The sequence below is a fragment of the Paraburkholderia sp. SIMBA_053 genome (assembly GCF_046534895.1).
Taxonomy (GTDB): domain Bacteria; phylum Pseudomonadota; class Gammaproteobacteria; order Burkholderiales; family Burkholderiaceae; genus Paraburkholderia; species Paraburkholderia caledonica.
On record NZ_JAWRXU010000023.1, the window covers coordinates 1 to 53,970 of the forward strand.

44 protein-coding genes and 4 pseudogenes are annotated in these 53,970 nt (G+C 59.0%); 16 read left to right on the plus strand and 32 right to left on the minus strand.

Annotated elements, in window-relative coordinates:
• Window positions 1-405 precede the first annotated feature (405 nt).
• Window positions 406-904: pseudogene (locus SB753_RS33400) on the minus strand (tyrosine-type recombinase/integrase); the annotation flags it as partial.
• Window positions 905-1,087: 183 nt separating this feature from the next.
• Between SB753_RS33400 and SB753_RS33405 the strand changes: the two are divergent.
• A complete protein-coding gene (locus SB753_RS33405) occupies window positions 1,088-2,503 on the plus strand; it encodes an ISKra4 family transposase (protein ID WP_410804217.1) in 1,416 nt (471 codons plus the stop codon).
• A gap of 555 nt (window positions 2,504-3,058) precedes the next feature.
• Here SB753_RS33405 and SB753_RS33410 read toward each other — a convergent pair.
• The 4 genes from SB753_RS33410 to SB753_RS33425 form a co-directional block, all read right to left on the minus strand.
• Entirely contained in the window at window positions 3,059-4,042 is a 984-nt protein-coding gene (locus tag SB753_RS33410; RefSeq protein WP_410804219.1) for an ATP-binding protein, read from the minus strand.
• Window positions 4,043-4,305: 263 nt separating this feature from the next.
• Window positions 4,306-5,355 carry a DNA cytosine methyltransferase gene (locus tag SB753_RS33415; RefSeq protein WP_410804221.1) on the minus strand — a complete coding sequence of 350 codons (1,050 nt, stop codon included), beginning with the start codon at window positions 5,353-5,355 and terminating at the stop codon, window positions 4,306-4,308.
• 2 nt (window positions 5,356-5,357) lie between these two features.
• Entirely contained in the window at window positions 5,358-7,136 is a 1,779-nt protein-coding gene (locus SB753_RS33420) for an ATP-dependent nuclease (RefSeq protein WP_410804223.1), read from the minus strand.
• A gap of 455 nt (window positions 7,137-7,591) precedes the next feature.
• Window positions 7,592-7,876, minus strand: coding sequence for an HU family DNA-binding protein (locus SB753_RS33425; protein ID WP_410804225.1), 285 nt, complete (start codon window positions 7,874-7,876; stop codon window positions 7,592-7,594).
• A 434-nt stretch (window positions 7,877-8,310) separates the two neighbouring features.
• Between SB753_RS33425 and SB753_RS33430 the strand changes: the two genes are divergently transcribed.
• Window positions 8,311-8,484 (plus strand): hypothetical protein, encoded by a 174-nt coding sequence (locus tag SB753_RS33430; RefSeq protein ID WP_410804227.1) that lies wholly within the window; start codon window positions 8,311-8,313, stop codon window positions 8,482-8,484.
• A 260-nt stretch (window positions 8,485-8,744) separates the two neighbouring features.
• Here SB753_RS33430 and SB753_RS33435 read toward each other — a convergent pair whose 3' ends face one another.
• The 5 genes from SB753_RS33435 to SB753_RS33455 all read right to left on the minus strand — a co-directional run bounded on the left by SB753_RS33435 (window position 8,745) and on the right by SB753_RS33455 (window position 12,358).
• Window positions 8,745-9,212 (minus strand): HU family DNA-binding protein, encoded by a 468-nt coding sequence (locus SB753_RS33435; protein ID WP_410804285.1) that lies wholly within the window; start codon window positions 9,210-9,212, stop codon window positions 8,745-8,747.
• A 367-nt stretch (window positions 9,213-9,579) separates the two neighbouring features.
• Window positions 9,580-10,614, minus strand: a complete 1,035-nt coding sequence (locus tag SB753_RS33440; protein ID WP_211617493.1) for a YhcG family protein — start codon at window positions 10,612-10,614, stop codon at window positions 9,580-9,582.
• Window positions 10,615-10,658: 44 nt separating this feature from the next.
• Complete coding sequence (locus tag SB753_RS33445; protein WP_211617494.1) at window positions 10,659-10,937, minus strand: HU family DNA-binding protein; 279 nt, start codon at window positions 10,935-10,937, stop codon at window positions 10,659-10,661.
• A 186-nt stretch (window positions 10,938-11,123) separates the two neighbouring features.
• Window positions 11,124-11,327 (minus strand): hypothetical protein, encoded by a 204-nt coding sequence (locus tag SB753_RS33450; protein WP_211617495.1) that lies wholly within the window; start codon window positions 11,325-11,327, stop codon window positions 11,124-11,126.
• Window positions 11,324-12,358 (minus strand): DNA-binding protein, encoded by a 1,035-nt coding sequence (locus tag SB753_RS33455; RefSeq protein WP_410804230.1) that lies wholly within the window; start codon window positions 12,356-12,358, stop codon window positions 11,324-11,326. The genes SB753_RS33450 and SB753_RS33455 overlap by 4 nt, the downstream gene beginning before the upstream one ends.
• Window positions 12,359-12,527: 169 nt before the next feature.
• Here SB753_RS33455 and SB753_RS33460 point away from each other — a divergent pair, with 169 nt between their 5' ends.
• From SB753_RS33460 to SB753_RS33470, 3 genes and pseudogenes are all read left to right on the plus strand, one after another.
• Window positions 12,528-13,703, plus strand: a complete 1,176-nt coding sequence (locus SB753_RS33460) for a tyrosine-type recombinase/integrase (RefSeq protein ID WP_410804232.1) — start codon at window positions 12,528-12,530, stop codon at window positions 13,701-13,703.
• 478 nt (window positions 13,704-14,181) lie between these two features.
• Window positions 14,182-15,075, plus strand: a pseudogene (locus SB753_RS33465) (NAD(P)H-binding protein).
• 74 nt (window positions 15,076-15,149) lie between these two features.
• Entirely contained in the window at window positions 15,150-15,926 is a 777-nt protein-coding gene (locus SB753_RS33470; protein WP_114200422.1) for an SDR family NAD(P)-dependent oxidoreductase, read from the plus strand.
• A gap of 244 nt (window positions 15,927-16,170) precedes the next feature.
• Here SB753_RS33470 and SB753_RS33475 read toward each other — a convergent pair whose 3' ends face one another.
• Window positions 16,171-17,037 carry a LysR family transcriptional regulator gene (locus SB753_RS33475; RefSeq protein WP_410804234.1) on the minus strand — a complete coding sequence of 289 codons (867 nt, stop codon included), beginning with the start codon at window positions 17,035-17,037 and terminating at the stop codon, window positions 16,171-16,173.
• Window positions 17,038-17,209: 172 nt separating this feature from the next.
• On the opposite strand from SB753_RS33475, the gene SB753_RS33480 reads away from it, so the two are divergent.
• From SB753_RS33480 to SB753_RS33490, 3 genes are all read left to right on the plus strand, one after another.
• A complete protein-coding gene (locus SB753_RS33480; protein WP_410804236.1) occupies window positions 17,210-18,379 on the plus strand; it encodes an MFS transporter in 1,170 nt (389 codons plus the stop codon).
• Window positions 18,380-18,403: 24 nt separating this feature from the next.
• Window positions 18,404-19,402, plus strand: a complete 999-nt coding sequence (locus tag SB753_RS33485; protein WP_114200419.1) for a zinc-binding alcohol dehydrogenase family protein — start codon at window positions 18,404-18,406, stop codon at window positions 19,400-19,402.
• Between the two features lie 93 nt (window positions 19,403-19,495).
• Window positions 19,496-20,035, plus strand: a complete 540-nt coding sequence (locus tag SB753_RS33490; protein WP_410804239.1) for a hypothetical protein — start codon at window positions 19,496-19,498, stop codon at window positions 20,033-20,035.
• Window positions 20,036-20,152: 117 nt separating this feature from the next.
• On the opposite strand, the gene SB753_RS33495 is transcribed toward SB753_RS33490, so the two are convergent.
• The 5 genes from SB753_RS33495 to SB753_RS33515 form a co-directional block, all read right to left on the minus strand.
• Window positions 20,153-20,722 (minus strand): TetR/AcrR family transcriptional regulator, encoded by a 570-nt coding sequence (locus SB753_RS33495; protein WP_410804241.1) that lies wholly within the window; start codon window positions 20,720-20,722, stop codon window positions 20,153-20,155.
• Window positions 20,723-20,881: 159 nt separating this feature from the next.
• Window positions 20,882-21,856 (minus strand): LysR family transcriptional regulator, encoded by a 975-nt coding sequence (locus SB753_RS33500; protein ID WP_410804243.1) that lies wholly within the window; start codon window positions 21,854-21,856, stop codon window positions 20,882-20,884.
• Window positions 21,857-22,031: 175 nt separating this feature from the next.
• Window positions 22,032-23,534, minus strand: a complete 1,503-nt coding sequence (locus SB753_RS33505) for an efflux transporter outer membrane subunit (protein ID WP_410804287.1) — start codon at window positions 23,532-23,534, stop codon at window positions 22,032-22,034.
• 167 nt (window positions 23,535-23,701) lie between these two features.
• Window positions 23,702-26,839: an efflux RND transporter permease subunit gene (locus SB753_RS33510; RefSeq protein WP_410804245.1), complete on the minus strand. Its 3,138-nt coding sequence runs from the start codon at window positions 26,837-26,839 to the stop codon at window positions 23,702-23,704.
• A gap of 14 nt (window positions 26,840-26,853) precedes the next feature.
• Window positions 26,854-28,092: an efflux RND transporter periplasmic adaptor subunit gene (locus SB753_RS33515; protein WP_410804247.1), complete on the minus strand. Its 1,239-nt coding sequence runs from the start codon at window positions 28,090-28,092 to the stop codon at window positions 26,854-26,856.
• A gap of 483 nt (window positions 28,093-28,575) precedes the next feature.
• On the opposite strand from SB753_RS33515, the gene SB753_RS33520 reads away from it, so the two are divergent.
• The gene (locus SB753_RS33520) at window positions 28,576-29,541 is read left to right on the plus strand and encodes an AraC family transcriptional regulator (protein ID WP_410804288.1); all 966 of its coding nucleotides are present in this window, start codon (window positions 28,576-28,578) and stop codon (window positions 29,539-29,541) included.
• A gap of 3 nt (window positions 29,542-29,544) precedes the next feature.
• Here SB753_RS33520 and SB753_RS33525 read toward each other — a convergent pair whose 3' ends face one another.
• The 4 genes from SB753_RS33525 to SB753_RS33540 all read right to left on the minus strand — a co-directional run bounded on the left by SB753_RS33525 (window position 29,545) and on the right by SB753_RS33540 (window position 32,270).
• Window positions 29,545-30,165, minus strand: coding sequence for a glutathione S-transferase family protein (locus tag SB753_RS33525; protein ID WP_410804249.1), 621 nt, complete (start codon window positions 30,163-30,165; stop codon window positions 29,545-29,547).
• Between the two features lie 2 nt (window positions 30,166-30,167).
• A complete protein-coding gene (locus SB753_RS33530) occupies window positions 30,168-31,214 on the minus strand; it encodes an aldo/keto reductase (RefSeq protein WP_410804251.1) in 1,047 nt (348 codons plus the stop codon).
• Window positions 31,215-31,216: 2 nt separating this feature from the next.
• Window positions 31,217-31,765, minus strand: coding sequence for a nuclear transport factor 2 family protein (locus SB753_RS33535; RefSeq protein ID WP_027780355.1), 549 nt, complete (start codon window positions 31,763-31,765; stop codon window positions 31,217-31,219).
• A gap of 79 nt (window positions 31,766-31,844) precedes the next feature.
• Window positions 31,845-32,270 carry a MarR family winged helix-turn-helix transcriptional regulator gene (locus SB753_RS33540; RefSeq protein WP_410804254.1) on the minus strand — a complete coding sequence of 142 codons (426 nt, stop codon included), beginning with the start codon at window positions 32,268-32,270 and terminating at the stop codon, window positions 31,845-31,847.
• 350 nt (window positions 32,271-32,620) lie between these two features.
• Here SB753_RS33540 and SB753_RS33545 point away from each other — a divergent pair, with 350 nt between their 5' ends.
• On the plus strand, window positions 32,621-33,412 hold the full coding sequence (locus SB753_RS33545) for an alpha/beta fold hydrolase (protein ID WP_410804256.1): 792 nt from the start codon (window positions 32,621-32,623) through the stop codon (window positions 33,410-33,412).
• A gap of 215 nt (window positions 33,413-33,627) precedes the next feature.
• On the opposite strand, the gene SB753_RS33550 is transcribed toward SB753_RS33545, so the two are convergent.
• Window positions 33,628-33,780 (minus strand): hypothetical protein, encoded by a 153-nt coding sequence (locus tag SB753_RS33550; protein WP_410804258.1) that lies wholly within the window; start codon window positions 33,778-33,780, stop codon window positions 33,628-33,630.
• 693 nt (window positions 33,781-34,473) lie between these two features.
• On the opposite strand from SB753_RS33550, the gene SB753_RS33555 reads away from it, so the two are divergent.
• A complete protein-coding gene (locus SB753_RS33555; RefSeq protein WP_410804260.1) occupies window positions 34,474-34,935 on the plus strand; it encodes a hypothetical protein in 462 nt (153 codons plus the stop codon).
• Window positions 34,936-35,455: 520 nt separating this feature from the next.
• A pseudogene (locus SB753_RS33560) lies at window positions 35,456-35,834 on the plus strand (IS3 family transposase); the annotation flags it as partial.
• A gap of 253 nt (window positions 35,835-36,087) precedes the next feature.
• Here the strand turns inward: SB753_RS33560 and SB753_RS33565 are convergent.
• From SB753_RS33565 to SB753_RS33580, 4 genes and pseudogenes are all read right to left on the minus strand, one after another.
• Window positions 36,088-36,736 (minus strand): annotated as a pseudogene (locus SB753_RS33565) (acetyl-CoA C-acyltransferase); the annotation flags it as partial.
• 295 nt (window positions 36,737-37,031) lie between these two features.
• Window positions 37,032-37,763 carry a dienelactone hydrolase family protein gene (locus SB753_RS33570; RefSeq protein ID WP_027780349.1) on the minus strand — a complete coding sequence of 244 codons (732 nt, stop codon included), beginning with the start codon at window positions 37,761-37,763 and terminating at the stop codon, window positions 37,032-37,034.
• A 233-nt stretch (window positions 37,764-37,996) separates the two neighbouring features.
• The gene (locus SB753_RS33575) at window positions 37,997-38,962 is read right to left on the minus strand and encodes an alpha/beta fold hydrolase (RefSeq protein WP_410804262.1); all 966 of its coding nucleotides are present in this window, start codon (window positions 38,960-38,962) and stop codon (window positions 37,997-37,999) included.
• Window positions 38,963-39,043: 81 nt separating this feature from the next.
• Window positions 39,044-39,688: a glutathione S-transferase gene (locus SB753_RS33580; protein WP_410804264.1), complete on the minus strand. Its 645-nt coding sequence runs from the start codon at window positions 39,686-39,688 to the stop codon at window positions 39,044-39,046.
• 114 nt (window positions 39,689-39,802) lie between these two features.
• On the opposite strand from SB753_RS33580, the gene SB753_RS33585 reads away from it, so the two are divergent.
• Window positions 39,803-40,366: a TetR/AcrR family transcriptional regulator gene (locus SB753_RS33585; RefSeq protein WP_410804266.1), complete on the plus strand. Its 564-nt coding sequence runs from the start codon at window positions 39,803-39,805 to the stop codon at window positions 40,364-40,366.
• Window positions 40,367-40,686: 320 nt separating this feature from the next.
• Here the strand turns inward: SB753_RS33585 and SB753_RS33590 are convergent, their stop codons facing one another.
• From SB753_RS33590 to SB753_RS33605, 4 genes are all read right to left on the minus strand, one after another.
• Window positions 40,687-42,267: a hypothetical protein gene (locus SB753_RS33590; RefSeq protein WP_410804268.1), complete on the minus strand. Its 1,581-nt coding sequence runs from the start codon at window positions 42,265-42,267 to the stop codon at window positions 40,687-40,689.
• A 55-nt stretch (window positions 42,268-42,322) separates the two neighbouring features.
• Window positions 42,323-43,318, minus strand: coding sequence for an AAA family ATPase (locus SB753_RS33595; RefSeq protein WP_410804269.1), 996 nt, complete (start codon window positions 43,316-43,318; stop codon window positions 42,323-42,325).
• 4 nt (window positions 43,319-43,322) lie between these two features.
• Complete coding sequence (locus SB753_RS33600; protein WP_410804271.1) at window positions 43,323-45,032, minus strand: hypothetical protein; 1,710 nt, start codon at window positions 45,030-45,032, stop codon at window positions 43,323-43,325.
• A 269-nt stretch (window positions 45,033-45,301) separates the two neighbouring features.
• Entirely contained in the window at window positions 45,302-45,946 is a 645-nt protein-coding gene (locus SB753_RS33605) for a hypothetical protein (protein ID WP_410804273.1), read from the minus strand.
• Window positions 45,947-46,382: 436 nt separating this feature from the next.
• Between SB753_RS33605 and SB753_RS33610 the strand changes: the two genes are divergently transcribed.
• Together SB753_RS33610 and SB753_RS33615 are read left to right on the plus strand one after the other, a co-directional pair.
• On the plus strand, window positions 46,383-47,930 hold the full coding sequence (locus SB753_RS33610; protein ID WP_410804275.1) for a phage integrase family protein: 1,548 nt from the start codon (window positions 46,383-46,385) through the stop codon (window positions 47,928-47,930).
• Between the two features lie 82 nt (window positions 47,931-48,012).
• Window positions 48,013-48,267 carry a tyrosine-type recombinase/integrase gene (locus SB753_RS33615; protein ID WP_410804277.1) on the plus strand — a complete coding sequence of 85 codons (255 nt, stop codon included), beginning with the start codon at window positions 48,013-48,015 and terminating at the stop codon, window positions 48,265-48,267.
• A gap of 602 nt (window positions 48,268-48,869) precedes the next feature.
• Here the strand turns inward: SB753_RS33615 and SB753_RS33620 are convergent.
• Together SB753_RS33620 and SB753_RS33625 are read right to left on the minus strand one after the other, a co-directional pair.
• Window positions 48,870-49,859: a ParB/RepB/Spo0J family partition protein gene (locus SB753_RS33620; protein ID WP_410804279.1), complete on the minus strand. Its 990-nt coding sequence runs from the start codon at window positions 49,857-49,859 to the stop codon at window positions 48,870-48,872.
• A complete protein-coding gene (locus SB753_RS33625) occupies window positions 49,856-51,085 on the minus strand; it encodes a ParA family protein (protein WP_410804280.1) in 1,230 nt (409 codons plus the stop codon). Before SB753_RS33625 ends, SB753_RS33620 begins: the two co-directional genes overlap by 4 nt.
• Window positions 51,086-52,145: 1,060 nt before the next feature.
• Here SB753_RS33625 and SB753_RS33630 point away from each other — a divergent pair.
• On the plus strand, window positions 52,146-53,339 hold the full coding sequence (locus tag SB753_RS33630) for a replication initiation protein (protein ID WP_410804282.1): 1,194 nt from the start codon (window positions 52,146-52,148) through the stop codon (window positions 53,337-53,339).
• Window positions 53,340-53,372: 33 nt separating this feature from the next.
• Here the strand turns inward: SB753_RS33630 and SB753_RS33635 are convergent, their stop codons facing one another.
• Window positions 53,373-53,930 (minus strand): hypothetical protein, encoded by a 558-nt coding sequence (locus SB753_RS33635; protein WP_410804283.1) that lies wholly within the window; start codon window positions 53,928-53,930, stop codon window positions 53,373-53,375.
• Window positions 53,931-53,970 lie beyond the last annotated feature (40 nt).

The window sequence follows — 53,970 nt, forward strand, 5'->3', positions numbered from 1 at the left end:
AAGCGGCCATTATCCCTTCGTCGAGGTGTATCAATTCCTCAGTGCCGACGTGTATCAATTTACAGGTGCCGATGACAATCCATGAACGGGATTCACGGCACGGGATGTAATTCGCTTTCCCGTGATCGCGAAAGAGTGGCTTGCCACAGGCGCGCGGAACGAGGTCATCGCGATGCCAACCCGCGCTCGGCGTTCGCCGCATTCATATCCTCGACGGACATCGGGCTGGCTGGCACCGCAATGATGCCTCTGAGCCCTTTGATGCACCGGTTGGCAGGAATGCTAGATAACGCCCGGTTTCATGGTTCGCGACGAATTCGATTCGATCGCCAGTGGCAAGTCCGAGCTGGTTGCGCACTCCCGGAGGAATCCTAACGCATCTATTCAACCGCAGTTGCTGATGTCATAGCGCGCCTTCCGGCCCCTGCCCTGCTCGATGCACAGAGTCATACGTTGGCTGTCGACGTCTCCGACCTTCAGCCCGCCATTTCGCTGACGCGTAGCCCGGTGCCATAGGCGACCGAGAGGGCCGTCTGGTACTCGAAGTTGCCTGTTGCGGCGATCAGCCGCCCACTCCCTGGGGACGGAGTACAACGGGCAGTGTGCGGGGCACGCGCACGGGTTGCATCCGGGCCATCAATTCCGCTTCGTGGAGCGTGGTCTCGAAGAAAAACTTCAGCCCGGTGATCGCGGAGTTCAACGACGCCGGTGACGTGCCGTGATCGATGCAGCTGGTAACCCCGCAGGTTCCGACGGTGGAAGTATCAGGCGAGCGTCCAAGGTATCGGCAGAACTCGCGCACGGTGCGCTGATAGTTGGCCTGCGTCTTGGGGGAAAGCTGGCGCATGCGCTGGTCGTCGATCATGCGCTGACGCAGCGGGCTGCCGTTCGGTTGGGAGGTCATGATTCGGCTGCTGGAGAACGAGGCGAATCGCCTCATTCGCCAACATACAGAACCGCGCAGCCGCCCCTTCACGAACCACCGCGCTTAGCCGGTGTTGGAGATCGTTAATCTTGGGAGTGGACGAAATCTGGGGGAGCCAGCTCTGGTCTAAACTGCGGCAGTTGACCTACCGGGGAGACAGCCATGGAATTGCACTGGAAAATCCTTCTCCAACGACAGGGAACGGACCAGCCGGTCCCGGTTTGTTCGGTTAAGCGCCCAGTGAATGGTGCTACCCCAGCGGATTTCGGGTTGTCCCTCGCCGAAGCTCGTCAACTACTGGCTACGCTGCAACAACTCGTGACGCAAGACCAGATTAATGCCTACGATAAGCTTCGTCGGAACTGTCGAGAATGCGGCCGATATCGGCGCATCAAAGATTGGCGTCCCCGCACCTTTTCGACGGCACTTGGCAGAGTGCAGGTTAAAGTGCCGCGAGTCGTATCCTGCTTGTGCACGCCTGAGCCATACGATGACAACGGCGACTCTATCAGCCTGCGGTTTTCAGAGTGTTCCATTGAGCCCCTTCTGCCGACGCGGCGCACCCCCGAGTTAGCATACCTTTGCGCGAAACACGGTGCCTCCGTTTCATACCGTGAGGCCGCACGTTCCGTCGCCGATCTGGCGGGACTGCCAAGGCTATCACACACTACAGTCCGCAAGGAGACAGTTCAATGCGGAGAGTACGTCGAGAACGAACAGTTCCGGATTGGATGGCTCGCTGGCGGACGAAAACGCAACCGCGCCAGCCACCTGCGGATCGCGATCGATGGAACGGTGTTAAGCGCCAACCAGTTCCAGAAAGTTCGAAAGTTTGAAGTCATCGCCGGCAGGGTCGAGCGCGATGGCCAGATGGCCCGAAGATTTGTGTCTGCCTTGCAGCGTCCGAGCTTGGCCCGGGTTCTTGTGGCGGGCGCGCTCGATCAATGCGGTTGGGTCCCAACGACCTTGATCGATGTGATCTCGGATGGTGCTCGAGGAATGCGCTCACTGGTGACTTCCATAGCTCCTCGCGTATCGCCCAGGATTCTTGACTGGTTTCACATCAGCATGAAGATGCAAGCCATTCGATCTTCCATTTGCGCGTACAACTATTTCTCCAGGCGACCTGAGATCATGCTGCGATCACAGCGCCTTCTCGTCAGGGCGCGCGACGCACTTTGGCGCGGTCGGGCCGACACGGCAATCGAGATGCTCCGCACACTGGCCACCTCTTTGGCAATCGCTGCGGAAGAACTGACTTTCTTCTATCAGCTCGCTTCTGGTACAGCGTATCGCGCAACCGTCCGTCTGCTCACATTCCTCGCGCACAACAGAAAGGATCTTGTCGACTATCAGCGCGCCAGAATGGAAGGACGCCGGGTGTCGTCGGCGTCAGCAGAGTCCGTCATGAATCACTTGATCAATCGTCGTCTCTCAAAGCGGCAACAGATGCGTTGGTCCATGAAGGGAGCTCACTATCTGCTACAGACTCGCGTCGAGCTGCTTGATGGAAGATTGGAGAGCTGCTTTCGAGACCGGTATCCGCACTTCAGATCGCCCGAGGCGGTTCGACGTTGAACGAACACTCCCCCACTTTTCGTCCGCTCCCAACGTTACTGGACACGGCTAGCGCTAATAGTGACCGCCTACAGCCTGCGAGCAGCCCGGTGCGTCATTGTCCGGTCTGGCGTGAAGGCAGGGGCGAACGCCAATCAACTGCGTAAATGGGTTCGGCTCCATCGGCAGGCGCAAACGCGCGTGAGCAACGACGGCATGGCCGCTTCACCGTCGGCGTTCGTGCCGGTCGTCGCCATCGCCGATACGGCGTCGGCGCCTGCGTCGATGCATTCTGTGCCCATGCAGCCAGAACGACCGTACCCGAAAAGTCGACGAAGCAGCGTTGCCCGTCGACTGCCATGAAGCGAGGCCTTCCAAGCAACGTCTTTGCAGCAGGATGCGCTTCGAGCATCAGCCATGCTTCGAAAGCGCTGCGCCTGTATGGCGTCAGACGTCGCCCCACTTTCGGACTGACCACATCATAACGGTGCGCGCCACGAGGACGCGGCATCGCGTAGAGCGAAGTAAATCTATGCTCCGCCCCAGATCTCAACAGTGCTTCCGTGCCTCTTTAGCCTATCGGACAATGCGTGAACGGCCGGACGCTCGCGTCTGTATGCCTGCCAATTGCGCCTCACGCTCCCCGGCCTCGATGATGTCCCTTAGCACCGAACCCATATCGTTCGGCGTTGTGGTGAGTTTCATACTGAAGAACGTGCCGCGGAATGAGACGTCGCCTACGACTCGCGCCTGAAGCCGTCCCCAGACACCAGCCGTTCCGCTGCCGAGCATGAACCAGCCGAAGCTGGCCGCAAGTTCGCTGAGTATGTACAAGCCGAATCCGGAGTTATCGTAGACGTTCTCTTCCCCCGTACGTCCGCTTGTGCGCGAAATGCCTGGGCGACAAGCCAGTGCCAGCGCGTCGGCGTCTGTCGCAACGCCATGTGACTCGGAAAGGGTGTGGGCAATGCCAACACCCTCGTCTACGATTGCAATTTCGGCGCTCCCGTCCGCCCAACGCTGCGCGAAAATGAAGCATTCGGCCGCTTGCGAGTGTTCGAAAACATTCCGGATAACTTCCCGGATCGAATAGGTGTAGGTGCGTAACGCCTGAGAGTCGTCGAATGAGCCAGCGAGGACGCCGGCCACGTGTCGCGCTTCTTCCTCGATTGCCGCGTACCACTCTTCCAGGCTAGCAGAACTCACGTCGATATTCGGGCGCGATATCCGGGTAATCGGAATATAGGTCGGCCCGCCCCGAGCTTCGCCCACACGGTTTCCCTCATCCATGCCAATGAAATCGAAGAAACCCAGGTGCTTGAGATACGAGTGAACCGCATGGGTACTTTTGACCCCTTGTGAAGCCGACATGTAGCCGCAGGCGTGTCGGTAGTTCACCCACTCCCGAAGCTTTGAGCCGGCTACCAGAATCCCAGTAGGCGTAGCGTAGCCTAGCCGCGAAAAATCAACGGTAACGTCCTCATCGTCACGCGTGGCGTCCAGATCCGCGAATAGTCCCTGCAAACACAGGTAATCCAGCTTATTAGGCAACTTAACCATCGCATTCCTTCAATGCTAGCGAGCGCTTCAGAAAAAAAGGGCTATTGGCGCATAGGTGCGAGCGGCGCCTCGCTCTATCCACGGATGTCCTACCGACACACGCAGCGATTCAATATGCTCCTCGATAGCCGCTGTCGCCTTCTATTTCCCACCGTCAAACAGGATATGCCGCACCCGATCTGGCTCGCCGAATGCCACCATAGGGCATCACAAGCCGGAGCGCTCAAAACCCTGCAGGACGTCTGCATGCCAACTAAATGCAGCTATATACCGGCCGATGTCGGCTCGTTGATTTTGAGAAACTCCCGCCCGAACGCTTCCGCCATCTTGGGGGGCACAGCATTGCCGATCTGACGCGCCTTCGAGCTCAGCGATCCGATGAACCGATAATCTCTCGGGAAGGTTTGTAGACACGCGGCTTCCCTAACGCTGAGCGCTCGATCCTGCGAAGGATGTCCGAATCGCCCGTTCGAATAGCTGATGCAACGCGTTGTAAGGCCTGCCGCCTGCTTATCCCAAGCGAGACGACCATAGACATCACTATGTCCCGAATACGTCTTATGACACTCGAGCCAGAGAGACTTCGGCCATGACTCTCTGCCACCTCCTTCGGGTGTCGCTCGAATGCGGCGAAGATTGGTTTCGCTAAGCACCGCGGCTGCATGATCAGGATCCTTTGCGTGCGTTTGTCCTGCCCCGATGACAGGCAGATTGCGAATCCAGTCGCCTACCGTCGTGTAGCTCCCTTCGGGCATTCCCGGGCCATGCGTGGCCGCCGGTATTTGAACGGTAGCTTGCCGACTTGCAACGAGGACTAGACGTTCTCGCGTTTGAGGTACTCCATACCAAAGCGCTGGAACAACGCTACATTCAAATTGATACCCGAGCTTTCGCAACAGAGTCTGAAAGGCATGCAGCGGACCGCTGCGCCGAAATCTTTGCATACCAGGAACGTTTTCGATAAAAACGTACTCAGGCAGCCAAGCTTCAACGAATCGACCGAACTCCTTCAACAAGGTCCTTCGCGGGTCCGTACGCGTCGTCGTCTTATTTTGCCGAGAGAACGGCTGACATGGTGCGCAACCTGCAAATAGAAGTGGCTTTTCCCGAGCGCCGATGACAGGCTTCAAGACATCTGGCGCTAACGCGCGGACATCGCCTTCAATGAAAGTGGCGCATGGGAAATTTTCCCTGAAAGTAGCCGCGGCCTCAGGATCAATATCCAGTCCACCGAGGATCTCGAGTCCGGCCGCGCGAAAACCAGCGCTTGTTCCTCCGCACCCCGAAAAAAAATCAATGACTTGGATCGACATAGTTATGCCTTGTCAGCAACTACGAATGCTCGGATAGTCTCCGCCAATTTGAGCAGGTCTGCATCGCCGTCGGCGATTTCCGCAACTCTCCTACGCTGCTCGTTGAAAATTTCCTCTCGGTTTGGGTCATCCTCGTTATCAACCAGACCGAGACTTTGCCTGGCGAGTTTAGCAAAGCGCAATTTCGGATCAGTACCGTCAGCGAGTCCCACCTTTGACAGGACAAAGGCTTCGGGGTTATTACCCCCCGGCAGATATCGGACATAACGGAAGCACCAACCGAGAAACGCACGCCGCCCATCCGCTAACTGCGTAGCTTTTTCCTCGGCGGTGCCACTATCTATTGGAAACTTAACATCACTATCGCAGAGATCTTTCACCAGAGGCCCAAGTTCTTCGTCTATCAGCAACTGCACGGCCCTGTCGTCGGGCCAAGGCTTTTGGGGGACCTGGTCGCCATCTAGCAAGCAGAGCACGTCATTCCGCTTTTCAGCAGAATACGGGGGCAAATAGTGGTTGAACAGCACAGAAGCGCCCCCCGGGAAAAATCGAAACTTCAACAGGCTCAAAAGTTGTGGCGCATGGGCACGTAAGGCTCTCCTTGCGATCTCGATCGCAAGTCGATCCTCCGCCAAGATCGTCTTAAAACCGACCACGGGCTCGCCTATCTGGAGAAACGCCTCCTCGGGCATTGCTCGTTGTGCCGCCAGTACTACCCGAGAGCTGCCGCTCTCAACTGCCAACACCTTGATTGCGTCTGGTGGCAGACCACGGATTAGCGCTGGCGAATGCGTTGTAAATATTATCTGATGCTTGTGCTGGACAACCTGTTCAGCCAAAAAATCAAGCAAACGCTCCTGCGCCCCGGGATGCAGTGAGACCTCCGGTTCGTCGAGTAATATCAAGGAGCGAGGCTTTGCACGCATCACTTTCGTAACCAGATTGACAGTGGCGAACTCTCCGCTACCAGCGAATGCTTCTGTATATCTAAAGCTTGGATCGGCAATGCGGGCCGTTAGACCTTCCAGCCGGAAGAATCGATGATTGATCAATCGAATTTCTTCGTAGCTACGATCCAAAATGGTTCGAACGGCGCTAGTCTCTTCGTCCGTGAGGGGACCATTCTCGCCTCCGACGACTCTCTCGCAATAGTAAATATAACTTTCGTTGGCGCTATCTATAGCGCCTTTCAAGTGCGGAGCTCGCCCCCTGATGAACGCTTTTTTTTCTGCAAAGGTACGTTCTTGAGAAAAGTCCCCATAGTAGAAGTAGCGGTCAAACGCGCTCAGAGCATGCCGGAAATCGATGAGTTCTACGTCCTTCGCGATCGTCTTCCAGCGGGTCTGTAAACGATTCGGATCTGCGGGGTCGCGTGCCGGCATTCCAGCCATTCCGTATCGTCGGATCGGACGCGACGGCTCCCAGTAGTCGGGATCCCCCTCCTTTCTAACGCGGGTCTTAAGCACCTCGACCACCCGACCTAGATGTCCATTCCGGTAACCGTAAACGAAACAGTTCGGAAAGTTGTCGCCTTCAACGATTGGGTCTGTCTCTGTGGAAAACCAGTAATTGCCTAGATTATTGTTCCCTGGAGCACCGTATAGCGCCCGTAACAAAGAGCTCTTGTTGGTCCCGTTCGCGCCCACCAGCGCAGTGATGGGGAAGGTGAAGTCGATCTGGGTAAAAGGAACAACGTTTTTATACTGCGGGAATCGAATGTGACGAATATACGGCTCAAGTTGGTGATGAACTAACAGTTTTCTAAGTACCGTCTCCTTCACACAGCCCCCGATCGGCATCCGTTTTTAATAGCGCAATATTATAACCTTTTGGAGATTGTGTTTCTTCCGGCCACCAGACACGGCAGGCGCATGTGGAGGTCGAGGCGGGACCAGCCGACCTGGATCGTCGAATGCCGCTGCAAGATACCGGACACCGAGCCTCACCGGACGTGAGCGGGGGATCGGTCAGACGTGGATCAACGCGGCCTCGACATCGGGCCAAGTGCGTGTCTTTAAATCGAGATACCCGCGAGACACGCCTCACGGATAGTCTCATACGGCGAAAACCTCTCACAGGTCGGCACATTAGCAGCCTTTATCACGAGGCCGCATCGAGCCCGCGATCAGCAAACCTGAAGTATTGTCATACGGTATTTGCTTTGGCCGTGGTTCGCCAGCGCCGCATCCGCTCAACCACTGACGATAAGGGCAGAACGGTCTGCTGGCCGCTTCCTTCAGCCGCCGGCACCGTTCACCGCATCCTTGAATGCCTTGCCCGCCGTGAACTTGACCGTCTTCGCCGCGGCAATGTGGACTTCCGCCCCCGTGGCTGGATTCCGGCCGGTCCGCGCAGCACCTTTCCCGGTCGAAAACGAGCCGAATCCAATCAGCTGCACGGTGTCGCCCTGCGTGACCGTCGTGGTGATGGTGGCGATCATCGCATCGATCGTCTCAGCCGCCTCAGCCTTGGTAGTGCCCGTCCGGGTGGCGACGGAATCAACGAGTTCCTGCTTGTTCATGTTTTTCCTTGCAGCGGATGGTGAGGTGACGTCGCCACCCTATCCGATCCTCCCGGCAGCCGCGCAATCGGCGCACGCCGGAGCCAACGTCGGGATGTTTCCCTGGCACCGCGTAAGTGACCGCACGACGGCGACAGCCACCGCGAGTTTCGCCTCGGTTAAGATGCATGCGGCGGCCAAGTTAAGGCGGCGACGGCCGATCGTGAGACACAAGACCGCACCAGGCTTCCAACAGTTTCGCCCTCCTGGCCGCCACCGGCTCCCGGAGCTGGCTACCTCTCCCGAAGACCGCTCGCGCGGCTGTCGACTGTCCAGAAACGAAGGGGCGGATAGCCCCAACTATCCGCCCCTTCACTGCCGGCCAGTTCTGCTCCCTTGTCTCGCTGAGCCGCCTATATTGCTAAAGACGCCGTCCGTCACCTCAGGAGCCCAGCATGTCTACCGATCCTTCCGATACCGTCCCCGATCCCGCACGGCCATCGCCCGGCGCGACGGGCGAAGCGCCACCCAGCACGGCACCCGTCTCTTCTGACGACCACGTTCCCGACGCCGACGCCGCCGAGCCCGCTTCGCACGAGCACCTTCCGCCCCGGTCGGACGATAACTGACCGCCCTCTAACCCAGCGACGGGCATCCTGCAGAACCAGCGAGCAACACTGTTCCGGCGCGCTTAGCTGCCTCTTGCGCGAAGGGCCCACACGGTGACGCCTCTTAAAAAGCATCTGTCCGGAAATGAAGGGTATGAAAGCCACAACTTTCGTTCGCTCCATTTTCGTCCAACTGCCAGCGGCCGTCCCGGGTTGACTCGTTCTCGCGCCTCATGTTGCGCAGTGGACCCGCATCAAGGTCCAGCGCGATCTCGAACTTGTCACCTCGCGTTGACCGCATCCTTGAACGCCTTGCCCGCGGTGAACTTGACGGTCTTCGCCGCAGGGACCTGGATCTCGGCGCCGGTAGAAGGATTACGTCCCACGCGCGCGGCGCGTGCCCCGGTCGAAAACGAGCCAAAGCCGACGAGCTGAACGGCGTCCCCTTTCGTGACTGCCTTGGTCACTGTCCCGATGAACGCGTCGATCGTCTCGGCTGCGGCCGCCTTACTCTGTCCCGTCGCGGCGGCGACGGCGTCCACCAGTTCCTGCTTGTTCATGTTTCGTTCCTTTTTCAAAGTTCGCGATGCCGCCACCCTACCCCTCGGTCCGCCGCCATGCAACCGCAGCCCGCATCGGGGTTCCGTCCGGTGCGAGCGTAAAGGATCTGGTGGCGAAGGCCGACGGCGGCCCGGGTGAGAACTGACGAGGAATTGCGGGTGGCCAGTGTTGATAACTGCTATTATCATCACTGCGTTTAATGCCCTAAATCCGGGGTTGCGGGACTCGACCCGAGACCCCGCGCGGCTTTCCAGCCACTTGTTTTCCGTTTTCTATTACTGCATGGCCAACCGGTCGCTTCCTATCACGCTTACGCGCGCCTATAGCCGCACCGGCTTCACCGCGCTGCGTGCGTTCGTGCAACGGGTGCCATCGGCGACCATCGTCCGATGAAGTAAAAGTAAGAGCGTTTTCGAAGTAAGAGTAGTAGCGGCGGCGGTCGCGGCCGTATTCGTGCATTGCTTTGAGCGCGACTCTTCGCTGCAAACCGTTCATCGTTCCGGGCTTATGTCTCAGCGGTTCCGCGCTCAGCGCCGAAGGCAGCACGCTAAAACCTCATTTTTCCGGCTTGGCCCGCAACCGCAGCCGCGCTGCCTCGATGGACTGGTGAAGTTTGGCCTGCAAGGTCTCGCGGGAAGGCAGCACGGTCAGGTATTCAGCGACGTGAATGCCGCTCCTGTCCAGTTCGAGCAGTTCGATCTGCTCCTGTTTCTTGCCGGCGCAAAGGATAATGCCAAGCGGGGGCAGTTCGTCCGGTTCCTGCTCATGTTTCGCCAGCCATCGTAGATACAGTTCCATCTGGCTTTTGTATTCAGCCTTGAATGAGCCAAGCTTCAGTTCGATTGCCACGAGGCGCTTGAGCTTGCGGTTGTAGAAAAGCAGATCGATGTAGAAATCATCGTTATCAATCTGCAGCCGCTTCTGGCGGGCCACAAATGTGAAGCCAGCGCCGAGTTCAAGCAGGAATTGCTGCATCTCGCGCAGGATGGCGTCTTCGAGATCCTTTTCAAGGTAGTGATCGTTCAGGCCGAGGAAGTCCAGCACATACGGGTCTTTCAACAGCACGTCCGGCTGTACGCGCCGCTCCTGCCGTATTTGCGCCAGATCATGCCGGATCGCGTCTGCGGATTTCCGCGAAATCGCACTGCGCTCGAAGAGCATCGAATCCATGCGCTCCTGCAATTGCCGGGACGACCAGCGTTCGAGCCGACAGAGCTCAAGGTAAAACTCGCGCTTTAGCGGGTCGTCGACATACATGAGCGTCTTGATGTGCGTCCAGCTCAATTCTCTCCGCACTGCGGAGAGAATTGCCTCGTCCTGGAAAATCTCTGCGGCCCGCAGGCAGTGCCGCAACTGCTGCTCACTCCAGCCGCGGCCATACTCAGCGGTAAGCGCGCCCGCCAGCGATGCGATCACCTGCCGGCCGTACTCCGCACGTGCACCGCCCAGCACCTCTGCCCGGATGCGGTGTCCAATTCGCCAGTACAGCAGCGACAGTTCAGCATTGACGGCCGCCGCCGCGCGCTCACGCGCCGAATCAATCAGCTCCCGGACTTCATTCAGGAGCGGTATGGGCGTAAGTGCATTCATGCTCGCTGGAACTCCCGAGTCAGGAAACGGTGCCAGTCATCCGGTCACACGCCATTGACCGCATCCTTGAACGCCTTGCCCGCCATGAATTTGACCGTCTTTGCCGCAGCGATCTGCATTTCAGCTCCGGTGGCGGGATTACGGCCAACCCGGGCCGCGCGCGCACCGGTGGCAAACGTACCGAACCCGATCAGCTGCACCGCTTCGCCGTTCGCGACCGCGCCCGTCACTGCACCGATGATCGCATCGACGGCAGCCGCCACGGCCACCTTGCTGTTGCCGGTTGCTGTCGCGACCGTATCAACGAGTTCCTGTTTGTTCATGATTTTCCTTTCTGTCGAAGAGCGCACGTCAATCGCCCCACCTGCGTCGCCCAGCCTGACACCTTACAGGACGCCGCACATCCCGGCAAACCAGGCGCCGTAAGGCCGCGCAGGATCTGGCCAACAAAACTCTCCGCATCGCGGAGACAATTACCTGACTCGTGCCGGCGCCTGGCGTGTCGTGTTTCAGAACAGTTGCCCAGTCAGGGCCAGCAGGTTCGTCCATTTCACGTTACTGCGAAAAATCCGGCCGTCGTCGCCGACCGACTCGATGATGGCGCGCTGGCCGCTCGCCTCGGCAACGACCCGCACCGTCCGCTCGCCATATTGCATCAACGCACCGATTGGCGGGCAGACCGCTGGCCTGCGCCTTCCGGGCGCCTTCTTCATGTCGCCGCACCCTTCGATGCACGTCGCTTGCGAGCGGGTGACCCGGTTTTGCCGACTGCGCCTTTTGACTGCGGCGAGCTCCGGCGCGCCCCGGTTCCCGGGCGTGATGCGGGCGCAGTGAGCGGCTGGCGCCGCAGCATCTCGAGTTCCTGCACGTACGCGCTGTTGGCCGCCCGGATTGCATCGAGGTGCCCCTGCAGCACGCCCGCCTGATGGCGCGCGTCGCCCAGCTGCGCCTGCAGGGTTTCCAATGCGCGGCGATGATCGGCGTCCTTCCGGTCCGCGCGACGCGTGGCTTCGTCCAGCTCCTTCAGCAGCTTCGTTGCGGTACTTCGCTCGCGGTCGATCTCGAGCAGGGCGCGCTTTTCGGACGCTCTGAGCCGCTCCTCTGCGCGTTCCGCCGCTTCCCGCTGCTTAGCCAGATCGCGCGAAAACCCTTCCCTCACCGCATGGAGTTCGCGATCGCGCGCGGCCAGCGCCGCCCTGAGGCGCGCCACTTCCCCCTCGAGCGCCTTTCGCTGCGCATGCCCTTCGGCCTGCACCCTGTCCAGTTCCCGGACCTCGACCTGTGCGGCCAGCAGCGCGGCGGTGCGCTGCTCGAGCGCGGACTCGGTGCGACCCAGTTCGTCGCGGGCCGCGACGACCGACTGCTGCGCCTCGGTCCGCTGCGCCTCGACTTCAATGCGCAACCCGTCGAGCGCCGCCTCCGCTGACGCGGACGCGCGGGTCCACAGGGTGGCGACCAGTTCGCCGGCGGCCGCACCGAGATCGGCGGGCAGGTCGGGATGGTCGATGCGTACCCGGCTTTTCTCGCGCAGTTCCGCCCAGAACTCGCCGAGCACGGCGGTCGGCGTGCCCATGCTGCCGCGCCGGACGAGCTGATACAGACGGTTGGCGGTCGGCGTGATGCCGTGACGGAAGAACAGCAGCGCGCACACCTCGCGATACAGCTCGCGCGTCTTCGGAAACGTCGCCTTCAGACGCTCGATCTCGGCGGCCAGCGCCGCGTCGGGGGACAGCACGTCGCTCATGAGGATTTTCACCGGTGAATTTTGCGGAATATTACTACGTAAACCGGCTATTTCCTAACCCTACCTCCGCGTAATTTTGACATTAACCGTATAATGTTGAAATTATATGGCGGAGGTGCGACACTCGCCGCGTGACACCCCGAATCCGCCCGCGCCGCTCCCCACGCCCATGAAAACTGTCCTGATCGCCCCGCGCCCGCTTGACGCGCTCGAGCTGCCCGCCGATCTCGACGGCCGCGACGGCACCAACCGCGCGCACGGCCACGCGCAGATCGCCGCCCGCGATGATCTGGCCGCAGTGCGTGCGTGGCTTGCGCGCGTCGCCGACAAGAAGACGACCTTCGAGAATTACCGCAAGGAAGCCGAGCGGCTGCTGCTGTGGGCGATCGTGCAACTGGGCAAGCCGCTGTCGTCGCTCACGCACGAAGATCTGCAACTGTTCCGGCAATTCCTGAAAGACCCACAGCCCCACGCGCGCTGGGTCGCCGACGCCGGACGCAAGTACCCGCGCCAGGACCCGCGCTGGCGTCCGTTCTACGGGACGCTCCGGCCAAGCAGCCAGTACCAGGCGATGGTGATCATCAACGCGCTGTTCGCGTGGCTCGTCGAAGCCGGTTACCTGGCGGGCAACCCGCTATCGCTTTCGCGCCAGCGCACCCGCCGTTCAAAACCCCGCATCACCCGCTACCTCGACCGCGAGCTGTGGAACGAAGTGAAGCACCATATCGACAGCCTGCCAAAAGACTCGCCCCGAGAGCGCGAGCGCTACCTGCGCGCGCGCTGGCTGTTCACGCTCTTCTATCTGGGCGGCCTGCGTATCTCCGAGGTCGGCGGCAACACGATGGGATGCTTCTTCTGCCGCCGCGATGCCGACGGTCACGAGCGCTGGTGGCTCGAGGTTCTGGGCAAGGGCGACAAGGAGGGACTGGTACCCGCCTCTGCCGAAATGATGGTGGAACTGGGGCGCTACCGGCGTGAGCGCGGCCTGTCCGCCCTGCCTTCAAGACATGAGGAGACGCCGCTCGTACTGCCGCTCGGCAAATCGATGAAGCCGCTCACCCGCGCCGCGCTGCACACGATCGTCAAGGGCATCTTTGCCGGCGCGGCCGAACGGCTCCGGCTGCGCGGCGCCGGATTCGCAGCACAGGCGGATCTGCTCGAACAGGCCTCCGCACACTGGCTGCGCCACACCGCCGGATCGCATATGGCCGACGGCGGTGCCGATCTGCGGACTGTGCGCGACAACCTGCGGCACGCGTCGCTGACGAGCACCAACCCCTACCTGCACACGCCTGACGAACAGCGCCACCGGGAGACCGAGGAAAAGCACCGTATCGAATGGTAAAGGCGCCGCTGAACACGGCACCGTGACCTTCCGGCTTGTGTGGCAGCGGCTCACGCTGCTGCCAAGCGATACGGAGAGGCGCGCGTCGAGATCATCCCCTCAACTGCCGGGCATCACGGCTTTTCGCCTCGAACAAACCTGAGGAGTCGTGGCGCCGTACGCAGCTGCATGTCGCCCCTCCTCGCCACAGGAATGCTTGATTAACATTGACACATGTGCAATTGCACATATAAAGTGCTCGACATGCACATCTCCCGCAGCCGACACCCTGTCGTCCTCGCAACCCTCGAAGCCGCCGTGGTATCCGGGATTTGTTCATTGCGCAGAAGAAGCTCGGCACGACAAGCATTCGCGAATATCGTTTGAGCAATGATTCGCCCTTTTATGTGCATTTACACATGTTGGCGAAGTGGACCGGCGTTCCGCAAAGAATGCCAGTCATTTCGCCATCCATACAACCTGAGAGAGGAAGAAAGTCATGAGCACAGATCTCGTACTGGTATCTGGAGCCACCGGTGAAACAGGCGGCTACACGGTCCAGTGTCTTCTTGACCAAAAGCTTGCCGTTCGAGCCCTGGTCCATAGGGACGATAGTCGCGCAGAAGCGTTGCGGATCATGGGCGCCCAGGTGGTTGTCGGCGATCTCCTGGTCCATGACGATGCAATCCGGGCGCTGGCCGACGTCAGTGCAGCGTACTTCTGCTATCCGGTTCGCCCAGGGATCATTCCAGCAACGGCCTATTTTGCCGACGCGGCCAGGCGGGCAAACCTGAAGCTCATCGTCAATATGTCGCAGATCTCTGCGCGAGAGGATTCAAAAAGCCACGCAGCACGCGATCACTGGATTGCCGAGCGCATCTTTGACCGGTCGGGTGTTCCCACCACACATCTTCGTCCCACCTTCTTCTCGCAATGGCTGTTGTACCCACACTCACGCACAGCGATTATCGAACAAGGCATCATCGACCTGCCGTATGGAGCGGGTCGCCATGCGCCGATTGCAGCGGAGGACCAGGCGCGCCTGATCGCGACAATACTCGCTGCCCCGGATGGACACGCCGGAAAAACCTACAACCTCCATGGACCGGTCGAGCTTGATTAGTCCGGAATCGCCGCAGCGGTAAGCGAGGTCTTAGGTCGCAAGATTATCTATCAGCCATCGACCATCCCACAATATCGCGAGCGCCTGGAGAATGCGGGCCTGCCGGAATTTCTAATTCAACACTTCTGTGCCATCGCCCTTGACTACAAGGACGGAATTTTTTCCGGCGAAGACGATGTTATTGCGAGACTCACAGGGAAGCCACCCATGACCGTTCAGGCATTCGTTTCCAAGCACCGCAACCAATTCGAAGCCGGTATCGGAATCTGAACGCTCGGTCGGCGCAACGGCCTGCATCTAACGCCAGAATCGCAGCACCAAATATTACCAATAGGAGAAACGAAGTGAATGTAGATCTCACGGGCAAAATCGCCCTCGTCACGGGTTCAACAGAAGGCATTGGTTTTGCTATCGCCCACGCGCTTCATAACGCCGGGGCCGACGTTGTCGTAAACGGTCGCACCAGACAGAAGGTCGATGCGGCCATTGCGCGCCTTGGGGGCCGCGCGCGGGGTCATGCCTTCGATCTCGCCACCGCCGATGGTTGTCATGGCCTGATCGAAGCCGAGGTCGAACCAGACATCGTCGTAAGCAACCTAGGGATTTTTCAACCTCAGGATTTTTTTGATACCGATGACGAGATCTGGGATCGTCACTGGCAGACAAACGTCATGGCGGGTATGCGACTCGCCCGTGCATATTTGCCAAGGATGGCAGAAAAGGCGTGGGGTCGTTTCGTCTTCCTGGGTTCGGAATCCGCATTCAACGTCCCGGTCGAAATGATTCACTATGGCATTAGCAAAACGGCGGACGTGGCGCTCGCTCGTGGCCTCGCGAAGCGTATGGCAGGCACAGGCGTGACAGTGAATTCCGTCCTGCCCGGGCCGACTTTTACTGAGGGAGCGGGCGAAATGCTTAAGGACCAAATCACGGCCGACAGGTCCTTTGAGCAAGTCGGTATTGACTTCGTGAAAACCCATCGACCAACCTCCATCATCCAGCGACCCGCAACAGTAGAAGAGGTCGCGAACATGGTGGTCTATGTCGCCTCGAAGCAGGCATCAGCGACGACCGGTGCTGCGCTCAGAGTCGACGGTGGGGTGGTCGATTTCATCGTTTAACATCGGCCTTCGATCATCCAGATCGCTACCTCTCGCTACCCTCATTGACCGGGATAGGCTGGCTTCGCGGCTGGTCAATTCAATGCGCTTGCTCATTGTGCTTCGGCATGAGGCGGATAGATACCGCGTCTGCTATCCGTCAGAGATTCCCGGATAGCCGCTACCTCGCCGTCTGACTTGCGGCCGAATGACCTGCTGCTTTTCGCAAGGAGTCTTTATTGCGGGTGGCAGCGAACTATTCGTTTTACTGCTCGCCATTGTCAAAGTCATTGACGAACTTTTCCGCAATGAAATCCATTACAAGGCGCACGGCCGCCTGCCGTCGCATGTCCACGTGGGCGATAAGATAAATGTCACGCGACAGTTTGTCTGCGTCCACAGGCAGCGCGATCACGCGTTTATCGTCCGCCGCAAAAAAATCAGGCAATGCGGCAATCCCCAGACCTTCGCGCGCCGCGGCAAGCTGGCTCACCAGATCGTTACTCCTGAACCCGATCCGGCGGCCATCCGCGAAGTCAAGTAGCCATACTTGCTCCGGTACGTGATCGAGTGCCGCGTGATAAGCAATGAACTGCCATTCGCCGGATGGCCGGCTGATGTAGCCTTGCGCTGCATACAGCCCATACGTCATGCTTCCGATCCTCCGGGAAACATAGCTTGGTTCGGTAGGTTGAGTCAGGCGAACGGCAATATCCGCCTCCTGACGACTCAGCGAGATCATCGGCTGAGTGCCCAGGAGCGTCAGTTCAATTTCGGGATGCCGTGAAGCAAGTTCGGCAAAACGCGGCGCGAGGAAGACGCTCGCGAACGCAGGCGGTGCACTGACCGTGACTCTCGCCCGCGCTCCCGTCTTACGGCTTCGTACTGCCCTTTCCAATGCATGAGCCTGCGCCTGCATGCCCTCGGCGCCGCGCGCAACGTCAAGGCCCGCATCGGTTAGCCGCCAACGTCTCGCGAGACGGTCCACCAACGTTTCTCCCAGAGCGTGCTCCAGCGCTGCGATACGCCGCGCAACCGTCGCGTGATCCACCTGCAGCTTGCGCGCCGCACCCGACAGAGTGCCAGCCTCCGCCAGGGCGATGAAATGTCTCATGTCATTCCAGTCGAACATTGGTGCAAATTCTCACAAGCGATGTGAATGCTTTCAGGGTTCCCGGCTTCCGGTACCAGTGCTATTTTTCATGACGCTTGACATCTTATCGTGATGCCGGCGCCGGTGCATACGCCGCATCTCGCGGCATCCATTGATAGCGATGGAAGTTAACGATTTCCGAGGAGCCAGGTTGATCAGGATTCTTCCCTTATGCCTCGGCACGTTTGCGCTTGGCATCGACGCGTACATCATGGCGGGCTTGCTGCCCGGCATCGCCAATACCTTCGCGGTCTCTGCCTCCGTGGCAGGTCAAACAGTCACAATCTTCACTGCGTGTTATGCCGTTGCAGCGCCGGTGTTTGGCGCGCTGACGGCAGGCAAACCCGTGCGGCGCGTGCTGGGCGCAGCGCTGGTCCTTTTCACGCTCGCGAACACGCTTAGCGCGCTCGCAACTAGCTTCCCCGTTCTGCTCCTGTCGCGCGCGGTGGCAGGAGTCGGCGCAGGCCTATATGGTCCCAGCGCCTTCAGTGCTGCTGCAAGCATGGTTTCTCAGGAACGACGAGGCCGCGCACTCGGTCTCGTTGTTGGCGGCCTGGCGCTAGGCACCGCCGTCGGCGTACCTTGCGGTCTCATTGTCGCTCACGGTTTCGGCTGGAGAAGCGCGACGTGGCTGATAGTGGCGCTAGGTGGAATCGCATTGACGGGCGTCGTATCGCGGATGCCGGAAATCGCCGCTTCGACACCACCTTCGCTTCGCCAACGCGTTGCAGTACTGGTCGATCCACGTGTCGCTGCAACTATTGCTGTTTCATTCGTCACATCTGCGGCATCAATCGGGCTTCACACCTTCGTGGCACCGCTGCTGCGCGCGAGCGGCGGCATCACTGACCCGTTGCCCTATCTGTGGGCCTGGAGTGTAGGCGGGGTTCTCGGCATCTACTTCTGTGGCGCGCTGATCGACGCCACCAGCCGCCCGGAATGGGTGATGTCCCTCGTACAGATTCTGATGGTCGCAGTTTTCGGGACCTTGGGACCAGCGCTGCCGTATCCCGCAGCGGCTCTTGCCCTGTTTGGTCTCTGGGGCGCCGCGGCGTGGTCCTCGCAGGCGCCCCAACAACACAGATTGCTGACTTTGCATCCGGATAAAGCAAGCATCGTCGTCGCATTACAGAGCTCCGCGCACTATCTCGGTAGCGCTGCTGGCGCTGCGCTGGGCGGGCTCGCCCTTGCCGCGGGCATTCGTCTTACTCAGTTGCCGCTGTTATCTACGGCACTGGTCGTCATCGCCCTGTCAGGGCAACTCGGCATTGCCATCTGCGCGAAGTCGGACCAGATCCGCTCTCGCCCAGGCGAGGCATGATCCCAATCAAAGAGGAAATTCTCAATGAAAGCCATTCAGTATCGAACATTCGGGGGCCCCGAAGTCCTCGAATACGTCGGATTGCCCGACCCCGAGCCGCGAGCGGGCGAAGTGCTGATCGAAACCACTGCTATCGGTGTTAATTTTCCGGATATCCGGGAGCGCTTGGGTGTCTATAACCGGGCGGAGACGCAGGTCGGCGGCGTGACGCTGCCTCAAGTCGGCGGGCTCCAAGTGGTCGGCCGTGTGCTCAATGCCGGCACGGAGGCGCACGCTCACCTGGTTGGACGCAAGGTGATGGCCCTGATGTCGAAGGGCGCTTACGCGCAACGTGCAGTGGCTCGCGCTGACATGCTCGTTGAACTCGAAGACGATACCGATGATGTCGTCATGGCGAGCGTGGCTTGTCAGGGAGTGACTGCATTTCTCGCTCTTCAGGTTTGCACCGTGCTGCGCCCGGGCGAAAGCGTGCTGGTTCATGGCGCAGCCGGCGGCGTCGGCAACCTCGCCGTCCAGATTGCGAAAGTACTCGGTGCCGCAACGGTAATCGGGACTGCGAGTTCAGACAGCCGCCGAGCCTTCGTCCTGAGCCGTGGCGCCGACCATGCGATTGCGTATGACTCGCCGCACTGGCCGGAATCGGTCTTGAGCCTCACTGACGGGAAAGGCGTCGACGTCATCCTCGAAACAATCGGAGGCGACGTCTTCGAAGAGAACTTCGCCTGCCTTGGCATGCTCGGCCGATGTGTTGTAATCGGTTCGACGCGCGGCCCCGGCGAACCTGTCGCGCCGCGTCGGTTGATGGCAAAAGCGCAAACGCTGACCGGAGTCTATCTCCCCTCATTTTTTCAGCGCCCAGATCTTATCCAGCGTGGTCTGCGCTTCCTGAAAGACGGCATTGGACAAGGACTGATTCGACCCTGGGTCGCCGCTACGTTCCCGCTCAGCCGCGCGGCCGATGCGCATGCCATGCTCGAACGCCGCGAGGTCCAAGGCGTCATCGTCCTCGATCCGAGGTACTGATCAGTGGCGCTGCTCCAAGGCGTTCGCGCAGGTCAGCTCATGGCCCCGCCTGCTGAACGTTCTCCCTGAAAGATCCCAATCCCAAGCTTATTTATGAAAAAAAATTACGTCGTCGCCGCCGCGCTCGTTGCTACGTTAATGTCTGCAGGTGCGACGCAGGGCGCGGAAACGGATGCGGCTCCTCTGAATCTTAGCTCTGCGCACCCATTACCCGATGGATCGCTTGAAGATGTGAAGAACCGCTTCAGGCAATTGACGTTGGCGGCAAACCGGCACGACGCCACGGCCATAGAGAAGATGTTCTGGGACTCGCCATCAGCGCTGCTGGTCGCCAAAAGCGTCGATCCGGCGGAAGGAAGCTGGGCGGGTTTTTGGGGATCTGAATCAGTGGCTCACAAGCTTCAGGACATATACGCTGCGGGCACCCTCACCCTGTTTCCTGACTGGCCAAAGCTAAAAGTCGTGGGCATTTCTTCAACAGTCGCACAGACGTATGCGCCGATGAAAATCGCCGTCAACTACGGCGGCCAGGATCCATCTCCGCGTCCATTTATCATGATCATTCAATGGCTGAATCTGGATGGTCAATGGAAAATCGCGTCGGAAATCATCTTGCCAGTGCCGTCGCCCTGACCCGCCCCGGTTCAGTCCGAACGCGCGATATAGCCGCAAGTTGCCGCCGATCCAAGTCGTCGTTGTCGATGAAGTTGCCCGCCGCCTGTCATAAACATGCCTGGTGCCATGAAATGCTCATGGCACCAGCGCTTTTTTGGCCTCTCGGAGGATAGATGACGACAGTTGCTCGTCGTTCACCATACGCGCCATGGTAAGTGCGCCCATCATGGTTGATAGCATGACAAGCGCCTTCTTCCTCGCCGCCGCGGGTGGCAGTTCGGTGAGACGGCTTGCGATCAGGTTAATAAGGTTCACGATGCCCTCCGTGGCCGCGTCGCGCACTTCGTCGCTGGAGCGTGCCAACTCGCTTGCGAGTGCGACGAAGGGACAGCCGCTGCCAGGATCGTCCCGATGCTCCAGAGAAAGATAGTCGTTGATCGCGACGTTCAGACCCCGAACGTCGGTCGAACGCGACAGCGACGCTTCCATCGATTCGCGCAGCGAACCGGCGGCGAGTTGTAGCGACTCCAGTACTACATGTTCCTTCGAAGTGAAATGTTTGTAGAATCCGCCGTGCGTCAGGCCCGCCTGCGACATAAGATCGGCGACGGCAGTCCCGTCTATGCCGTTTTCCCGAAACCGGCTGGACGCCGCCTCGATGATGCGCTGGCGGGTCTCGGCCGCCTCCTGTCTGGATTTTCTCATGACCTCGATGATCTTTCGTGAATTTAGATTTGATATAACATCTAGCTCGCTGCTGCAAGTCGGAAACGCACTCATTGCGTAGGGAGCGATATGAAGTGTCGCGCCCTACGGATCCACCACCCAGCGCGGGGCACCCCGTTCTCCGCTAGCCGCTCGCCATCAGTTGATCAAGGGCGCGTCTGTGCCGACGCGATAGCCACTTAAAGACGGATCCCCAAGATCAGGGTTATCCAAAAGTAAGGGACTCTTTTCGAATAGCTCCGCCGCCCACTCCACAAAGACTCGTGCTTTAAGTGCAACCTGCCGGCGGTGTGGAAATACGGCTGCAACCCGCATCGGCCTTGGCTGCCACTGAGACAGCACTTCGACGAGTGTGCCTGAGTTCGGGTACGGCGCAAGTATGAACCGCGGAGCCTGAATCAACCCCATGCCACGAGCACTGCATATCGCACCGGCCTCCGCGTCGCTGATTGAAAGCACAGCCGGCACGCCGACCTCGACCGCATCACCGTTGATGTCAAACATGAAGTTCGCGACTTTTCCGGTAGCATGTGAGAGGCATTGCACTGCAAGATGTTGCTGGAGATCCTCCATGCGTTGAGGTTCGCCGTAACGGAGAAGATAGTCGGGGCTGCCAGCGGTCACTATCTCCAGATCACACAGTCGGCACTGGATGACGCCTGGGTCTTCAGGTTCCCCCATACGGATTGTACAGTCGAGGTTCTCATGGCTCGGGTGAACGGGTTCATCATCCAGTCCGATCATCAGCTCGAGATCAGGGAACCGCTTGTGAAAGTCGGCGATGGCTGGCAAGACGACAATCCTTCCAAGCGCCATCGACATCTGCACGGAAAGCCGACCTCGCGGTCCGTGCTGAGCGCTAGCCAGCATCTCTTCCGACTCACTGATCTCAGCCAGAATCCGTATGCAATGCCGGTAGTATTCCGCCCCCTCCGGCGTAAGGTTTAAGCGTCGGGTTGTCCGCTGCATCAGACGAATCCGCAAGTGTGCTTCCAGCTTCCTGACGACAACTGACACCGTCGAACGCGGAAGACGGAGCGCGTCCGCCGCACGGGAAAAGCTGTTCAGCTCAACCACCTTGGCAAACACCTGCATTGACTGAAACCGGTCCATATCGTCTCATTTCCTGCCGTGTGCCGTCGAGAACCGCCATAAGCACGTAGCAACCGCGAACTGTTTCAACCGATGTACACGCAGACCGTTGCAGAAACCGCTCTTTTCGGCGACTCGACGGCGTAATCAGACAACCACCCTGGTCACGGAGGACACAACGCAACGGCCAAACCTCTCATCTGACCGGAACGGCCGCTGGCGAACTATTGGTTGCCACCCGGGCGTCGGGGGAGATGTCCCAGCCGCCGCCCAGCGCACGAAATGCCCCGACCGCGGCGCGCGCCGCGTCCGCGCGTGAGCTGTCCAGACCGTCACGCGCGACGAGGAGTTGACGGTCCGCGTCCAGCACATCTGTGAGGGTTATGGCCCCTGCTCTGTAGGCGCGTTCGGACAAGTCGCGGGCGCGCGTCAGTGATGCCACTTCACCCTGCAACTCCTGCCGTCGAGCCTCTGTCTGGGAAAGCGCTGTGAACGCGTTCTCAACATCCTCAGCGGCCTTGAGCACCGCCTGGCGATACAGTGCAAGCGCCTCTGCGTTCGCGCCTCGCGCCTGCTTGACCTCCGCATCCACCTTCCCGAAGTCAAACAGACGCCACCGAAGCGCTCCCGTACCGACCGGCTGAAACGCTGCCGCGGTAAAGAGGTGATTGGTGCTCACGCTGTCAAAGCCAAGCGCGCCAGACAGGGAGATCTTCGGGTAATAGCCCGAGATTGCCGCGCCGATCCGCTCACTTGAAGCGGCCACTCGCCGCTCCGCCGCGATGATGTCAGGTCTACGCCTCAAGACGTCCAGTGGCTGGTCGTTATCGTCAATCTTCGGGATCGCGGGGATGGTGGAGGAGACGGACAGTTCATGCGCGTACGTTCCCGGCTGCGCACCCATCAGCACATCCAGGCGGTTTAGTTGCGCCTCAAGCGACGTGCGCAGGATAGGTACAGTGGACCTTGCCTGTTTTAGCAGCGCCTCGGCCTGGGCAATCTCCCTCTCGTCCGCCGCGCCCGCGCGACGCCGCACCCGGACAAGCTCAAGAAGGCGTCCGTCCGTGTCAATCTGATCCTGCGCCACCGCAAGCCGCGTCTGGAACCCTCTGACCTGCAGGTATGCATCGGCGGCGTCGGCGGCCACCGTAATCCGCGTGCCGAGTTGCTCAGCCTCGGCCGCCTGCACTTCGTCACGCGCCGCAGCGGCGCTGCGGCGCAGTCCGCCGGCCAGATCGATTTCCCAGCTCGCAGCAGCCCCAACGTTGTACTCGCGCTGATCGCGACTGTAGCCAGGAAACGTTCTCGCGATCGTGCCGACCGGACTTACCAGGCTCTGGTGTTCAGCGGTGCCCGTCGCGTCGAAATCGAGCGTTGGCAGAAGCTGCGCGCCCGCCCCCGCTGCGACCGCCCGCGCCTGCTGAACGCGGGCAAACGCTGCCGCAAGGTCCAGGTTCTGCGCAAGAGCACGCTGAACGACGGTTACAAGCATTGGATCATCAAATCCGGTCCACCAGGTGTCGAGGTGCGGAGACGGTCTGGCCGCTTGCTGGGTGCTTGTCTCAACCCGGCTATGGAACGGCATAAGCTGCGTAGTGGGCGCCGCATAATCTGGCCCCACCGCACAAGCCCCCAGGCCCGTCGCGATTGCTACGCCCGCGCATATAACACGGAGCAGGCTCGTTGAAGGTCGGCGCATGACCGTTTGACGTCCGTCTTCAGCCGGCTGCCGCCGGCACCCCGTTTTCGCTCCGCTTATCTCGGGCAGATATGGGGCGCCGTCATGCGGCTCGTGTCGAAGATTGCCAGCTTCACTATGCGAACCTGAAACACACATTAGTCTGCGAGCAAAGGCAGTAGTGAAGATCATGTGCGCTCCTTACGGCCAAATTTGCGGATGAAAACATAAAAGGCAGGAGTGAACAGAAGTCCGAAGCACGTCACACCCAGCATGCCGAACAGCACCGCCGTTCCCAGCGACTGGCGCATTTCAGCGCCTGCTCCTGTGGCGACCGCGAGCGGCGCCACTCCGAGGATGAAGGCAAAAGACGTCATCAGGATTGGACGCAGGCGTGTGCGTGCAGCGTGCACCGCGGCGTCAACCGGTGCGGTCCCCTCGTCCTCCTTCTGACGCGCAAATTCGACTATCAGGATGGCATTCTTCGCAGCCAGTCCGACGAGAACGACGAAGCCGATCTGCGCCAGGATATCGATGGGCATGCCGCGAGCGATCAGGCCAGTGACCGACGCGAGAATACACATCGGTACGATCAGGACGATCGCAAGCGGTAGCTTCCAGCTCTCATACTGCGCGACGAGAACGAGAAACACGAACAGCGCAGCTGCTCCGAATACCAGGAGCGTGGGCGTGCCGTGTTGCTGCTGCTGGTAAGCCAGGTCCGTCCATTCGAAGCTGATACCCTGCGGCAGCACCTGATGGGCAAGCTCTTCCATGCGATGGAGTGCTGTACCGGTGGCAATGCCTGGCGCTGCGACGCCCTGAACTTCCGCGGCAGGATACAAGTTGTAGCGAGGCACCCGATAGGGAATCGTACGGTTCTCCATTTGCGCCACTGTGCCGATCGGCACCATTTCACCGAACTGGTTTCGCGCTTTTAGACGGGTGATGTCCTGAGGGGTATGCCGGAATTGCCCGTCAGCCTGAACAATGACCTGATAAGTTCTGCCAAGGTAGTTGAAGTCGTTCACGTACTGTGAACCCAGATAGACTTGCAGTGCGGAAAACACATCCGTGGGTGTGAGCCCGACCTTTTCGGCCTTTACGCGATCAATATTCGCGAAAACCGATGGTGACCCCGCATTGAACAGGGTAAAGACTCCGGCAAAACTTGGATCCCTGTTGGCCGCAGCAACAAGGGCATTCGCCGCATGCACGAGCGCCTCTGACCCAAGTCCCGCGCGGTCCTCCAGCATCATCTTGAACCCGCCTGAATTGCCAAGACCCTGCACAGGAGGCGGCGGAATGGTCAGCACATAAGCGTCCTTGATGACGGAAAGGCGTTTGCGCAGGTCGGCCAGTACCGTGTTCGCGGTCACTCCCGGAATCTCGTGGTTGTACAGCGACGGCAACCCCGAAAAAATCGTTCCCGAGTTTGACGCCACGGTCAACGTTGTTGCGTCAAGCCCAACGAACGGGGCAACGTGTTCAATTCCGCGCGTCGTCAGGATAATGTCAATGGCATTTCGGACCACTTTCTCTGTACGGTCGAGTGCCGCGCCCGGCGGAAGTTGAACCACGGTAATCAGATAACCCTGATCCTGCTCCGGAATAAAGCCGGTTGGCGTACGCGAGAACTCAAGACCCGTAATGCCAATCAGCACGACGTATATTGCGAGAACGACGGTGAGTCCACGAACGATACGACGTGTGACGTTTCCGTACCCGAACGACAGTCTGTCAAAGCCCCTGTTAAAGCGATCAAAGCCAGCGTGTAGCAGACGCTGCGCGAGGCCCCCGTGCGACGCGATATGCGGCTCATGCGACTTGAAGAGCACCGCGCAGAGGGCGGGACTCAGCGTAAGCGACACAAAGCAGGATATGACAGTCGATGCTGCGATCGTCACCGCAAACTGGCGAAAGAACAGCCCGGAAATCCCGCTAAGGAAGGCGGACGGGATGAAGACCGCACATAGCGTTAACGCAATCGACAGCAGTGCCCCGCCCACCTCGTCCATCGTCCGGTGGGCCGCCTCGACCGGCGACATGCCAGAGCGCATGTTGCGCTCGACGTTCTCGACTACGACGATCGCATCATCAACCACAATGCCGACCGCCAGCACGAGGCCAAACAAAGACAGGTTGTTTAGCGATATTCCGAACGTGGCGAGTACGATGAACGACCCAAGCAGGGAGACCGGAATTGCAACGACGGGGATAATCGTGGCCCTCCAGTTCTGCAGGAAAAGAAAGACGACGCCAACAACCAGCAGGATTGCGACGAATATGGTGACAATCACCTCGTCGACCGATTTGCCGATAAAGATGGTCGGGTCGTAGATGATCTTGTAGTCCATTCCTGCGGGGAACTCATTCTTTAGCCCGCGCATAGCGGACAAAACCTGCTGCTCGACTGCAAGTGAGTTCGCACCGGGCTCCGCGTAGATGAGCAAGGTCGAAGCGTTGTCACGGTCCATGAAAGCGGTTGAGCCGTAGTCTGCGGCGCCGACTTCGACCCGGCCAATATCGCGTATCCGCGTCACGCGACCCTGTGCGTCGGACTTGACGACGACGTCGGAAAATTGCTGTGGCGTGGACAGCCGGCCGAGCGCCTCTACGTTTATCTGGTACGCGTCGCTGCCCGCCGTGGGCGGCTGGTTCAGGACACCAGCCGATACCTGCAGGTTCTGTGCGCGTAGTGCTGTGAGCACTTCACTCGCATTCAGATTATTGGCTGCGACCTTGTCGGGGTCGATCCAGATACGCATTGCGTACTCACGGGCACCCTGGAACTGCACGTCGCCGACGCCTTGCAGACGCGCTAGCGTGTCCTTCACGTGCAACGTCGCGTAGTTCGAGAGATAAAGTGTGTCGCGCGTTCTGTCAGGTGAGTACAGGTGAACAGCCAGCAAAATGCTAGGTGTGGACTTTCTCACCTGAACGCCAAGGCGCTGGACGTCTTCTGGCAGGCGCGGTAATGCATCCTGAACCCGATTCTGTGTGAGCATCTGCGCGACGTTCAGGTCAGTGCCGATACGAAACGTAACCGTGACCGTCAACCGGCCGTCTCCCGTGGACTGGCTGCTCATGTAGAGCATGTTCTCAACGCCGTTGATCTGCTGCTCCAGCGGCGTGGCCACTGTTCGCGCAATCGTTTCGGCCGACGCACCCGGATAGGATGTCGTCACCTGCACAGTCGGTGGAACGATCTCCGGGTACTGCGCGACGGGAAGCACGAACATCGCGCCCAGGCCAATTAGCGTCAGAAAGGCACTGACCACCGTCGCGAAGCGCGGCCTGTCGATAAAGAAATGGGCAATACGCATGGCTTCACTGTCCGCTAGTTCTGTTTAGGCTCATAGCGGATCGCACCATCGCGCGTCGCCACTTTCGTTCCGGGCGCCGCAAAGGGCAAACCGTCGACGATCACGCGATCGTCCCGAGACAGGCCCGAGCGGATCACGCGCAATCCCCCGCGTATCTCGCCGACCTCGACATGCTTTGCCACAACCGTTCCGTCGGTGCTAACCGTCATCACGAGGTACTCGGACTGGTCGGGTAAAACGGATGCGTCCGGCACGAGCAGCGTCGGTGCGGGATGCGCCACCGCGAGACGCACGCGCGAGAACTCGCCAGGTATAAAGCGCAGGTCGGCATTGGACACCGTCGCTCGGGCGTGGATTGTGCCGCTGGAACGGTCCAGCACGTTGTCGACGAAATCAAGCGTCCCTTGCCGTGTGTAGGTCGTCGAATTGCCCGCCGCCAGCTCGACGCGATTTGCAATCGGCCCTTTGGCGTCGCCGCGATACTGCGAAAACGACTGGAAGTCCGCCTCGCTCATATCGAAGTCGACGTATACCGGATCGAGCGAGACGAGCGTCGCGAGCAATGTCGTCGGACTCGTTGCGCCACGGCTGCCTCCAATAAGGTTACCGGTGGAAACGAGATGCCTGCCAATGCGGCCGGTAAACGGCGCCGTGATGCGGCAGCGATCCAGATCGAAGCGGGCGTCGCGGATCTGCGCCGCAGCGTCGTCGAGTGCGGCTTGCGCAGCATTCAGTTCGGACGTGCGCTGCTCGACGTTCTGCGTCGTGCCAGCATCATTGCGCTCAAGCTCCCGTGCGCGCGCCAACTCCTGCTTTGCCAGAACGAGGCGCGCCTCAGCGGTCCGCCGCAAGGCAGTCGCCTGCGCGAGCCGAATCTCATACGGCACGGGATCGATGGTGAACAGCAGATCGCCCTTGTGAACGATGTCGCCGTCCCTGAAGTGAATACCTGTGAGCGTACCGCCTACCTGTGCGCGCAGTTCCACCTGATCGACGGCCGAGAACTGCCCAAGAAATCCGAGTCGGGTGTCAAGGTCGCGTACCAGCGGCCGACTGATTGTTACCTCATGGGGCGGCACGGGTCGAGCATTGGCGACGCTATCACCGCCATCATGCGAGTAGAGAAACCACGCGCCCCCGCTTACCATGATCACAGCGGCCGCGGCAGCCCAGCTTCTGGCGCGTCGGCCCACCGTGCCATATCGCGCACGACGAACCGTTCCGCCGTCTTCCAGCCTTGTTTTCGTATCCAACTTCGATCACCTCGAAAAGTGTTGTCGTTCGCTCGTCGCGAAACGGCGTCTCGACCAATCGGCGCACCAACTGATTGCGCGGACCGGCCAACTCGGCCATTTAGATTTCGTACAACTTCTAACCGCCGTTAGATTACATGTGAAATCTAATACGTCAAGACTTTTCAAGGCGCTAACCAGTAGCTCTACCGGCCCTGGACCGATGCATCTCAGAACCAGCAACGCTTCGCCCGATTGTTCGCGCCTGGCAGCATGTGTATTCATCATCGACGGATTTATGCGAACAACTGGATCCGCTATGCTGTGCACGCTTTTAACTACTGTGCGCGTGGAATCGCTTTCGCGTGCCATGGCAGGTGATTGCGTTTGTTCTTTTTGCGGCATGAAGGAGCGCTCCTCCATACCGGTCCTTCTTTTGTCGCGGCGCACGTTCCCTGAAGTGCGCTTTTTTTTGAGGCGCAAGACATGATCGGCGACGACGCGATGAGGCGATCCATTCACGAGCGCGAATCTCGAGCACACAGGCTGTCCCGGCAAGATGTGCTTTCCGACGTTCTGGATCTGATACGGCTACGAGGCGAATCAATCGAGATATACGAGACGGTCGAGGCGCAACGCAAGCCCTTTGATGCTGGACGCGCCCGCTTCCACTTTATTCAGAACGGCGCCTTCCGGCTCGACGCGATCGCTATCGATACGACCACGTTAGTCGCCGGTGATCTTGTTTTGCTACCTAAGGGACGTGCGCATGTTCTCTCCGCAATCCATGCGCGTGACTCTCTGCCCGGATCACCCTCGCGACCCGATGAATGTCGCAGCTTCGCCGAAAAGCCCTTTCGCGTCCTGACGGGCTCGTTCGTATTCGAATCCGCGTCCGCCGGCTCATTGATCGCGGGTCTACCGGATGTCATTCATCTCCGGGCCGACGCATCGGGTACACCGGAGTGGCAACACGCGATCCTGCGGTTCGTGCGGCTGGAAGCGAGCGAGCCGTCGCCAGGCGCTGCGCTCATGATCTCGCGCCTGATCGATCTGCTGGTGATACGGAGCTTGCGCGAGTGGGTGGCGAAGAGTCCCGCTCATAGCGGATGGCTCCGGGGCCTCGGCGACGCACGACTTGGGCGTGCACTGGCGGCCATGCATGAGGATCCCGCGCATGAATGGAAACTGGGTGCGCTTGCGAAGATTGCGACCATGTCCCGGTCGCACTTTGCGGACCGATTCACGGAGATTGTCGGCGAGCCGCCGCTCAGGTATCTCGCACGGTGGCGCCTGAGCCTTGCCGCGGATCTACTGCGTAACAGCGGCGTGCGAATCAGCGAGGCAGCGTCTGTTGCCGGTTACCAGTCGGACTCCTCGTTCTCGCGGGCCTTCAAGGCGCACTTTGGATATTCGCCCGGCGCCATGCGTCATGGTGCAGATCCGGATCGGGGCATGCCGTCACGCTGAGCTTCAGTCGAAAGCGATCATGCCACGCTCTACGCTGGGCCTCGCCATCACGGCAGCGAACCATCGCTGAAGTTGCGGATACCGCGCCCAGTCGATCCACGGCGATTGCGCGGCCACTATGCTGACAGCAGCGATGTCTGCAAGCGTGAATGATTGCCCTGCCATGAACGGTGCGTTTTCCAGAAACATCTCGCTCGCGAGGAGCATCTCAAGGCTGCGCCGTTCCATCAACCGTTGTCCCTCCTTGCACCCTTTGTTCTTCAGAAAGAAGGACGCGTGGCTGGGCGCAATCACGTCGGTCACGAAAAAAAAGAATCGCTCCAGTGCGAAGGGCGCCGATGCATCCGTTTCGGGCGGTAACAACCTGCCTCCCGCTCGTCGGGCAAGATAAAGAAGAATCGCATTGGACTGTGCGAGGACAAGCGGAGGCGCCGCCGACGAGCGAACTCGCAGCACCGGCACTTTTCCACTAGGATTTAGCGAAAGAAAATCTGGTGTGCGCTGCTCGCCCGCCCGAAGGTCGAGCTTCACGACCTGGTGGGCGATCGCGAGTTCCTGCAGCGCAATCGCCACACGAAGACAGTTACCCGTCTTCGCGCCATACAGGGTAACGTCGGCGGACATTGTCAGGGAGCCGGAGTTTCGGGCATGACGATGCGCTCGTACTGGCCGCCGGCCGCAGCTTGCCGGTACGCAGGCGCGTCAATCATCGACTGCGGAAAGATCGGAGCCAATGCACTGGCATCATCCAGCCGCTCGACGTGATGCTGCGCAAGCGTGAGCTTTGCAGCGCCAAGGTATGCCGATAACTGTTCGCTCGTCCGAGGTCCAATGATCGGCAGCGAACCCTTTAGCAAGACCCACGCTACTGCCACCTCGGATGGCGTGACCCCAAGCTCGGTCGCAACCGCAAGGGTGGCATCGACGATCGCCGTACGCTGGCCGGAATTTTCCTGCTGGAATACCGCACCGCCCAGTGCTTCAAGGCGGCCTTGCTCGCCCCGACGGTACTTGCCCGAAAGCAGTCCACCACCGAGCGGCGACCATGCCACCATCCCCAGTCCAAGGGCCTTGCCTGCCGGCATCAGTTCGTGCTCGGCTGTACGCTCGACCAGGCTGTGCTCGAACTGCAAGCCGGCGACTCGCGCCCAGCCACGCAATTCGGCGATGGTTGCCGCCCGCGCGACGCGCCACGCAGGGAAGTCAGACAGTCCGATATAGAGCACCTTGCCGCTGCGCACCAGGTCGTCGAGGCCTCGCATGATCTCGTCCGTTGGCGTGATGCCATCGTCAAAGTGCACCCAGTAGAGGTCGATGCGATCGGTCTTGAGACGCTTGAGGCTCGCCTCAACAGACAGGCGCATCGCGAGGCGGCTATTGCCCGTCGCCAAAGCGCCCGCGTTGGGCGCCGCAGCCTGAGTGTACTTGGTGGCAATCACGAAGTTATCGCGACGGCCCGAGAGGAGCTTACCGAGAAACTCCTCGGATTCGCCGAACTGATACACGTCGGCGCAATCCAGAAAGTTACCACCCGCGTCCGCATATCGGTCGACGATCTCGCGCGCGGCGTCGAGATCTGATCCGTACCCCCACCTGCCGCCGAAATTGGCTGTACCAAGAACCAGCTCAGACACGCGCAGGCCCGTATGCTTGCCGAAGAGACGATATCGCACGATTACACTCCTTGAAGTTTCGGGAGATACGGCGCCACCGAAACTGCCGACGTGTCGGCTGGCGTGAGGACACGACTGGTGGTCGAACCGCCGATATAACGCTCATAGATCCTCCACCCCGTCGCCGTCTTGCGCAGACGGTCACGCATCGGCGAATACAGCCAGATCGCGGGCAGTCCGGCATCGCTGTGCATCACCTGACCCGCACCCAGTTTCGACGCATCCTCGGGCGAGGCATAGCGGATCAGCAGATTTTGATATCGCACAACCACGCCGTCTTCGTCCTCATCGACGATATGGTTTGTGGCATGACGGCCCACGCCAGGTATCAGATACGGATAATCATGCTCGAAGAAGCGTCGGATTTCGGTGTGTCCACTAATCGTTCCGTGAAAGTGGTACGCCACGGCGTCGGGCAGGAACGCCTCGATCATGGCTTCGACGTCCCATGTCTCGAAGAACCAGTTGACGCGATTGACGAAATCGACGGCGCTGGCACGGTCTTCGGCGCTGACCGTGCTCGTATGTGGGACGGAAGGAAAGGCTGACATGCAAGATCCTTGAAAGAGAATGTCTATCGAAATGAGGCAATTCAATATGTGCAATTGCACATCTACATCCAAAAAATTTTCAGGTCGCAAAAACGACGGTCAACAGACCTGCTCGCAGTGCAGTCGCTTCTTTGCGACCGACGCCGGCTTCGAACTTCGCCTGCGCTGCGCGCCAGCACGGCTCAGCTTCCGACAGCTTCGCCTTGCCCGCAGCGGACAGCGTGAACGTCAGTGCCCCTTTCGGACCTTCCGCATCGCTCGTCAACCACCTTGCGTCCCTCAGGGGTCTGAGTGCACGTACTAACGTCGTCCGCTCCATGACCATCAGGTCCGCCAGATCGGCAACCGCGATTCCTGGATGCTCTTCAACGAGCGCAAGCATCGAAAATTGCGAGATCGAGATGCCCACGCCTGACAGGTGGCTATCGTAAATACGCGACACATACCTCGCAGCGCGACGCGCAGCCAGACAGTGACACAGATCGGGACCAGTGAGGGATTTCATGTCTCTTATTCTGATGTGCTATTACACATTTGTCAATGCTTCGTATAGCGGCACACGATGCTGCCAGATGCGTGCTTTTGTGCGGGGCCGCCTCCAGACATCGGCCAACTTTTCCGCACCCCACGCCTCGCCGGCCGACATTGCAACAGGCCGGTGCATACAGTCGTATCGACCATGGAAATCTTCTCTCTTATCTTTCGGACGCAATGTCATTGAAACCGGACGACATGCAATAGGCAGCGACCCTGAGGCCGGCTAACGTTCGCGTTGGCGTCGCGCTCGCCCTGATACTTTCTGTCGCTAGACGGGCGCGATATTCAAATCTCACTTCGCGTCCTAACGTTCCCATCATGAAGTCTTACATTCCGCGGCTCTTTGCCGCTCTTGTCGTATCGCTCGGTCTCGTCACCCTTGCATCCGTTGCGGCATGCGGCAGCTCTTCAGCGAGCACCACCGGCACGGTCGTACTGGTACACGGGGCGTGGGCCGACGGGTCTAGCTGGTCATCAGTCACGCGCGTATTGCAGGCGCGTGGTCTGAAAGTAGTCACTGTTCAGCTTCCTCGAACATCGTTAGCCGACGATGCCGCAACCGTCACCCGTGCCATCGATGCCCAGCAGGGGCCCGTCCTTCTGGTCGGACATTCCTACGGAGGCGCCGTCATTACGCAAGCCGGCAGCATTAACAAGGTTGCAGGTCTCGTTTATGTGTCAGCATTCGCGCCCGGAGACAACCAGTCGATCTCCGATCTGACGAGCCCATTCCCGAAGCCGGCCTGGCAGGCAGGTCTGGTACCCGACGAAGCTGGATTCCTTACGCTGAACACTGACACCTACCTGAGCAGTTTCGCACCGGATCTTCCGAAAGACACATCCAGTGTGCTCGCCACCGCTCAGGGACCGCTCAATGCGCGCTGCCTTACCGATAAGGTGTCTCAGGCCGCCTGGAAGTCCAAACCGTCGTGGTGGGTTTATGGCGACCAGGACAAGATCATTCCATCAGCGCTCCAGCAGGCCGAGGCAAAAGAGATCGGCGCGAAGATTACGTCGATTGCTGGCGCGAGCCATGTAGCACTGATGTCTCAACCTGCCGCGGTAGCCGCGGTAATTCTCGACGCGGCACGAGCCACTGGCGTGCTCTGACCGGTCGAGAAAGCATCAGCGCGGCGGAGTGACGCTCGCCGCGCCCGCCCTCTTGCGCAAGAGGCTCACGCAGTGCGAGCAGAGATATCATTTCCCTGACAACCTGAAAAATGATCACACGCAAAATAGTCGCGGTAGGTACGATGCTTCTGTCGTCATTGCTACTTTCCGCTTGCATGGCAACCACATCCAGCCAACCAGCGACGCAACAAACCTCATCGATCAGCGCCTCCCCTAAAAAAAATGGCACGAGCAGCAGCGACGTAGATGACCAGCAGGATGAACATGCCGACAACAGGGAAAAGCATAACCTCGAGATTCTTCGCTTTGTGCGGGGTTTCTAGCAAGAGAGGAATGGCGGTCAGCACGAGCCTGATGCTTTGCTCTTTTGGTGAGGAGGTGATGCTTTGAGGCGAGTCAAGCCCTCTGGGTGAGAGTTGCCCTGCTTTTTGATCTGATCCTCCAGCAAAAATTCAGGAAGATTCAACGACGTCTTCTCTGCCAGCCGTGCAACCGGCTGCGGCGGCCCACGCCGGAGCCGCAGCCAGTTTCCTGCGCGAGCATTTCCCACCGGATACCGAAGTGCAGCACCAACGCGATGCCAGTCAGCAGAGCGTCATCGCCTGCTGGCTTGCGTCTGAAACAGCTGTCGCGGCGGGGGTTTGGCGGCCGCAGCAACGGTGGCATCAGTTCCCCTCCACTCTTCATTTTATCGGTTTAGCGATTTTCTATTCGAGACGCGACACTGTCGATTTTGCCAAACCTTGAAGCTAAAGGTATGGCGGAGAAAAACAATAGATCAAGGACCGAAAAGGCTAAATCTTTTTGGAGTTTTACCGTAATCCAAATTGTAGGTGTCGTCCGCGCTCCGCAGGCGGCTGTTCAGGCATTACGACACTTGCTCTTTAAGCAATGGTGTATTGCGCGCGGTCGATGAACGTCTCGGCCATTCCGGATAAACGCTTATAGGGACTTTAGGTATGTCAATCGATTCCGTCAGAAGCTCACTAACAATCCTCTTGCAGACGAACTCGGAGGCCAAGCGAAGCCCACGCGCTCCGATGGAGTCGCCCGATGCGGCTGAACTTGCCGACAAGAGCACACGTCAATCAGTTGTCGTCACTCTTAGCGATGGGACGAAAAAGCCGGATTCTTTGGCTGCGACACCTCTGGCTGTCGCCTGGGCCCCTCAGATGTTCGTGCAAGGCGACTCAAGCGGTGATAGACAGCTTTCCAAAAGCGAGTTTGAAACGCAAATGAAACGGGCTGGTCTCGCGATAGACGCCGCCGACAAGCTTTTCAAAGCGTTTGACTCATCCGGCGATAGTCAACTGACCGTTTCGGAATACGTGGACGGCGTCAACGACAGCATCCGCGCGGGGAACGAGTTGTTCAATACACTGATGCATTCCTACACCCAAGACCCAAACGGAGGCATGCACAAGTCAGCGATTGATCGGTTTCTGAAGGCGGGCGAGGATGTAGCTTCGGCATACTGGAAGAATGCCCGCCAAACCGAATAGGCGAAAGGCTGCTCTTGAGGGCGCTGTCACCTTGCGTAGGTGGCGACGTGACCAGGCGGAGAGGCGGGTGGTAGTCACCGCATCGGCGCCACTTGCTGAAGCGTGCGGCGAGCCGCCTGCGGTAAGCGAGGTCCGTAGAATGTGGCGCTTGAGCGTGAGGTGCTGCTGATTCAAGCCAGAGCCAGACCGGAAGCGGCATGCGCTCGCGCGTGCGTTGCTCACTGCTTTCGGCGCGATTGTTCACGCGGGCGTTTGCCCTGGCGAATACGTGTCTCAAGGTCAGAATGGGAGCCAGGACCGCCCCTGAACTGCGTGGCTGACGGCCACCGCCCGGAACTGGCAATGGCGATAGCCTCGGAGCCTTTTCCATCAAACCCAAAATGGTAGGCATCACTTTGCTCCGTATTGCGGTCACCGCGTACGACGGTTGCGACGAGCCACTTACCAAACAGGTGCATTGCTTGAGCGCAGTCCGTGCTACTCGCTTTCGGCTCAGGCATATGATATTCGCGCGACAGATAACCAGCTACTCAGTCGTGAAGTCGCAGCATCCACGAATCGCCAAAAGAAGCCAGCACCAGACCATGAGGGTGCGGAACTGGAACAGCACGTCGAATCGCTTCGACGCGGCATCCGGCAGTTGCGGCACGACATCCTGAGGAAGGCGAACGAACTGATAAAAAAGAAACGGACGTCGACCTGCAACTCCTGAGCAACCGGGATAAGACGATGCTGGTTGATGGTCCGACACAAATCTACGCGTTGCCAGAGCTGTTAGCGTCTTGGGGCGAGCTCACAGCTCCCACATCTATCACCGTGCACGTCTGCTCATCGCTGACAAGTATGCTGGCGCCCGTCCTCGCGTCATCGCAGACATCCTCGAAGTCAATCACCGTTGTGAGCTTCGCTTGCCCCAGCTCGATCTTGTTCATGCGGCCGGTCGTCGGTCAGCGGCGCTTCCAGCAATGATTGCGGCGCAGCGGAGACGGAATTGGAGGGCGATGCTCATATTGAGGCGGTCGGCGACCCCGGGCCGGGTGAAAAAACGCGCCGTAAGTTCGGTCACGGCAGTCGCGCCTCTCGAACCGGTAGACGATCACCACGTCTCGATGGTCGTTGCCGGCAGAACGGCGCAACGAATGAAGCACGTCGTCAAACGGCCTCAAGCGCGAGCGCAGTGCCTTGACCGCCGCCTATGCATAACGTGACGAGACCACACCGCAATGCATCGCGGCGCATCGAGTGCGCGAGCCTCGTAACCAATACGGCGCCTGTTGCACCGACAGGGTGACCGTGCGCGATCGCACCGCCATCGACGTTGACGATATCTGCGGGCAAGTCGAGCTCTTTCATCACTGCAAGAGGCTCGGCCGCGAGGGCCCCGTTGATTTCGACCCTGTCCAATTCGCGCAACGACCAGCCCGCGCGTTCGACAGCCTGCCTGACGGCCGGTACCGTCCGATGCCGAACATCTCAGGTGCTACAGCGGCCACGACGAAGGCAGCAATACGCACCAGCGCATCCAGCCAGCGTTCGTCGGCGAACGACCGTGAGGCCACGATCATTGCCGCGCCACTGCTATGAGTCCTAGCGCGTTGCCAGCGGTGATCGTTCCGTCGCACCCGAACGCGAAGGAATCTGCAACGCAACGACCTCTTTGTCGAAGAGGCGATTGGCCTGCGCCGCGGTAAAGCGCTGTTGCGAATGCTCGGCCCATCGGTCGTGCGCTTCGTGCGTCAAGTCAAAGCGCGTCACCAGATCTTCTGGTATACCAGCCCGAGTGCTGGCCCGAGAACGCGTCGCTAGCTTTGCGACACAAACTGCACCGATGGAGCGGGGAATGATCCGCGTCGAGCACGTCGGTGAGCGTGATCGCGCCCGATTCATATGCATTTTCCGACAGATCACGGGCACGCTGGAGGTACCCCGCCAGTGCTTCGAGTTCCGACGCCCTCAGTTGTGATTGCGACAGCACCATGAACGCGTTCTCCACGTCGTCCACGGCGTGCAGCACAGCCAGCCGGTATTCGGCGATGGCCTCGGCGTTGCGCCCTTTCGCCGCTGTGTCGCATCGCGCCATGAAATACCGCAATTGCTCATGACGTACGTCTCACCGCGACTGGCTCCTTCCAAAGCGTGCGGCCAAAAAAGGTCAGTGTGCGGTCCCACGCGAGTTGCGCCCAGACCGGATCGTATTGCGTACCTGGTATGCGCCCATCGCCTACGGCGGTTTCATTGGCAAAGGCATGATGTGCAAGATAGCGATGGAATTCCGCCGAGACCCCACCGCGGGTAAACTTCCCCTCGAGCACATCGACACTCGCGGCAGGAAAGAATGCGTCCTGAGTGGCCCAGTGCGCCTGAATCGGCGCTTTGATGCTAGAGGCGTCCAAACGATTCAGTGGCGGGAATCCGTACCAAATAACGCCAGCCGTAAATTCGGGGACAGCGCTGAGGGCAAGAACCGTCAATGCGCCACCCATGCAAAACCCGGTTACACCGATATTTCGCGTGTACGTACTCAGGTATTGAACCGCGCCGCGAACGTCCTGAGAGATCGCATCGGCAAAGTCGAGACTACCCATGTAGTGGTGAGCCTCTTCCTCCTCGACCGTAGACTTTCCTCTATACAGGTCGGGCACCAGCGCGATGTAGCCCGCGTGAGACAGACGGTCCGCCACGCCCCGGATCTGAGAGTTCAGCCCCCACCACTCCTGGATCACAACGATTGCCGGTGCGCCTTCCAACTTCGCCGGATTAGCAAGATAGCCCTCAATGGCTTGACCGTCCGGACGGCAAAAGCTGACCATGGTTCCCACGCTGCGCATCTGGTTTCCTCCCAAAAATGATCGACAGTTGAAGTTAAGTGCGGCTGCGCTGGCTCGTTGCGTAGCCAACCGGCTTTCGGAGTCGCAGCAGAGGGCATTTACGTACCGCCTACGACCACGGATCCCGCGCGCATGAGAGATGACAAACTCCTCTCTCATCGCGGCGAGGCTTCTCCGTTGCTACCAGCTATGAGACGATGAACAGAGGCCCGCATCGGCTGTTGCATGAAGATTTAGTCTTCGCGATTGAGAAAGGCCGTGACGTCGGCCACAAAGCGCTTCGGGTACTGATACTGCGCCCCATGGCTCGAGTCAGGGTACAGAATCAACTGAGCGTTCGGCAGCTTCTCCTCCAAGGTAAACGAATTTACCGGATAGTGAACGATGTCGTGATTGCCGCCAACGATGAGCACGGGCTGCTTGATTTTTTTCAGGTATGTATCCGCATCAGCGCGAGGCGCGCCCCATGCCGCGAACGCCGCTACCTGGGCCGGTGCGACCTTATCATTCACGTCCGGGTCACGATCTCCCGAGCGAGCATGAAGGCGATTGAGGAATTCATGTCCCGCAGCGCGGCTCGCGTCTGATTGCGTGAAGAACACGTCCAGCAGCAGTTGATCGTTGTTTCCCCTGTCCTTCTTGATCATTTCCTGGAACTCTGGCGTAAGCGTGGCCATTCCAGCCCCGCCGCGGGGTCCACTCCCAACCAATACCAGATGTCGGACAACTTCAGGGCGCTCAACGGCAACTTCCTGTGCGACCAGACTTCCTAGAGAGAATCCGAGAAGATCAGCCCTTTTGATGTTAAGTGCATTGAGCAAGTCGATGGCGTGCCCTGCCATCCCCTCAACGGTCTTGGGAACTTCCCCCTCCGAACTGGCGACGCCAGCGTTGTCGAACAGAATCACCTCTCGGTTTTTAGCAAAACCGTCAACGACCGCCGGGTCCCAATTGTCCATGTTGCCCACAAAATGCTGGAACAAGACCAGCGGCACACCGCCGGGTTTTCCGAAACGACGATAGGCGAGCTTCGTACCATTTGCATCAATAAAGCTCGTCGGCGCTGTCTGATGCGTGTAGACGGCGCGCAGGTTCTGTCCTTCCCCTGCTGCATTAGATGGCGTAGTCGTGAAAGCGGCGGATAAAGCAAGTGCTAGCATCCCCGCTTTGACTGTCGAGATATGCATCGTTTTTTGCACTTCAGTACTCCTGAATTCAACAGATTAAAAATGTTCCGTACTGCGCTCCCAAAGCTGACATGGTTTTGGGACGAACGCTCCTTACGCGGGATTCTTGACGGAAGACCGCTCGTCAACCCTTTGCCGCCAATTGAGTAGCGCGGTGCAATCCTCGGGGACCGGAATGTTTGCAAAACCAGCGAAGAGAAGCCCCGCCCAAACGGTGATATCCGCCATTGAGAAGGATTCGCCCGCAACGTACGGTTGCGCCGCGAGGACCTTGTCAAAGTAGCGCATCCCCGCAACAGCCTTGTCGCGGGAGCGTTCACCCCATTCTCGGCGGCCCTCCCACTCAGGGCTCTTGTACGCTTGAAGCGCCGGTCCAAGACCGGGTGTCGCATGGTGAAAGTAGATCCCTACCGCATCGACCAGTTCTGACTCTGCGCGCTTCTGCATCATATGAACCAACGCCTTTTCTTTGGGCGACTTGCCCGTCAGCACCGGCTTGCCGTCGAGATTGTCAAGATATTCAGTAATGGCGGTGCACTCCGCAATGTACGTTCCGTCATCCAACTGCAAAACAGGCACGGTCCCGGTGGGGTTGATGCCGAGGAAGGCGACTTGCTTGTGTTCCGCAGCCGGCAGATCGACTTTGATGAACTCAACCTGGGACGCGAGACCTTTCTCCGCCAGCACGATCCGAATGCGAAGCGGGTTAGGAAAGCCGGGAATGTCGAAAATTTTCATGGTCGATCTCAAAAGGGGTCGTTACCTATCGATAGGTAAGTGAACGCACTTTATCTAAGCGTGATGGCGGTGTCAACACTTACGTATCGATAGGTAGCGTGTTATAGTTTTCAAATGACAACGGACACCAAACAGCGCATCCTTGCCGCCGCTCGACGCATGGTTCAGGCGCGTGGATACAACGCACTGAGTTTCCGGGATATCGCCAAAGAGGTGGGAATAAAGAGCGCAGGCGTCCATCACCACTATCCTACAAAGGGTGATCTAGGCGCGGCTTTAGCGCGCCAGTACACCGAGGCAGCGGTCACATTGCTGCATGACCTACTGGAAAGCTTTGAAAACGAGCAGCAAACGCTGAAGCGCTATGCGAGCGTCTTCCGTTCAGCACTCGTGGAAGACAATCGAATGTGTCTTTGCGGCATCATGGCGGCAGAGCACCATGACCTTCCCGCCGAAGTTCGGGTAGAAGTCGATCGCTTCACCGAGGTAAACGTCGACTGGCTTTGTAAGGTTTTGTCTTTCAGGGAAGACGGAAGGGATCCCGAGTCTATTAAGCGCCACGCACTTGCAATTTTCGCAGCTATTGAAGGCGCTCAACTGGTCGCTCGCGGACGCGGCGACGTATCGGTCTTCGACGCTACGGTCCAGGCATATCGAAGTACCGGCCTTTTTGCGTGAACAGCGCAGGCGGTCCGACTTCATGAGGGCGTATCTGGGTTCATCTTGACATTGCCGGATCGATGGGCGTTAAAAAGCCCCGAGTAGCGACTTGCACGCACGTCGGAAACTATTCGATGGACTCAGCTAAGTCGATGACGACTTCTTCCACGCGTCGCCCTAAAAAGCTGGTCAGCGTTTCCCTGCAGTCTCACCCATCAGACCTAATCGCCCTCCTCGCCTGATGCCGGAGCTGTTGCGCCGCACTTCGCGTGGCATCCATAGTCCGCTATGTGCGCCGTGGCGATGGTGTCGCAATCAGCCTTGCATGACAAGGATCACTATTCCTCATCCGATGCTGCGAAGACCGCAAGGGCCATCGCCGTCGCACCGATGCTCCCTTTGCGATCCACGGACAACGGGTCAGTCGATTTACGGGCGCTGTTGAAATTCGCTGCGCGCATGCGCCCCCCTGGCACGGCCGGCCATTCGCTCGGAGCTGAATCCTGGTTCAGAATAGTCGAATGTTGCTGGTAATGTCTCTCACCGACCTGCAGTTCTCCTGTTTTTGTAGTCAGACTGACGGGAGCCGGGGCAATCACAAGCCGGAGCCGGTTCCCTTCGGGATCTCCGCCTAGCACCACCCATTCACGCTCCGGGAAGTCCAACACGGGAAACGGCATCCATACTGGTCCCGACATGGATACCGCGTCTGCGGCCTCGTTCAGATAGCAGGCAAAGCTGTCAAGACACGCCTGAGCCAAAGTGTGCAGAATCACCCAGCGGTCGGTCGCCCTGCTCCACTCGGCCAAGCCAACCGGCGCGAATAGCGAGAGCCAGACAAGGACGCCGAGGAATCCATGTTCGCCTTTGACCTGCAGATGAGAAGGTACAGTTACGCCCTCCCATTTGGACCGCCACCGGAGCACTGCCTGTGCTACCGGACAGAAAGGTGTCGTTGTGCGTGCATCGAGCTGCCACACTAGATGACGGGCCGCTGTGACGAGGCAGGCGCGATGTCTGTTTCCGATGCGATGCATGACATATCGTTTGATCGCCTTGTAACACGCGACGGCATCCGTCAATATTTCGTCGCCGGTTTTTACCTGGGACGCCAGCAGCTCCGGCGCATTTTCGGTTGGCAATGCGTCCCGCGGCCCCCGGACTGCGCCGCTGCGGTCGCGGTGGCAAATCGACGCATAGTGACTGGCGTCAGCACTTCCCCGCAAGATACGGTGACAGAACGCGTCCGTCGCGTCGGCGTGGCTCCCCCGGCGCGGTGCAGAACCCAGCCAGGCCACGCGGTAGCCCGCCCGGTCGGACGGATGCAGAATCCGTGCGACGTTGTAATCTCTGCGCCCGAACCACCCATGGGCAAGAGACTGCGCAACGCCGTATCGGTAGCCGGAGGACAGCCGCAATGCGCGATCGTCAGTAACGCGAAGCGCAGGCGCCCAGTCATATCCGCATGCCGGACAACTGAACGGCGACCGGAAAATACTCGCCCGCAGACGATAGGCCACCATCGTCCGGTTGCATTGCACACAGCGGTCGCGAAGTTTGCAACCGTGAACCGGACACGCGTCGCAGCCGGCAAACTGGAATGCTGTGAGATGAACGCCCCGCGCCGCACACTGCGAACACCAGCGTAGCGTCGGATCGCTTTCTACCTGGGAGAGATCCCACGGTGGCAGAAAGGCAGCGGCGACATCGGGCAGCGACATTCGCAGCAGGAATGCCATTTGGAGCAGGTCGAACTGCCGCGCATCGCGCAAATCGATATCCCGCTGTAACGCGCGCCGACCTGGTTTGCGCAGGAACGTCTTCGCTAGCGCGGTAACGATAGGGCATTGAGCTGCTGGAATTTTGCAAGCAGCATGAACGCTGACTGGCCGGGTATATTCCAGTCGTCGCGCCAGCACGATTCACCCTGCGATGCGTCGCCGGCAAGTGGAAGCAGGATGCCGAAGCGTCGCTTCATGGTCCTAGAGGCATATCGTCAACAAAGACGATGCGCAGATCTTCGAGCGCCGTGATGTAATCCGATTCCTCCACCGCCAGTGCCCACAATGCCGGGCTAACCACGAATCCCGATGCATCATCCTTCATGTTCTCGCCGAGGGCGATTTCCACCGCACGCGCCACGAACTCCATCGGAATCTCCATGGTGAAGTCAAAGCGCGCCTGTCGATGAACCTGGCTGAATGCGTCCCACAGCAGCTCGTTCTGCCGGCCGAGCCGGAATCCTGCGTCGTATGCCCGCTGTAGAAAGAAGCGCGTAAAGGTCCAGTCGCTTCCGTCCGGAAATACTGATTCGTCGTACGCGCTGAGCGACACTTCCAGATCTGCGGCAGACCGGAAGCCCTCGAAGCGCATTTCCTCAATCATGAATCGCGACACGATCTGCGAGGTGTCGATGCTTTGTCTGAACGACGTCTTGCGGTTCAGGATGCCCGGTTGACCGACCAGAAACGTGTACATCCGGACGCCGCGACGTTCCATCTCGTCCTGGACATCGCGCAGCCATTCATAGTGTTCGAGCTCGAGACGCTGTGCTTCATCGACAAACACGATCAGCGATTTTCCAGACGCGCGCTCCACCATCTCTGCCAGCCTGTTATACAGACGGAAGCGCCGCTGCAAGGCCGAGCCGCTGTCGGGTCGATCATGCCTCGCAGCTGCCAGCAGCATGCCGAAGAAGAGGCTTTCCGAGCGGGACGGATTTTGCGGCATGCCAAGGTGAAGGATGGCCGTACGGGGCAGTTCTTCCCGGAGCAGACGAACGCAATAGCGGATCGCGTACGTCTTCCCCCAGCGCGTATGCCCATAGATGATCGCCCCTGGTACGCCGCGCCGGACGCACCGGAGAATGCGCATGTACATCGCGCCTATAGAAGGTGTGGGCACCATGTAACCCTTGTTCAGCAGGGGATGGGTATCAGGCGCCAGCGGACGCGTCGTCGAGCGGAGCATCGCGTCAGGAAAACGTGAAGATCCGCGTCAGCCGGATAGACGGTCGCGGATTACGTGGTTGCGCTCCGGTCTCAGCCGCGGGTTGTGATCGCGCTTGCTGTGACATCCGTCCGGGTACCGGGGACGGGCTCTCGTGGGACTTCGCCCGATCCCTCAGCATGCGGGCGAGATCGTTCGCACTGCGCTGGTGTCTCGCGGCTTCAGTCTTCTTGTACGCAAACCATGCCTCGACCGGATCTTCGCCGTCCCGATACGTAATCTTGCGCTGGTGGATGAGTCTGAAGATCTCCTGCCGCACCCGCAATGAGTGCTGGGAAAAACACCACGGCCGTACGGCGGTCAGCACGCCGAGTTCAGAGCCATCCGTGAAAAAGGCATGCACGTGCCGGATGTCCCTGACATTAAAGTAGACGCGCAGTTGCTGGCCAATCAGCGACGCGTTGCTTGACAGGATGCTGCTGGCGTACCGCACATATTCGAAGTTGATGTGGGGCCGCACGCCGCGTTTTACGCTGCCGCGTATCGTCACCACCCGCGCCTCCTGCAGCAGACACAGTGTGCCGCGTCGCGCGGCAGGCAGTGTCCGGATGAGACTCGACTCGCGCGCAAGGAGAAAATGCATCGCTTCGAGTGGGGTGCGGCCGCCCAGCCCAGTATGCGGTTCACCGTTGTAATCGGCGAGCACCACGTCAATCACGTCCTCAAGCTCATCGAGGCTCATCAGCAGCGACAGATTTCCACCGACGTCGTTGAGTGCGCGTTCGACTGCCTGCGGCGCACGACCTGTCGTCCCGGGCAGGCGATGGGCAAAGTGCGAGGCGATCTGGTCAAAGAACCTTTCGATGAATGCGCGCTCATTTTTTTCACATAACGGTCCGTTATCGGCCCAGCAGCCGACGATGCCGGTCAGGCGCTCGAGCGTTGCCTGCGCGAAGTGCGCCTTTGCGGCGTCGAAGCGCAGCGTATTCCAGCAGGCCCACGCGGTCTCCGGTATGACCTCCGACGGAAACCCACCGCCCGAACGCACGCGCAGTCCGGGAATCCGGAAAGCGCGAGTCGCGTGCGGCGTCAGTGTTGCCTGCAATGCTTCGGCGATATCGTCCTTGTTGTATTCCGGGCCCAATGCCAGGCTGTAGCCGATCACTGCGCGCGTCGCAACATCCAGCAGCACCAATATCCAGATCCGGTGCAGCGCGAGCAGGGTTTCGAAGCCAAGCGGATCGTCGACCCTGAGCGTGACGCGCAGGTCGATCTTGTGACCGTCGAATTCGATGACGTCAAACGGACCGATGACAGGCTTGCGCACATGTTCGCCGGCGTCTTCCCACGCATGCGCGACCTGAGTGGCGCCGGCTGACTGCGCCGCCGCATCAAAGTGTCGGTTTGCAAGATGCCGCACATGCGTCGCCAGCGATCGCTCACCCAGATGCGCCTGATTGAACGGATAGTCGTTCGCCTCGACGCCAGCCCGCCGGCATTGATCGAGGAAGCCACGATGCAGGCGTCGCAGCCCGCGCACTACCTCGCGTTGTCCACCATTTGTTCGCCGCCGCTCGTCGACCTTTCGTTCAATCCAGCACGCGATCTCCGGGTAGCGGAGCAGAAGCTGGGTGAAAGCACCGCTTTGCCCGCCTTTGACGCCGCTATGGGAAAGCGTGACGGGAGCGCTGCGCCTATACGCGCGCGTATGCTTGTACGGCATCAGCGCACGCACGCCGAAGATCCGACCGTCCTCGTGCATCGTGACGCAGCGATCGAACAGCCTGTACAGATCGTTGAACCGCAGTCCTGTCACGCGACCGATTTCGCGCAAGGACGTGTGTCCGTCGACAAACAGCTCCATGGCCTGAATGCGTCGCAGCAAGACGTTGCGCGCGTCACTCGACAACGCGCCACCATCGGCGCCGGGCCAGTTCGCGACATCGCGCAGTTCGGACGGGATCGATGCCCGGTCGAACCGGAGTTCGCCGTAGGCCATCGTCTTCATGAGAGCACCAACTGGGTCTGTCGGCTGAGTGGCTCGCGGGCAAGTGTCGGACATCGTAATCTGCCATCCAGCATCAGCATGAAGGCGGCAGACCGTATCAGCGTACCGTCCATGGGCGATATGCGGCTTTCAAGTTCGCCCACCATTGCGCCCTCCCCGCATGCGGCCAATACGCGCTGCTTCATTTCCTCGGTTACGAAAGCGTGATCGGCTGCAACGTGGTGAAGTATGGTGGCCTGGTTCCGCTGCAGCACACCCGCTGGCGTACCTTCTTCCGCACCGATTAAGCAAACCTGTATCCCGGTTTTCCGTGCCCACGCCTCGAATGCCACGAATTGCGGGCGTTGAGTCGCGGACGACTGCAGCTCTGAACCGCGCAGTACGATCAGGAAGCGTTCGCCGTCATCACGCCCATGCACCCAGAAATCGATCATCCGTGCGGGCCGGATATCGGGAACGCGAAGCGGCCGTTCGCAGTAAGCGACGACATCGGGATTGAACTCAAGCTGCAGCCAGGCATTCAGAGTCCGATGACCGAACAAGGTGAGTCGCCGGTCGACTTTGGGTCCATAGACATCGTAGCGATGCGTCCCATAGGGGCGCACATCGTCAATCGCACGAAAAAACCGCAGGTTGGCCATCGCCGCCCTCAGTCTTCCAACACAATTACCCAGTTGTAGTACAAAAACGGAGGACACGACGCGGGCAGCCTCGGGCGCTGGTTCAGTGCCGGAAGAACATGACCGGCGGAGCCCCCAGCGGACCTCCGCTTGATGCCATAGCCAGTAACGCGTCCCATCGGCGACGTATCGATTGATACGTTTTACGTTCCAATCACTACAAACTACGTGGCGAGTTCCCCGAGTAGCCTGCTGCAAACGAAAAATGTGCTCACGAAACGCGTGTCACCGGAGGGACCCGCGCATTTTCGTGAAACATTCCCTTTTAAATTGCCGGAAGTCCATACCACACATGGACTTTCGGGCGAGGCCAGTTCAATGCCGGATGTTTCACGGTCGTCTTGCCTCTTTGCGCCAATAACAGACTCTCGCAAAGCTCGAATGCAGGACTCGCAGCATGGCCATCACCGAAGTTTCCAACATTCAGTTCAGTAGTCCGAAGATTCCAACTTTCACTTCTCCGAGGTCGGAAGTGAATCTGAAAGCGGTCAGGCGGCGGAGGCCGAGAATTCATGGATTTGCGCTTCCGGCGGTGCTATCACTTTTGCTTCGCTCGACGACCATCGCGCGCCTGTATTTCAGCGAGGACAGCGATGGCAATGCTCCCACCGCCGGGTGGGTCAGCACGTATCTGCGAGAGATGCAGGCCGTTCTGGTGGACCTCGCGATCGAGCATGGATCACCCGTGCTCGCCGATCACCTCAAAGCGTCGGCGCGTGCGCACGGCAGCGCGCGGCTCACCTCGGTTACGCTGAAAATGGTTGAGCAAGCGGCAGCGCTTGCAGTAGCGCGACCTGATGCCCGGCATCCGGTCGGCATGTGGTTCCGTCCGCTCGTGTCACTCCGGCTGAAGGGCGAAGGGATCAAGACGCTGGGCGATCTGGTGGCGTTGTGTAATCGGCGCGGCGGCAGCTGGTGGCGGCCGGTGCCACGCATCGGTGCGAGCCGGGCCCGGCACATCGTCGCGTGGCTACGGCAGCATGAGGCGTCGATTGGTGAGCGGGTGGTCGATGACGTGGAACTGGAGGACCCCCTCGTCGCGGCCGACTTGGTGGTCGTTGATGGGCCGCGCGGCGCCCTAGTGCCGCTCGAACGGATGGCCGTCGGTGCCGCTCTTTCCGGCACAATCGGCGCTAACCGGTCTAACGCTTTCCCGTTCATCCAAGCGCGCAACGATCTGGACGCGGTGCGCGCCTACCTCAACCGCTATCGGGATCAGCCAAAAACTCTGCGGGCTTACACGAAGGAGCTGGAACGCTTTCTCTTGTGGGCAGTCGCCGTAAGGGGCAAGCCAATGAGCGCGCTGATGGTCGAAGATTGCGAAGCCTACAAGGACTTCCTCGCTCTCCCCTCCCCTTCCTTTGTCGGGCCCAAGGCGCCGCGCAGCTCGGCGCGCTGGCGACCTTTCGCGACCGACGCACTGACACCGGCATCGCAGCGCTATGCGACCCGGGCGCTACGTGCGGCGTTCGGGTGGCTGGTCGATGTCCGGTATCTGGCCGGCAACCCCTGGAAGGCCGTGAACGATCCGCGGGTGGTCAAACGGGAGGCCAGCATCCGCATCGATCGGGCACTTCCTCGAGATCTATGGGAGCGCGCCCGGGCGTTCATGGACGAGGCATGCAAACCCGTCGGCGCGAAGCGGTGGCGCATCGCTCGCGCCCTGCTCCTGCTCATGGGGGACTCGGGGCTAAGGCGGGAAGAGGCGGCCGGCGCGGTGCGTGCCCGGCTGACGGTTTCACCGCACAGCACACGTGTGCATCCGGTATGGCAACTAACAGTGATCGGCAAGCGACACCGGGAGCGTACGGTCCCAGTCAGTCCTGCAACGGTGTCCGCACTGCGCGCCCACTGGCGCGACAGAGGGGAACCTTTTGACGGCCCGCACTCCCCCGCCTTCACTGTCCCTTCCCCTGCTCTCGCCACTCGTGGTGCCAAGTTTTAGGGTTGCCGAGGCCAAACATGCTAATACTGATGTCCCCCAAGGTTACTCCACACAGGGTGTCTGGAAACTTGTCCGGTGGGCGATGACAGGTTTGCTGGAAGGTATGCACGGACTGTCGGAAGCAGACCGGATGGTGCTTCATGAGGCCTCGCCGCACGCGTTTCGCCACACGTTCGGGACACATGCTGCGGCCGAGGACGTGCCGATCGACGTAATCCAGCCGGCGCTGGGACACGCCAGCATGCAGACGACTTCGATTTACGTTCAAGCGGAGCAACGTCGAATGGCGCACGAATTCGAGCGCTTCTACGCCAGCGAGCCGGATGTGAATGAATGACAAACGGCGGGCGGCGATCTTCGGGGATTCACCTGTCGCTCCACGGCCGCCGCCCCGACCGCTCGATCGAGAGCGGGCATCGTGACTGCGCTCGCGCTTAGCCCGAAGGCGTCATCAAGTGACAGTTTTCTGATATTTCTGCTTTGGCGTCACACAGCCCTTACCACTCGTCTGACATTTTTCTATCAGATTGGGAGCCCACCTGAGCGCGCAGTTTGGCGCGAAGCGCCACCGTGCCGATCGGCAGCGCAAATTCAGTATATAAGGCAGCCGCACCGGTCGCGATCGCAACGCTACGGCGGCTAGGGACATAAAAAGCAGGAATGCGGTGCCCGCTCTGTTATTGGCGGCTTAACCCAGACGAAGTTTCAGGGACAGCGTCCCGGCCGCTTTGCGATTTAACGGGGGAAACTGGTGCACCGTCGTCGCTCAAAACCGGAGTTCCCACGCCCGGAGCGGAACCCCGCGTCAGCGCTGAAAAACTCCAACCGCCCAAGTGCTTGATTTTATTTAACATCCAAATTGGATTGACCGCCGGAGAGCAGCGCATGGCAGGTAAGTTTTTGATTTTATTGAGTTTCCAATTTGGATGTCCAGCGCCATTACTTGTTGTCGATCTCAGACTGGATGAAGTTGGCGATTCGTCGGGCCCATTCTTCCGCCATTGCCTCTCCGTCTTTTCCCGGAAAACGCAGACCGACCACCCCGCTCCTGACTGACACGTCACAGAACTTCCGCTTGCCAGCGTTAATCGTCATCACGGACGGTCGTGCCGCTTTTGGCCGAGTTGGGGAAGCCAATGCCAGAGCCCTCTCCTGCGTCATGTCGACCGAATTAACTAAAGCATCGATTGCCTTCGTCACCTCTTCCACTCGCCCTTGCTGTGCCAACGAGGCGAACTTCGCGGCAGCGGTGCCGCCCAGCTTGTGAGGTCTCGTCGCGACAACTTGTTTCGCAGCGTCCGGTAAGTTCTCAAACGACAGAATTCGAGCCACGTGGCTCTGCGCCAGCCCTGACATACGGGTGATATCTGCCTGAGACAGACCAAGGTTCTGCTGAATTCTTTTGAATTGCCGGTATTTTTCAAAGTCTGGAAGTGAGGGCGCGAGCAAATTGGAGAACGCTGCGCCTAACTCCACTTCGGCATCCGTTCCGTTGAACGGTACACCACGAATGGTCGCGCGATTTAACTCATCGCGGTAAATCGCTACTCGGTTATTTCCAGAAATGATCTCGTTCCGACCATCGCCCAGCGGTCGATAAACAATAGGGTGCACAAGCGGATTGCTTTCGAGGTTTGTTCGAAGCTCCTGGTACTCTTCCTCTGAGAGAACTCGACGCCGGCCAGGCACTTCGACGAGAGTCTCGATCGCGACTTCTTGAGACGACCCGACTCCGGCGGTCTCAAGCTCCTCAATCCGCTTCATTGCTGACTGGAGTTCTCGCTCCTTCTCGGCAAGTAGCGGAAAGGAAGCCATCAATTGCCCAGGCGCCGTTTTCGGACGTCCGGACGGATCGTCACCGGCCTTTTGAATGCGTGGAGACGTTCCTATGGAAGCGGCTTTTGCCGCTAGTCGGTCTTTAATGCTCATTTGGCCTCCTGACCCGCGTGCCACAAGGCAACAAGTTGCTGATCGATAATCTCGGCAAACCGATCGTAGGCCTCGCGTGCCCGCTGATAGGTTTTCAGACTTCCTTGGTACCTCGAAATGTCGTAAACCGTCCCGAATTCCGCCGCGGCGGTTTGCGTCACCGCAGTCGTCGGAATCTCGATCGGAAGCACCAAGCCTTCATATGTCTTGTTAATCCAATCTCGTACGATAGGCGTTGCTGCTTGACTCTGATCGACCTTCGCAAGAAGAACATGAATAAAATCGAAGCTTTTGACGAGCTCAGGCGCCACCTGTGTCATGCTTTCTGAAAGATCCGAAAAGAGGCTCCAGAACTGAGTGGACGATGCATAGTCGAGTGCGCTTGGCGGCGTCGGTACGATGAGCCCGTCCGCAGCCATGAAGGCGTTGATTGTCAGATAGGAGAGTGCAGGGGGGGTGTCAATAATTACGACGTCATACTCGTCCAAGAGCGGTTCAAGCCCCCGATTCAAAACGTTCCAAAACTGGAATGATTGGTCCTTCGATTGCTTGAACGGAAGAAAAAATTCAGCACCAAACAATGCGGCGCTTGCGGGAATGAGGTCGACGCCGTCCCAGTACGTCGACTGTACGGCGTATTGCAGGTCGTCCACATCTCCATAAATCAACGGAAGAACTGTCTGCTCGTCAGAAACTTCACTGTCTGCCAGTATTCCGTTGAGCGCGGACAAGGACGCTTGCGGATCAAGGTCAACCAGTAACACCCGACGGCCGAACAGCGACAAGCCCTGCGCAAGCGTCATGGCTGTAGTCGTTTTACTAACGCCACCCTTGAAGTTTCCAATGGCGATTTTCTTTCCCTTCACCCCTGCAGGACGCTTCGCGAACGGCGCGATCTGGTCGATCCATACCCGTGCCTCCTCGAGAGTGAACTCCCGGCTGCGGCTGTGCCGCAATGTCCCTTGCGGCAATTCGGAATCCGACCGCGTTAGATAATTCATTCGCTGCCTATCGATTCGACAAAGGTCCCCGACTTGTGCAGTTGTAAAAACGGGAGGATTTTTACGCGGGTGAGGAGCAAGCATGCTTTCGCGAACATCCACGAGCATGCCGCTTGCGTTGTCTGCGATAGCTTTTATCGCCGACAGTGGCATCGGCTTCGGAGCATGCTTCAGCTGGATTGACATCTTTGGTTTTTCAGAGCGCGCACGCACTGCTGTGTTCATCAAGGGCTCCCGGTTTTAGTAACGCCCAGCGCTGTAAGCGCCGTCTGGTGGTTTCAACACGTAAAGCGGAAATGAGCAAGTCGTGTTGAATTCTGCCGGAGCTTAGTGAGGAAAACTAGGGCTTGCAAGAAGTTTCTGCGAAGATTCCGGCGCACGATAAGCGTTCGACGCTGATTGACACACAACGCCGGTGTGTCGGCCAACAAAAACACCCCGACAGCGGTGCGACTCCCTCTAGTCAGGGCAACCGCGGCAGCCTGAGCCGCGCAAAGGTCATGGTCTGTGGGGAGCTTTTGAAATTGACGGCGACCAAAAGGTCATGCTTTGTGGGGAGCTTTTAAAGACTGGCTTCGCCTAGAAGTCATCTTTTATGGGAAAGCCGGACGGTTCCATAGCGTTGACCGACGCCTTTTCTGCGACTCCGAAGCCAAGGTCGGCCCATAATCGGCCCGTGCCGACCTGCGGACTTCAACATCCAGCCGCCGCGGTCAACGAGGCTCGGCTGACTCTGCCACGCCAAAACCGCGGCGCAAGTCAGGGTCTATGGGGAATCTGCCGCGCTACTGTGCATCCCAGAACTCCGCCCCATAAAGCCTGACCCTTCGAATCAAAACTTCCGCAGAACTATCTTATAAATCAGTCACTTGCAGTAGGTTTCGCGGGGTGCCCCACGGAACCTGACTTTTCCTACAAACCCTGACCGAACGACCCATAAACCATGACCGCAAGCACCTCCTGGTACCCTCAAACCATGACCTTTCGCCCCATAGAACCTGACCGAACCGGGCCGAAAGCCCCAGCCACTAAGGCTTCGTCGGCTGTAAACGTTGTTAAAGGTGTTTGTTTTTTAAAGAAACCAACAAACAGGCGTTGTTCCTCGACATATTTCTTTTCGAAACCGCCCCTTCGCACGCATCGCGATCGGACTGGCACACAAGAAAAGTCATGGTTTATGGGGCGGAGGGGTAGCCCGTCATTTGGTGACGTTTCAAAAGTCAGAGCCAAATGAGTTGCTGACATGACCTTCTCCACATAAAATCGCCGCAGCAATGGAGAACACATGGCAAACCTGAAGCCGCTTAACCTTCCACCCAGCGAACTGAAGAAGCATGTCGCTACGGTTCACGTTAGCGGTGAACTCTCTTTGCTTGAGCGCAAGATTGTGAATGTGCTCCTGCTGAACGCATACGACGAGCTTCTGACAAAAAAACGTCACACCTTGCCGGTCGGAATTCTATGTACGATGCTGGGCTTCGATAGCAAAAATCACGACGCATTGAAGCGTGCCTTGCTAAAAGTCATGTCGACGCCAATCTCGTTCGACCTCCTTCACGATGGCGGTAAAACAGACTGGGAGGCTTCCCCGCTTATTGCCTACGCAAGCATCAAGAGCGGCACTTGTGCTTACGAATACAGCGACTGGCTCGCCGAGAAGCTTGCAAATCCTGACATCTATACGCTGATAAACATCAACGTTCAGCGACAGTTCAGCGGCGGTTACGCGCTCGCGTTGTATGAAAATTGCCTTCGCTTCAAACGAACGGGATCAACCGGCTGGATCTCAGTAGAAACCTGGCGACGACTTCTTGGTGCGGACGCGAGCATGTACGACGAGTTCAAGCATTTTTCAAGTGAGGTCATCAAGAAGGCGGTGAAAGAGATAAACCACGTCTCCAATATCATCGTCACGCCCGAATACAAGAGAGAGGCGAGGAGAGTGGTTCAAATCCGGTTTCTTGTTGAAGATAATCCGCAACGCTCGATGCTAGAAAATGACGAAGATGAAGACCAGAAGGCGGTCCGAGGCTCTGAGGCGTTCAAACGCCTCACCAGGCTGGGCGTTGGCGATCGACTTGCAATAAGTTGGATTCAACAGGAGCCCGAAAGGGCGCTTCAGACGGCGCTCTACGTCGAGGAGCGTGCCAAGCGAAAACAGATTCGAGGTAACGCCGGCGGCTACGCAAGGACAGTCTTCGAAAAGGGCTCGAATATTGAACCGCCGCGAAACCATCTGAAAGAGGTTCCCGCACCGGCACCTGGCACTGGCGACCAGACATCGGCAGACGAAAGAGCACGACGCACGTCGGAGAAGATCAAAGCTCTGTCTTTGGCTGAAAAGCAGCAGTTCGCTGCCGAATACATGGCCCAAGGAGGAAAGGGCAATACGTATCAGCACGACATCGGGACGTTCAAAAATGCATTGGAGAGAACCGCGTACACCGCTTGGCTTCGGGCCAAGATGGCGGCCGATTAGCGTCCGCGGTGCCCGCAACGATGAAGCCAATAATCAACCACGGCTTTTCCTTGTTCTTTCAAAGCCTCCGATCCAGCCCTTGCCATTACGCGTCGCGAGCAAAAGGTTGAGGATCTGCTCTAGTTGAGCTATGCGGGGCGCCACTTGCTCGAAGTCCGGCACGTCAAGACGAAGATATTTTTGTCCGTGCACGAGGCTCAACCTCACGCCCTTCCGCTCTTTTTGATGGCCCGTGGTCAGCACGCAGAAAACGTCTTCCAACGAACAGTCATTGGAGACATACCGGCTCCGACGGACCATCTCAGTCTCCCCTAGCTGTGCAGATAACCTTCGAAGGGTCTCTGCGTGCCGGAACGAGAGAGGCCGGCCAATAAAAAGACGAAGCACCGCTTCGGGCAGTCTGGTTGCAGCAACCATCCGAGACATTTGTGATAGCGAGACATCAAGATCGGCCGCTATGGCTCGTTGGCTCGGCCAGAGGCCTTGCGATAGTACCGACAAATAGAACTTACCCATTGCGAGGAGCGGCGCTCTTTGTTCGCGCAGTTCCTCATTGTTGATTTGCGCCGGAAACTGACCCACTTTTTGCATCTAGAATTGACCCACCCTTGATGCTCATAAACATCACTCT

Excerpts from the sequence above, each read along its gene's own strand:
- SB753_RS33630 (WP_410804282.1), top strand. The coding sequence starts at position 52,146 with ATGGCAAACCTGAAGCCGCTTAACCTTCCACCCAGCGAACTGAAGAAG.
- SB753_RS33505 (WP_410804287.1), bottom strand. The coding sequence starts at position 23,534 with ATGCGCCGACCTTCAACGAGCCTGCTCCGTGTTATATGCGCGGGCGTA.
- SB753_RS33455 (WP_410804230.1), bottom strand. The coding sequence starts at position 12,358 with ATGAGCGACGTGCTGTCCCCCGACGCGGCGCTGGCCGCCGAGATCGAG.
- SB753_RS33500 (WP_410804243.1), bottom strand. The coding sequence starts at position 21,856 with ATGGACCGGTTTCAGTCAATGCAGGTGTTTGCCAAGGTGGTTGAGCTG.
- SB753_RS33615 (WP_410804277.1), top strand. The coding sequence starts at position 48,013 with ATGACAGGTTTGCTGGAAGGTATGCACGGACTGTCGGAAGCAGACCGG.
- SB753_RS33635 (WP_410804283.1), bottom strand. The coding sequence starts at position 53,930 with ATGCAAAAAGTGGGTCAGTTTCCGGCGCAAATCAACAATGAGGAACTG.
- SB753_RS33405 (WP_410804217.1), top strand. The coding sequence starts at position 1,088 with ATGGAATTGCACTGGAAAATCCTTCTCCAACGACAGGGAACGGACCAG.
- SB753_RS33440 (WP_211617493.1), bottom strand. The coding sequence starts at position 10,614 with ATGAATGCACTTACGCCCATACCGCTCCTGAATGAAGTCCGGGAGCTG.
- SB753_RS33510 (WP_410804245.1), bottom strand. The coding sequence starts at position 26,839 with ATGCGTATTGCCCATTTCTTTATCGACAGGCCGCGCTTCGCGACGGTG.
- SB753_RS33605 (WP_410804273.1), bottom strand. The coding sequence starts at position 45,946 with ATGGCCAACCTGCGGTTTTTTCGTGCGATTGACGATGTGCGCCCCTAT.
- SB753_RS33520 (WP_410804288.1), top strand. The coding sequence starts at position 28,576 with ATGAGGCGATCCATTCACGAGCGCGAATCTCGAGCACACAGGCTGTCC.
- SB753_RS33445 (WP_211617494.1), bottom strand. The coding sequence starts at position 10,937 with ATGAACAAACAGGAACTCGTTGATACGGTCGCGACAGCAACCGGCAAC.
- SB753_RS33620 (WP_410804279.1), bottom strand. The coding sequence starts at position 49,859 with ATGAGCATTAAAGACCGACTAGCGGCAAAAGCCGCTTCCATAGGAACG.
- SB753_RS33430 (WP_410804227.1), top strand. The coding sequence starts at position 8,311 with ATGTCTACCGATCCTTCCGATACCGTCCCCGATCCCGCACGGCCATCG.
- SB753_RS33595 (WP_410804269.1), bottom strand. The coding sequence starts at position 43,318 with ATGCTCCGCTCGACGACGCGTCCGCTGGCGCCTGATACCCATCCCCTG.
- SB753_RS33580 (WP_410804264.1), bottom strand. The coding sequence starts at position 39,688 with ATGAAAATTTTCGACATTCCCGGCTTTCCTAACCCGCTTCGCATTCGG.
- SB753_RS33460 (WP_410804232.1), top strand. The coding sequence starts at position 12,528 with ATGAAAACTGTCCTGATCGCCCCGCGCCCGCTTGACGCGCTCGAGCTG.
- SB753_RS33545 (WP_410804256.1), top strand. The coding sequence starts at position 32,621 with ATGAAGTCTTACATTCCGCGGCTCTTTGCCGCTCTTGTCGTATCGCTC.
- SB753_RS33525 (WP_410804249.1), bottom strand. The coding sequence starts at position 30,165 with ATGTCCGCCGACGTTACCCTGTATGGCGCGAAGACGGGTAACTGTCTT.
- SB753_RS33435 (WP_410804285.1), bottom strand. The coding sequence starts at position 9,212 with ATGATAATAGCAGTTATCAACACTGGCCACCCGCAATTCCTCGTCAGT.
- SB753_RS33450 (WP_211617495.1), bottom strand. The coding sequence starts at position 11,327 with ATGAAGAAGGCGCCCGGAAGGCGCAGGCCAGCGGTCTGCCCGCCAATC.
- SB753_RS33415 (WP_410804221.1), bottom strand. The coding sequence starts at position 5,355 with ATGTCGATCCAAGTCATTGATTTTTTTTCGGGGTGCGGAGGAACAAGC.
- SB753_RS33625 (WP_410804280.1), bottom strand. The coding sequence starts at position 51,085 with ATGAACACAGCAGTGCGTGCGCGCTCTGAAAAACCAAAGATGTCAATC.
- SB753_RS33535 (WP_027780355.1), bottom strand. The coding sequence starts at position 31,765 with ATGTCAGCCTTTCCTTCCGTCCCACATACGAGCACGGTCAGCGCCGAA.
- SB753_RS33425 (WP_410804225.1), bottom strand. The coding sequence starts at position 7,876 with ATGAACAAGCAGGAACTCGTTGATTCCGTCGCCACCCGGACGGGCACT.
- SB753_RS33555 (WP_410804260.1), top strand. The coding sequence starts at position 34,474 with ATGGAGTCGCCCGATGCGGCTGAACTTGCCGACAAGAGCACACGTCAA.
- SB753_RS33610 (WP_410804275.1), top strand. The coding sequence starts at position 46,383 with ATGGCCATCACCGAAGTTTCCAACATTCAGTTCAGTAGTCCGAAGATT.
- SB753_RS33495 (WP_410804241.1), bottom strand. The coding sequence starts at position 20,722 with ATGAGAAAATCCAGACAGGAGGCGGCCGAGACCCGCCAGCGCATCATC.
- SB753_RS33585 (WP_410804266.1), top strand. The coding sequence starts at position 39,803 with ATGACAACGGACACCAAACAGCGCATCCTTGCCGCCGCTCGACGCATG.
- SB753_RS33490 (WP_410804239.1), top strand. The coding sequence starts at position 19,496 with ATGAAAAAAAATTACGTCGTCGCCGCCGCGCTCGTTGCTACGTTAATG.
- SB753_RS33485 (WP_114200419.1), top strand. The coding sequence starts at position 18,404 with ATGAAAGCCATTCAGTATCGAACATTCGGGGGCCCCGAAGTCCTCGAA.
- SB753_RS33540 (WP_410804254.1), bottom strand. The coding sequence starts at position 32,270 with ATGAAATCCCTCACTGGTCCCGATCTGTGTCACTGTCTGGCTGCGCGT.
- SB753_RS33475 (WP_410804234.1), bottom strand. The coding sequence starts at position 17,037 with ATGTTCGACTGGAATGACATGAGACATTTCATCGCCCTGGCGGAGGCT.
- SB753_RS33410 (WP_410804219.1), bottom strand. The coding sequence starts at position 4,042 with ATGGTTAAGTTGCCTAATAAGCTGGATTACCTGTGTTTGCAGGGACTA.
- SB753_RS33570 (WP_027780349.1), bottom strand. The coding sequence starts at position 37,763 with ATGCGCAGCGTGGGAACCATGGTCAGCTTTTGCCGTCCGGACGGTCAA.